Below are 57,438 nucleotides of genomic sequence, written 5' to 3'. Positions count from 1 at the left end.
TCGGTGCGGGTCCGGGCCGACACGGCGCGCTTGGAGGCCATGCCGAAGGACTCCTTGTAGGCGCGGCCGTGCTCGTCGCGCTGCAGGTCGCCGGGCGACTCGTAGGTCCCGGCGAACCAGGAGCCCACCATCACCGACGACGCCCCGGCGGCCAGCGCCAGCGCCACGTCGCGCGGGTGGCGCACGCCGCCGTCGGCCCACACGTGCTTGCCGAGCCTGCGCGCCTCGGCGGCGCACTCGGCGACGGCGGAGAACTGCGGGCGGCCGACCCCGGTCATCATCCGGGTCGTGCACATCGCGCCCGGCCCGACGCCGACCTTGATGATGTCGGCACCCGCGTCGACCAGGTCGCGCACGCCCTCGGCGGTCACCACGTTGCCCGCGACGACCGGGACGGCCGGGTCGACCGAGCGCACGGCCTTGAGCGCGGCGATCATCTTCTCCTGGTGGCCGTGCGCGGTGTCGACGACCAGCGTGTCCACCCCGGCGGCCAGCAGCGCGGAGGCCTTGGCGGCCACGTCGCCGTTCACGCCGACCGCGGCGGCGACCCGCAGCCGTCCCTCGGCGTCGAGCGCGGGGGTGTAGATCGCGGCGCGCAGGGCGCCCTTCTTGGTCATGATCCCGGCGAGCCTGCCGTCGGCGTCGACGGCGATCGCCACGGTGCGGCCCTGCTTGTGCAGCTGCTCGAAGACCTCGCGGGAGTCGGTCTCCAGCGGCAGCACCACCGGGTGGGCGTCGGCGACCTCGCCGACCCGCGCGAACCGGTCGACCCCGGTGCAGGCGGCCTCGTCGACGACGCCGAGCGGCTTGTCCTCGTCGTCGACGACCACCAGCGCTCCGTGCGCCCGCTTGGGCAGCAGGTTCAGGGCGTCGGCGACCGCGTCCTCGGAGTGCAGCGCCAGCGGCGTGTCCCACAGCGGGTGCCGGGTCTTCACCCAGGACACGATCTCGCCGACGGCGCCGGTGTCGACGTCCTGCGGCAGGACGACCAGTCCGCCGCGCCGCGCGACGGTCTCGGCCATCCGCCTGCCGGCCACGGCGGTCATGTTCGCGACCACGATCGGCAGCGTCGCGCCGGTGCCGTCACTGGTGCCCAGGTCGACGTCGAAGCGCGACTCGACTCCCGAGCGCCGGGGCGCCAGGAAGACGTCGTCGTAGGTCAGGTCGGTGGAGGGCTCTTGCCCGTTCAAGAACTGCACGTCTCACCACAATACGGCCCACCACCGGCCCGTGGCGAAAACGCGCTCAGTCGTCGTCGGTGAGGGGGTCTAGGGAGCGGTAGGCGTCGTGGTTGCGGAAGAAGCGGCTGTAGAGCTCCGCGCCGTCGTCGAAGGTGGCGTCCTCGAGGGGCTTGACCTCGACGACCTGCTTGAGCTTCCAGGTCACCGGGCGGTGGTTCTCGTCCTCGTAGGACGACTCCTGCTGCTTGCCGTACTCGCGGGCCTTCTCCGCCGCCTCCTCCGCGGTCTCGGCGGTGAGCAGCACGAACGACTCCTCGTAGAGCGGCGGCTGGCCCTCGGACTCCGACTCCAGCAGCAGCACCGCGACGTAGTGCTCCAGCTCGACCGAGGCCGAGCGCTGCTGGAAGTCGCGCGGGTCGATGGTGCCCGGGCCGATGTCGATCGAACCTTCGAAGTCCTCGCTGCTCATGCGCCCAGGATCTCACCCGCCGCGGAGCATGCCGCGAACCGCCTCGATGGTGTCGGCCTCGGCCGCCTCCTTGTCCGGGCGGTAGCGCAGCACGCGCGCGAAGCGCAGCGCGACGCCGCCGGGGTAGCGGCTGCTGGTCTGCACCCCGTCGAGCTCGATCTCCACCACCAGCTCCGGGGCGACGTGCACGACCCAGCCGTCGTCGCGGGTGGCGCGCCGCTGGAACTCGGCGGTCTGCCAGGCCAGCAGCTCGTCGGTGAGGCCCTTGAAGGTCTTGCCGACCATGATCGGCGGTCCCCCGTCGGGGTCGCGGGCGCCCAGGTGCAGGTTCGACAGGGAACCGCTGCGGCGGCCGTGGCCCCATTCGGCGGCGAGCACCACCAGGTCGAGGGTGTGCTCGGGTTTGATCTTGCGCCACGCCTTGCCGCGCCTGCCCGCCGCGTACGGCGAGTTGAGGTCCTTGATCACCACGCCCTCGTGGCCGGCCGCCAGCGCCTCCTCGAACAGCGCGGCGGCCTCGTCCGGGGCGGGGGAGAGCACGCCCGGGATCCGGTGAGCGCCCGCGACCTGCGACAACGCCTTCAGCCGGTCGCGCAGCGGGAGGTCGAGCAGGTCGGTGCCGTCGAGGTGCAGGCAGTCGAAGAAGTACGGGTGCAGCAGCTCCTCGCGCTGCTCCTGGGCGCCGAAGCGGGCCATCGTCTCCTGGAACGGGCGGGGACGTCCCGCGTCGTCGAGGGCCAGGGTCTCGCCGTCGAGCACGACCGAGCGGCAGTCCAGCCCGCGCACCAGCTCCACGAGCTCCCCGACGTTGCGGGTGATCTCGCGCAGCGTGCGGGTGTAGACGTGCACGTCGTCGCCGTCGCGGTGCACCTGGATGCGGGCGCCGTCGAGCTTGTACTCGAGGCTGCACTCGGTGAACTCGGCCAGCGCGGTGTCGAGCGCGTCGGCGGGGGAGGCCAGCATCGGCCGGATCGGGCGGCCCAGCTCCAGGTGGAACTCGGCGAGCGCGGGTTCACCGCCGCTGAGCGCGGCCTCCGCGGTCGCGGGCAGCCTGCCGGAGAGCATGAACGCGCGGCGCACCGACTCGGTCCGCACCTCGGCGGCAGCGGCGATGGCCTCGACCATCACCCCTTCCAGCGCGCCCTGCCGCAGCTCGCCGCCGAAGAGGCGGATCAGGAATTGCTGCTCGTCCTCGGTGGCGCGGCCCAGGAGCCCGGTCAGCGCCTCGGCGCGTCGCTGCCCGGATCCGGAACCGCTGATCGCGCGCACCTCGTCGATCGCGCTGTCGACGTCGGCGACGCCCAGCGTCGGCTCGGTGGCCGGGGTGACCTGCAGCGATGCCAGCGTGGACCAGCCGACGCCGGCCTTGCCGCCGGGCAGCTCGCCGGCCAGCAGCGCGGTCGCCGTGGCGACCTCCGGCGGTTCGAGCCTGCGGAGGAGCCCGGCGAGGGCGGTGGTCTTCGCCTTGCGCGAGGACGTCGCCGCGACCTCCGAGGAGACCGCGACGACGTCCGAGAGCAGCACCATGCCCCCATGGTGCGCACAGCCACCGACAAGTGGCCGGGCGCTCAGCCGCCGTTGGCCATGCGGAGGACGTCGAGGGCCTCGTCGAGCTGGGCGAGGGTGAGCTTGCCGTCGTCGACGTGGCCGCGTTCGAGGACGACCTCGCGGATGGTCTTGCGCTCCTTGAGGGCCTGCTTGGCCACGGCCGCCGCCTCCTCGTACCCGATGTAGCGGTTGAGCGGGGTGACGATCGACGGGGAGCCCTCGGCGTAGGCGCGGGTCTGCTCGGCGTTGACCTGCACGTCGGCGAAGACCTTGTCGGCCAGCTGGCGGGAGACCGCCGAGAGCAGCCGGGCGGACTCCAGCACGTTGCGGGCGATGACCGGCAGCATCACGTTGAGCTGGAAGTTGCCCTGCGACCCGGCGAACGCCACGGCCGCGTCGTTGCCGATGACCTGGGCGACGACCTGCAGCGTCGCCTCCGGGATCACCGGGTTGACCTTGCCCGGCATGATCGACGAGCCGGGCTGCAGGTCCGGCAGCGCCAGCTCGGCCAGGCCGGTGCGCGGGCCGGAGCCCAGCCAGCGCAGGTCGTTGGCGATCTTGGTGAGGCTGACCGCCACGGTGCGCAGGTGGCCGGAGGTCTCCACCACGGAGTCCTGCGCGGCCTGGGCCTCGAAGTGGTCGCGGGCCTCGGTCAGCGGCAGCCCGGTCACCCGCGCGAGCTCCTCGGCGACGGCCTGGCCGAAGCCCTCCGGGGCGTTGAGCCCGGAGCCCACGGCGGTGCCGCCGATGGGCAGCTCGCCGAGCCGCGGCAGGCCGCTGCGCAGGCGTTCGACGCCGAAGCGGACCTGCGAGGCCCACGCGCCGGCCTCCTGCGCGAGGGTGATCGGCACCGCGTCCATCAGGTGCGTGCGGCCGGACTTGACCACCTCTGTCCAGTCCTTCGCGCGTCCCTCGATGGTGGTGGCCAGGTGCTCCAGGGCCGGGATGACGTCGGCGAGCACGGCCTCGGTGGCGGCGACGTGGATCGTCGTCGGGAACGTGTCGTTGGACGACTGCGAGGCGTTGACGTCGTCGTTCGGGTGCACGTCGCGGCCGAGCGCGCGGGAGGCCAGGGTCGCGATGACCTCGTTGGCGTTCATGTTCGACGAGGTGCCCGAGCCGGTCTGGAAGACGTCGATCGGGAAGTGGTCGTCGTGCGCGCCCTCGGCGACCTCGTCGGCGGCGCGGGCGATGGCCTCGGCGACCTCGGCGTCGAGCACGCCCAGTCGCCCGTTGACCCGGGCGGTGGCGGCTTTGAGCAGGCCGAGCGCGCGGATCTGCGCGCGCTCCAGGCCCCGGCCGGAGATCGGGAAGTTCTCGACGGCCCGCTGGGTCTGCGCCCGGTAGAGGGCGTCGGCGGGCACCCGAACCTCGCCCATCGTGTCGTGTTCGATCCGGTATTGGGTTTCAGCCATGTCCCGAGTGTCCCGCCGATCAACGCCGCGGGTCAGCGTGGCGCGCCCCACTGACCAGCGACATCCGGGGGAAAACCGCGTTCTGAAACGATCTAGGTGGCTGATCTGACAAGGCCCCGCCCCGCGAGCGGGACGGGGCCTGCGGTTCCGGCTCAGCCGATGGTCTCGGAGATCCAGTCCGCGTAGGCGGTGGCGTCGGTGTAGACCGAGGGCGCCGTGCCGCAGACCGGGACCGGGCTGCCGAGCCTGCTGGTCACGCCGGTGAGCTTCCAGTCGCCCGGGGTGCCCTCCAGCTGCGGTCCGCCGGAGTCGCCGAAGCAGGCGTTGGCCAGCAGCTCCTTGCTGGTGGTGCAAATCTCGGTGGGCTCGTCGATGCCGCTGAGGGTGCATCCCGCGTCGGGCGCGACGCTGGTGTCGAGCTCCTGCAGCTGCTCCGGCGGCTGGCCGCAGCCGCGGATCGGGCAGGTCACGCCCCAGCCGATGATCCGCGACGGCGTCCCGGCCTCGCCGGAGGAGCCGGCCAGCTCGATCGGCTGCTCCGGCACCGCCTGGTCCAGCTGGAGCAGCGCGATGTCGCCGTTGGGCGTCTGGGCCTCGTAGTTCGGGTTGACCACGATCTTCGACACCCCGGCCTCGGTGCCGCCGCTGCTCCAGGTGGGGCTGCCGATGCGCAGCGAGAGGTCACCCGGCTGGGCGTCGACCACGCAGTGCGCGGCGGTGAGTACCCACTGCTCGTCGATGAGCGAGGCGCCGCAGCTGTGCGAGCCCTCCCGCTGCAGCGAGGCCATCCACTCGTAGGACTCGGTGGCGTCGTGGCCGCCGACGATCAGCGCCCCCGGGTTGTCGATGGCCTGCGCGGCCGGTGCGAAACCGGCGCTGAGCGCGACCGCGGCGATGCCGCTGAGCAGCGCGGACGTCTTCTTCACAGAGATTCCCCTCCCCGACGTGATCCCCTTTCGGGGGAAGTTAGGGGTGAGGTGCAGCACCAGGTACCGCCGTGCGCCGCAGCGGATTGCGCCGATCAGCGCAGGGGTGTGAGTGCGGTGCCGCGGCGGACTAGCCTGAGATCGGAATCACAGAGCCGGCGACGGGATGCCGAGATGGCGCACGAGGTCGATCTGCTGGTGGTGGGCGCGGGCCCGACGGGGCTGTACGCGGCCTACTACGCCGGGTTCCGGGGGCTGTCGGTGGCGCTGGTCGACGCGCTGCCCGAGCCCGGCGGTCAGGTGACCGCGATGTACCCGGAGAAGATGATCTTCGACGTGGCCGGGTTCCCGGAGATCCGCGGGCGCGACCTGATCGCCGCGCTGGTCGAGCAGGCCGGCCAGTACGGCCCGCGCTACCTGCTGGGACGTCCCGCGCTGTCGCTGTCCGATGTGGACGGCGGGCTGCTGGTCGACGTCGGCGAGGGGGAGCGGGTGCGCGCCGGGGCGGTGCTGATCACCGCCGGGATCGGCGAGTTCACCCCGCGACCGCTGCCCGCCGGGGACGAGTGGGCCGGCAGGGGAGTCGTGCACTTCATCCCCGAGCTGTCCGCGCACGCCGGGCACGACGTGGTCGTCGTCGGCGGCGGGGACTCCGCGTTCGACTGGGCGCTGGCGCTGCAGCCGGTCGCGCGCAGCGTGACGCTGGTGCACCGCCGCACCCGGTTCCGCGCGCACGCCGGGCTGGTCGCCAAGGTCGAGGAGCTGGGGGTGCCGCTGATCGTGCCCGCCGAGGTCGCCGAGATCCGGGGCGACGACGGCGGTCTCAGCGAGGTGGAGATCGACGTCGGCGGCGAGCGGCGGGTGCTCCCGGCCGACACCGTCGTCGCGGCGCTGGGGTTCACCGCCGACCTCGGGCCGATCGAGGCCTGGGGGCTGGACCTGGAGAAGCGGTCCGTCCTGGTCGACACGACGATGCGCACCAGCCGCTCCCGCGTCTACGCGGCCGGGGACGTCGCGTCGTACCCGGGGAAGGTCAAGCTCATCGCGACGGGTTTCGGGGAGGCCGCCACCGCGGTGAACAACATCGCCGTCGAGCTCAACCCCGACGCCCACCTCTTCCCCGGCCACTCCTCGAACCTGGGCTGAGGGCGTCACCTGGGGGCAGTTTTAGCCATAATCACCCATGATCGATGTCCCTTTTGCCCGGTCAATTATGGCTAAAACCGTCACCTGGTGACCCGGACGTGAAACGGCACCCGGGACGTGGGGGTCTCCGGGTGCCGCGTCCGGGGTGGATCAGGCGCCGGTGGTGGTGGTGATCCAGTCGGCGAAGGCCGTGACGTCGGTGTAGATCGACGGGCCGGTGGCGCAGGTGGAGTTGCCGTTGCCGGAGCGGCTCGTGGCGCCGATCAGCTCCCAGTTGCCCTCGGTGCCCTTGATCTGCGGGCCGCCCGAGTCGCCGTAGCAGGCACCGGAGTCGCCGCCCGGGTTGTCGGTGCAGATCTCGCCCGCGCCGTCGATGCCCTGGCAGCCGGAGTCGTCGACGATGCTGGTGTCGAGCTCCTGCAGGTTCGTCGGCACCTCACCGCAGCCGGTCTCCGGGCAGGTCTGGCCCCAGCCGATGATGCGGGTCGGGGTGCCGGTCGCACCCGACTCGGCGGCGACCTTGATCGGGGCCGCGCTCAGCGGCTTGTCCAGCTGGATCAGCGCGAGGTCGGCGGTGTCGTGGATCTGGGTCTTGGTCACCGCGGCTTCCTCGCCGCCGGTGGTGTTGTCGTTGCTGCCGACGCGGACCGTGAAGTCACCACCGCTCTGCACGCAGTGCGCGGCCGTCACCACCCAGTCCGGCTTGATCAGCGCGCCACCGCAGATGTGGCTGCCCTGCTGCTGCAGGGAGACCATGAACGAGTAGGTCTCGGTCGCGTCGTGACCACCGATGATCATCGGGTCGACGTCGTCACCGGCCGCGACGGCGGGCATGCTCAGCGCGCCCACGGCGCTGACCGCGGCGACCGCGGAGATGAGAACCGAACGAATGCGCATGGGGTGTCGAATCCTCCGTGGTTCCCCGGCTCCGAAGGCCGGCTGGCCGCTGACGCTAATCGCGCTGATCACCGGGTCGTACCCACGAAGGTCGTAGGCAGGGCGCGAAAAGGGCGGTGACCGGCGGACAACCCGCAGGTCACCGCCCTGATCGCGGTCGGGTCAGGGGTTTTTGCCGCCTTTCCCGGTGGAGTCGACTACTCGTCAGCCTCGCCGAGGTCCACATCGGCGTACTCGCGCAGCTTGGTGAGCTTGTGCGAGGCGTCGACGACGCGCGTCGTGCCCGACTTGGACCGCATCACGATGGACTGCGTGGTGCAGCGGTCGGCGCGGTAGTGCACGCCGCGCAGCAGCGCGCCGTCGGTGATGCCGGTGGCCACGAAGAACATGTTGTCGCCGCGCACCAGGTCCGACGTGGTCAGCACCTGGTTCGGGTCGTGCCCGGCCTCGCGCAGCTTCGCGCGCTCCTCGTCGTCGCGCGGCCACAGCCGGCCCTGGATCTCGCCGTCGAGGCACTTGAGCGCGCAGGCGGCGATGATGCCCTCGGGCGTGCCGCCGATGCCCAGCAGCATGTCCACGCCGCTGTTCGGGCGGGCCGCGGCGATCGCGCCCGCCACGTCGCCGTCGGAGATGAACTGCACGCGGGCGCCGGCCTCGCGGACCTCCTTGACGATCTGCTCGTGCCGCGGTCGGTCCAGCACGCACACGGTCACGTCGGCGACGTCGACCTGCTTGGCCTTGGCGACCCGGCGCACGTTCTCGGCGATCGGGGCGCTGATGTCGATGACGCCCGCGGCCTCCGGGCCGACCGCCATCTTCTCCATGTAGAACACCGCGGACGGGTCGAACATGGTGCCGCGCTCGGACACCGCCAGCACCGCCAGCGCGTTCGGCATGCCCTTGCTGAGCAGCGTCGTCCCGTCGATGGGGTCCACGGCGACGTCGACCTCGGGGCCTTCCCCGTTGCCGACCTGCTCGCCGTTGTAGAGCATCGGGGCTTCGTCCTTCTCGCCCTCACCGATGACGACCGTGCCGCGCATCGACACGGTGCCGATGAGCTTGCGCATGGCGTCCACCGCGGCCCCGTCACCGGCGTTCTTGTCGCCGCGGCCCACCCAGCGGCCGCCGGCCATCGCGGCGGCCTCGGTCACGCGGACGAGTTCCATCGCCAGGTTGCGATCGGGTGCTTCCGGGTGTCGTTGCGTCATCGCGCCTCCCCGTGGTCAGGCATCGTCGGTACCGCCCGAGTCCGGCGGGAAAACGCCCCGCGCCCAGGCATGTTGGCAGCGATCTTCCCAGATCATCGGGGTTCGGGGATCGCTCGCGTGGGGCAGCCCACTCCCTCCGGCCCTGCCCGGTGAGCTGCGGTGCCGCTGGTGAGAGCATGGGTGGCGTGGCTGAACCCCGCAACCAGCAACCGGCTCCGTCCCGCCCGCCGCGGACGATGTCGGCGATGATCTTCGCCATCCTGCCGTTGGTGCTGGTCTCGTTCGGCATCGCAGGCCTGTTCACGCAGTGCTCGTTCACCCCGAACGGGCCCACCGTGGACAGCGGATCGGTCCCCACCGTCGACGTCCCGGCCGAGCTGCGCGACGCGGCCGCCGGGGTGGACTTCCCGATCGTCGACCCGAAGCTGCCCGGCACCTGGCGCGCCAACTCCAGCAACAGCGCCACGCTGCCCTCGCATACCGAGGTCGTCCGGGTCGGCTGGCTGACCGGCGAGGCGCGCTACCTGCGCCTGGCCCAGTCGACCGCAGCCGAGGAGGAGCTGGTCACCGGCGAGACGCGGCAGCCGCCGCACGCGCTCGGCACGACCGAGGTCGGCGGCCACCAGTGGGTCCGCTACCAGGGCGTGCGCGACGAGCAGGCGTGGGTGAGCGAGCGCGACGGCGTCCGCCTGCTCATCACCGGCAACGCCACCGAACCCGAGTTCCGCACCCTCGCCGAAGCGGCCCTGACGGCCCCGAAGGTGGGTTGAGTCAGGCCTCGTCCTCGACGGAGGCCAGGGCGCGGTCCACGCGCTCGCGCGCTCCGGCGAGGTGACGTTCGCAGACCGCGGCCAGGGCCTCGCCCTTCTCCCACAGGGCCAGCGAGTCCTCCAGCGACAGGCCACCGGCCTCCAGCTGCTTGACGACCTCGGCCAGCTGGTCGCGGGCGGCCTCGTAGCCGAGCTCGGCGACCTCCGGGTGCTCGGCGACGGGGTCGAAGTGCTCGTCGGGCTGGTTCTCGGTCACGGGGCGGGGCTCTCCACATTCGCTCGCACGGACACCACCGCGGTGGCGATCGCCTGGTCGTAGCCGACGAACGCTTCCGCGAACTCGGCACCGTCGCCCTCGCGCACCGCGTCGTTGATGCGCAACTGGGCCTCCGCGACCCTACGTCGGTGGGCCGACGTCTCCCACCAGGCGGGGCCGACGTAGTCGGAGGTCGCGTCGATGAGGGCGCGCAGCCGCCCCGGCAGGTCCTTGCGGTCGGCCGAGTCGCACCCGCCGAGCAGCGCCTCCCAGGTGCCCTCGGCCGTGACGTCGGCCGTCTCGGCGCAGCGCCGGACCTCACCCGCCCGTTCTCGGCTGCGCGCCGCGCCCACGGTGAGGGGGAGGAACGAGGGCTCCTGCTTGGGGTGCACGTGGAAGTCCTTGGTCAGTCCGGTACGACGGCCTGGATCGCGCCGTCGGCGACCCGCACCCGCAACCGGGTTCCCGCGGGCGCGTCGTCGACGGAGCGCAGCACGCCGTCGACCTCGTCGGTGTCCTCGATGCGCTGCACGATCGCGTATCCACGAGCCAGAGTGGCCGCAGGTCCCAAGGTCGTCAAGCGTGATCGAGTCGCGCTCAGCGCATGTCCCTCCGCGGTGAGGACCGCGCTCATCGCCCGCCGGGAGCGATCGCGCAGCTGCGCGACCTGCTCGGCGCGCTGCTGCAGCGGCTTGTGCGGGTCGGCCAGCGCCGGACGGCTGCGCAGCTGGTCGAGCAGCCTGCGCTCGCGATCGACCCACCCGTGCAGCGCCCGCCGCGCCCGGTCCCGGAGCTGGCCGATGCGCTGGGTCTCCTCGGCGACGTCGGGCACCACGCGCTTGCCGGCACCGGTCGGTGTGGAACAGCGCACATCGGCGACGTGGTCGAGCAGCGGCGAGTCCGGTTCGTGCCCGATCGCGCTGACCACCGGGGTCGTGCAGGCCGCCACCGCCCGGCACAGCGCTTCGTCGGAGAACGGCAGCAGGTCCTCGACGCTGCCGCCGCCGCGCGCCAGCACGATCACGTCGACCTCGGGCATCCGGTCGAGCTCCTCCAGCGCGGGCAGGATCTGCGGCACCGCGCTGGTGCCCTGCACGGCGACGTTGCGGACCTCGAACTGCACGTTCGGCCAGCGCAGCTGCGCGTTGGTGAGCACGTCGTGCTCGGCGGCGGAGGCCCGGCCGGTGATCAGCCCGACCCGGTTCGGCAGGAACGGCAGCGGCCGCTTGCGGGCCGGGTCGAACAGGCCCTCGGCCTTGAGCAGCTGGCGCAGCCGTTCGATGCGGGCGAGCAGCTCGCCGATGCCGACGGCCCGGATCTCGTCGACCCGCAGGCTCAGCGTGCCGCGGCCGACGAAGAACGTCGGCTTGCCGTGCACCACGACCCGGCTGCCGTCGGTCAGCGGCGGGTCCATCTTGCGCAGCAGCGACGACGCGCAGGTCAGCGTCAGCGACACGTCGGCGGAGGGGTCGCGCAGGGTCAGGAACGCCGTCTGGGCGCCGGGCCGCATCGAGATCTGGGTGATCTGCCCCTCGACCCAGATCTGCCCGAGCCGGTTGATCCAGTCGGCGATCTTGCGCGCCACGGTCCGAACCGGCCACGGCTCCTCGGCACTAGTCGGCGAAGTCAGCGTTCCTCCTCAGGATCGTTCCCGAGCTCATTGTGCTCGGTGGCGCAAGCGACGAGGGGACGCGGACCTCGTCGCTCGCTACTGCTCGCGCAGGCGGGTGAGGCGGTTGCGCAGCATCCGGAGGTAGTCCGGGCGCTGCGCGGTGCTCTCCTCATGGGCGAGCAGCTCGGCGAGATCGTCCTCGGTGAACGAGCGCAGGCGACCCCGCAGCTGGGGCAGGCTCAGCTCGTCGTAGTCGGCGATCAGCGAGTTCGTCCCCGGCTCCGGCTCCGGGGCGGGCGCGGGTTCCGGGATGGTGTCCTCGTCGAAGACGGCCCACTCCGGCTGCTCCTCGGGCGTGCGCAGCACCGACAGCGCCTCGTCGCCCTTGATCGCGAGCTCGGTGATGTGCTGCTGGACGCGCATCGAGGCCTGCAGCGTCTGGCTGGCCACGGTCACGGGCAGGCCGAGCAGCGTCGCGGGCAGCGCGCGGGCCTGTTCGACGGCGGTCGCGGCCAGACCGGCGGCCACCCGCACCGGCAGGGGGAACTCTGACATGGGCCCAAGCCTGCCCCAGAAGCGGTCGCCAGGCCATCACTTCGGCCCCGGAATGTGACCCCGGGAATAGGTCCGGCCCGGCGTCCGGAGGAGCACGAATACGCCCCTCGATGGAGTGACAGCGTGCCACGACCGGCGGCGGAGCGGGACGGCGCGGATCCGTACCCTTGATGGCATGACGAGCACGCCCGAGGCCCGCGACCTCGACACCGACCCCGTTGGCACCGACACCGTTGACGACGCCGGCCGGACCAAGCGGGTCCTGCTGGCCAAGCCCCGCGGCTACTGCGCGGGGGTGGACCGCGCTGTCATCACCGTCGAGAAGGCGCTGGAGACCTACGGCCCGCCGGTCTACGTCCGCAAGGAGATCGTGCACAACCGGCACGTGGTGGACACCCTGACCGAGCGCGGCGTGATCTTCGTCGACAAGACCGACGAGGTGCCGGAGGGCGCTCTCGTGGTGTTCTCCGCGCACGGCGTGTCCCCGGCCGTCCACCAGGAGGCCGAGGAGCGCAACCTCCGCACCATCGACGCCACCTGCCCGCTGGTGACGAAGGTGCACAAGGAGGTCAACCGCTTCGCGCGCGACGACTACGACATCCTGCTGATCGGCCACGAGGGCCACGAGGAGGTCGAGGGCACCGCCGGTGAGGCGCCCGAGCGCGTGCAGCTGGTAGACAAGCCCGAGGACGTCGACAAGGTGGAGGTCCGCGACCCGAACAAGGTCGTCTGGCTGTCGCAGACCACCCTCAGCGTCGACGAGACGATGGAGCGGGTCGACCAGCTCACCGAGAAGTTCCCGACGCTGCAGGCCCCGCCGAGCGACGACATCTGCTACGCCACCTCCAACCGCCAGCAGGCGGTGAAGGTGATGGCCCCGCAGTGCGACCTGGTCATCGTGGTCGGCTCGCAGAACTCCTCGAACTCCAAGCGGCTGGTCGAGGTGGCGCTGCAGGCCGGTGCGTCGGCCTCGCACCTGATCGACTACGCCTCGCAGATCGAGGACTCCTGGCTGGAGGGCGTGACCACGGTCGGCGTCACCAGCGGCGCCTCGGTGCCGGACGTGCTGGTGCTGCAGGTCCTGGACCACCTCGCCGAGCGCGGCTGGGGTGACGTCGAGGAGGTCACGACGGCCAACGAGAAGGTCACCTTCGCGCTGCCCCGCGAGCTGCGCAAGGACCTCGACGAGAACGCCAGCCCCAAGTCGGTCCGCTGACCTGATCCCGACGAGAAGCCGCCCGGCTCCGGAGTTCGGAGCCGGGCGGCTTTTTCGCGTCTCTCAGGGGCCCGGGCGGCGCGGCCGGCGGCCGGGCGGCGGTTCCGGGGGCCGCGGCCGTCCTGGGGCGCCCTGACGGGGCGGACGGGGGCCTCCCGCGCGCGGGTCGTTGGCCGGGCGCGGCGGCCGTCCGGCCGGGGGGACGTCGCGGCGCGGGGCGTCGCCCTTCGGACGGCCCTGGGCTTCGCGCGGACCGGTGCCGCGCGGCTGCTGCCTGCCGTCGGCGCGGCGCTCGCCGCCGCGACCCTCGTCGCGGGACCTGCGCGCGTCGCCGCCTCGCTTGCGGTCTTCGGGCGGCTTGCGGTCCTGGGGGCGCTTGCGCGGTTCGTCGTCGCGGGCCGGCTTCTTGCGCGGCGGCGGGACCGGCCGGGCCTTCTTCGTCTTGGCGTCCGGGTCGACGCCGAGGTCGAAGTCCTCGTCGGGCTCGGCCTTCTGCGTCACGAACATCCGCAGCAGACCGATGCCGAGCGCGACCGCGGTGGCCCCGGCCATGATCGGGAAGCTGGTGATGAGCGGACGCGCGACCGACAGCGCCTTGCCCGCGATGCCCGCGCCGGAGGTGCTCCCGGCGCCGGTGATGAGCACCAGAACCGGCATCACGATGCCGAGGACGAGCGGTGGCTGCACCATCGGACCGAAGACGCTGCGCCGCTGCACCAGCAGGACCGCGGCGAGACAACCCAGGAAGAAGGCCGTCTTGAAGATGTACCCGGGCTGTTTCCAGATGAGGGTGTCCAGCAAGGTGCCGATCGCGGTCGGGACGGCAGCCAGCAACACGGCGCCCCACAGCGGCACCCCGAGGGTGCTGAACGCGGAGCGCGCACCCCATTGGGGCGCACCATTGCCGGTAGTCGAAGCGCTCTGGCTCTCGCGGATCGCGGTCACAGTCCCCAACGGTAACGGTCCAGTGCCTCAGGGCGAGAGCGGTCTCGTGGAACGGACTCGTTACCCCACGTCGAGTAATGGTTCATGTACAACTCGCCGTGATCAGCGCGTGATCTCCGTGCAGCCAAATGGATGCCGTATCGCCCGGTCGAGCGTGTGAGCCTTGACACAGGGAGCAGGACGACCTTAGCGTCCGAGCAATCGTTTTCTCGCCCGGGTGTGCGACGAGACGGGGGGCGGAATGGACACGGCGCCACCGCTGGTCGAGATGACCGGCATCACCAAGCGATACGGCGGTGTGCTCGCCTGCGACGCCGTTGATCTCGCCGTGCGCGGCGGCGAGGTGCACGCCCTGCTCGGCGAGAACGGCGCGGGGAAGAGCACCTTGATGAAGGTCCTCTCCGGAGACATCACCGATCACACCGGGGTCATCACCATCGAGGGTCACCCGATCCAGTTCGGAAAGCCCGCCGACGCGCAGAACTCCGGGATCGCGATGATCCACCAGGAACTCGACCTGGTCCCCGGCCTGAGCGTCGCCGAGAACCTCCACCTGGGACGCGAACCGCGCACCCGGCTCGGCGTGGTGGACCGGCGCGCGATGGCCGAGCGCACCCGAGAGCTGCTGCGGCGCACCGGGATCGAGCTCGACCCGCACCGCCCGGTCGGCGAGCTGCGGGTCGGCGAGCAGCAGCTGGTCACCATCGCCCGCGCGCTGTCGCTGGACGCCAAGGTGCTGATCATGGACGAGCCGACCTCGGCGCTGTCCACAGCGGAGGTCGAGCGGCTGTTCTCCGTCATCGGCGAGCTGCGCCGCACCGGCACCGGCATCGTCTACATCTCGCACCGGATGGACGAGATCGGGCAGATCGCCGACCGCGCCACCGTGCTGCGCAACGGGCGCAAGGTCGCCGAGTTCGACGCGCAGGCGATGACCGCCGAGGAGGCGGCCGAGGCGATGGTGGGCCGCTCGGTGCAGACCCGCTTCCGCTCCCGCACCGTCGAGCTCGGCGAGGAACTGCTGCGTGTCAAGGGTTTCGCGGTCCGGCCGAAGCGGAACCGGGTCGGGCGGCGCGAACCCGACGGCATCGACCTGACGGTGCGCAGCGGCGAGATCGTCGGGCTGTGCGGGCTGCTCGGCGCGGGCCGCACCGAACTCCTGGAATCGCTCTACGGCGCCGGGTCGCCCGGCACCTGGGAGGGTGAGGTGGAGCTCGACGGGCGCGCGGTGCGGCCGGGGAGTCCGCGCCGCGCGCTGCGCTCGGGCATCGCCTTCGTCCCGGAGGACCGGCGCAGCTCGGGCCTGGTGCTCGGGCACTCGGTCACCGCGAACACGGTGCTCTCGGTGCTCGACCGGCTCGGCGTCGGCGGGCTGGTGCGCCGCCGGTCCGAGATCACCGCGACCCAGCGCAGCGTCGAGCAGCTGAAGGTGAAGCTGGATCGCATCTCCGACGCGGTGGGGACGCTCTCCGGCGGCAACCAGCAGAAGGTCGTCTTCGGGCGCATGCTGCTCACCGAACCCAGGTTGCTGCTGCTCGACGATCCGACGCGGGGCGTGGACATCGGCGCGAAGGCCGAGATCTACCAACTGCTCTCGGACATCGCCGAGCGCGGCATCGGAGTGCTGCTGGCCTCCTCCGAACTCCCCGAGCTGGTCGGGGTGTGCCACCGGGTGGTGGTGCTGCGGGCCGGCCGCAGCGTCGCCGAGTTCGACACGACGCACGCGGGCGAGGCCGAACTGCTCGCGGCGGCGATGGGAGAGCGGAACGGGAAGCCACCGGGGCCGGCCGTCGGCACCGGGCAGAGCACCGGGGGAGGTGCGAATTGAGCAATCAGACGGAGCAGCGGCCCGTGCCCGGCGACCTGCCCGCGCAGCGCTCCAAGCGGGCCGACACCGTCGAGACCCTGTTCAAGTTCCAGAGTTTCTTCGGTCTGGTCGCGGTGTTCATCGCGGCGGTGATCTTCTCGCCCCGCAACGACGGTCAGATCCTGTTCCTGAGCAGCGACAACCTGTTCAACATCGTGCGCGCGGTCTCCGAGATCGGGATCATCGCGATCGGGCTGACCTTCGTGATCCTCATCGGCGGGATCGACCTGTCGGTCGGTTCCGTGCTGGGGCTGGCGGCGGTCGGCTCGGCCGTGCTCATGGTCAACGACGGCTTCGGCGTGTGGGCCGCGGTCGCGATCGTGCTGCTGGCCGGCATCGTCTTCGGGTTCCTGCAGGGCGCCGCCGTGGCGCTGCTGGGGGTGCAGGCGTTCATCGTCACCCTCGCCGGGCTGCAGATCGCGCGCGGTCTGGCGCGCATGTGGTCCGGCGGCGAGACCGTGCAGATCTCCTACGGGGACGGACCCGGTCAGGCCCCGATGCTGTTCTCCCTGCTGGGCGAGCGGACCTTCGGCGGGGTGGTGCCGATCCCGGCGCTGATCTTCGCCGCGGTCGCCGTGCTCGCCATCCTGTTCCTGCGCTCCAGCGCCTACTCCCGGCACCTGTACGCGATCGGCGGCAACGAGAAGGCGGCTCGGCTGTCCGGTGTGCCGGTGAACCGGGTGAAGATCATCGCGTTCGTCATCGCGGGGTTCTGCGCCGCGCTGGCCGGCATCGTGCACGCCGGGCAGCTCAACGCCGGCAGCCCCAACGACGGAACCGCCTACGAGCTCGACGGAATCGCCGCGGTCGTCGTCGGCGGCACCAGCCTGGCCGGCGGCCGGGGCTCGGTCATCGGCACCATCGCCGGTGCGCTGCTGCTCGGCATCCTCAACAACATCCTGAGCCTGAACAGCGTCAACACCGATCTGCAACTGCTCATCAAAGGACTGGTGATCGTCGCGGCTGCGGCGCTGCAGCGCCTGCGTCCCACGGCGTGAGGGAGATTTCCGAAGGGAGCACGATGCGCAAGACAACGAAGTCCTTGGTCGCCATCACGTGCGCCGCGGTCGCGTTCGCCGCCGCCGGTTGCGGGACCACCAGCGAGAACACCGGGCAGGCCCAGCCCCAGGACCCGACGAAGAACTGCCAGGGGCCCGACGGCAAGTACACGATCGGGATGAGCCAGGCCAACCTCGCCGAGCCCTACCGGGTGCGGATGGACGACGACATCCGTAAGGCCGCGCAGAAGGTCCCGCAGTTCGAGGACGTGCAGTTCTCCGACGCCGCGAAGGACAACTCCAAGCAGGTCACCGACGTCGAGAACTTCATCACCAAGCAGGTCGACCTGCTGATGATCTCGCCGAACGAGGCCGCGCCGCTCACCGACGTGGTGCGCAAGGCCTACAACCAGGGCATCCCCGTCGTGGTGCTGGACCGCAAGGTCGACGGCGACGCCTACACGACCTACATCGGCGCGGACAACGTCGCGATCGGCAAGCAGGCCGGCGAGTTCTTCAAGAACACGCTGCTGCCGCAGGGCGGCAAGATCGTGCAGATCAAGGGCCTGTCCGGCTCGACGCCCGCCGCCGAGCGGGAAGAGGGCTTCCAGCAGGGCATCGCGGGCTCGAAGATCGAGATCGTGGCCACCGCCGACGGCGAGTGGGAGCGCTCGGTCGGGCAGCAGAAGATGGACGCGCTGCTCAAGGCCCACCCGGACATCCAGGCCGTGTACTCGCAGAACGACCCGATGGCCGAAGGCGCCTGGCTGGCCGCGCAGGCCGCCAACCGCCCGGACCTGAAGTTCGTGGGCATCGACGGGCTCCCGATCCCCTCCGGCGGCATCAAGGCCGTGGAGGAGGGCCGGTTGCAGGCCACGAACCTCTACCCGACGGGTGGCGCGGAGGCCGTCGAGGCGGCCAAGAAGCTGCTCGTGGACTGCCAGCAGGTGCCCAAGACCCAGACCCTGGGCACCGAACTGATCACGAAGGACAACGCCGCCCAGGTCTACGACCGGCTCAACCAGGGCTAGAACAGCGGAGTGGCCTTTCCGGGACCGAACCGGAAAGGCCACCCCGTCCGCACCGGAATCCCGCCGCAGCGCTCGTTTGTCGCGCGCTGCGGCTTTTTCGCGCCCGAATCCCCGGAACTGGTTCGATACACCATTCGATCAGCTGAATTCCACTGTGCGGCAACCAAAAACACCTGGTTGGCGGCTGTCGTGAACACGACACACCGGAGACCATCTTATTGAGTGAATTCGCGCATCGATGACTATTCCGCGTCCGTTGTTTGGTTGCCGTCGGGGAGGCCATTTCTTACGCTGCGCTTGATCGCGCTTTGAGATCTTGTCGTATCCGTGATGGTTGGAAACCACTTGGTTAGAGCGCATCACGATTCACCGGAACCGGAATCAGCGGCAGAACTGTCTGCTGTGGACAGAGCTGTCCGCAGGGGAGGGCGAGCACGATGACAACACGCTCCGCACCGTCGCGAAGCGACGTCCGCAAGCGGTCCCACCGCCTCGCCGCCTACCTGGGTGTCTTCTCGCTCGCCGCTGCCGCGGTGGTCGCCGACGCCGGGTTCGCGAGCGTCCGAGCACACGCCCAGCAGCCCGCACCGCCCAGCAAGGGACCGGTCGGCTGGGACACCTACCGCGACCTCGACGGGATGCCGCGGCTGCGCGGCGCCGAGCAGTCCCTCCAGTTCTCCAGCTACGACCGCTCCGGCGGCAACGACGACGGTTTCGAGGGCACCTACTCCTGCCTGCGCGAATCGGAGCAGGGCTGCGTCATCGCCGAGCACAACGGGCCCGGCGAGATCTCCGGGCTGTGGAGCACCCGCGAGCCGATGGGCGACGTCACCGCCACCGGCAACATCGTCGTCGAGCTCGACGGCCGCACCGTTCTCGACGCCCCGTTCATCGACCTCGTCAACGGCAAGCTCGGCGCGCCGTTCGAGTGGCCGCTGGTCGGCAACGCCGACGACGCCGCGGGCGGTGTGGTCAGCAAGGTGCCGATGCCGTTCCGCGAGTCGATGCGCGTGACCGTGCGCAACAACCCGGACTTCTACCACGTCAACTACCGGACCTTCCCCGACGCCGAAGGCGTGCAGACCTTCGACCCCGGCGACCCGGCCACCGACGTGCTCGACAAGCTGCGCGGTTTCGGCGTCGCCGACCCGAAGAACGCCTCCGGCGGAACCCCGGTGCGCAGCGACTTCGACCTGCCCGCGGGCGGTTCGCACACCGTGGCCGAGGTGTCCGGCCCGGCGCGGATCAACCAGCTGCGGGTGCGGTTGCCGCAGGTGCAGGCCGCGCCGCAGGTCGTCGACGACGGCATGGCCTTCGGCCAGGGCGGCGGCAGCCGGTTCCGGATGCGGGTCGCCCCCGACAACCAGGGCGTGCGGATCATCCGGCGGTTCGACCCGCAGGTCGCCGACCAGGTCGCGAGCCTCACCGTCAACGGGCAGCCCGTCGGGGAGTGGCGCAGCGGCGCCGCCGCCCCGGGCCAGTGGGGCGTGCAGTCGCTGGACGTGCCCGCCGAGCTCACCGCCGGGCAGTCCTCCATCGACGTCGAGAACCGGTTCGTGTCCTCGTCGCTGGACGTCAACGAGTTCCGCTACGACGTGCAGAGCCTGGTCAACGGCGAGTGGGTGCGCACCGACGTGCTCGACCTCGGCCCCGGGCACCCGGGGGAGGAGAGCGCGCACGGGTACCGGATCGACAACCCGGTCTTCGAGCGCTCGCAGCTGCTCGGCCGCTACGCGATCCCGCCGGAGCAGGTCGCGGCCTCGGACGCGGTGCTCGAGAACGCCCGCGTGCGCATCACCTTCGACGGGCAGACCACGGTGGACGCCCCGATCGGCGAGTTCTTCGGCACCGGGCTCGGCGAGCACGACGTGCGCACCATGATGAGCTCGGTCGATCCCGGCATGGACGGCTGGTACACCGCGTGGTGGCCGATGCCGTTCAACCAGAACGCGAAGGTGGAGATCGTCAACGGCGGCGGCATCCCGATCCAGGGGGCGACCGCCGAGATCGTCACCGGCCCCGGCGGGGTCGACGCGGGCAGCGGCTACTTCCACGCCACGCACAAGCGCGGTCTGACGACACCCGGTCAGGACTGGAACTTCGTCGACACCGGCGGCGCGGGCACGTTCTACGGGGTCAGCCACACCATGCGCGGCCTGATCCCGCTCAACGAGACCCGGGCGAGCGTGCTGCCGCACTCCACGCCGCTGGCCGCCGCCAACCCGCGCAACTACCTGGAGGGCGACGAGCGGTTCTACGTCGACGGCGCGCAGGAACCGGCCTGGCACGGCACCGGCACCGAGGACTTCTACGAGTCCGGCTGGTACTTCCGGTTCGGGACCACGTTCTCGATGCCGCAGGCGGGCAACCCGGCGCACGAGGTCAACCAGGACGGCTGCCAGTTCGACTGCACCGGCGCCTATCGGCTGATGGCCGGGGATGCGGTGTCGTTCCGCAACGGGCTGGTCGCGGGCATCGAGCACGGCCCGGCCAACGACGAACCGGGCGACTACAGCTCCACGGCGTACTGGTACGGCGCCCCAGCGGGCCGCAGCCTCCCCGCGGGAGGCGGCCTCCCCTCGGGGCCGGAAGTCCCCCCGTCCCTCCCGCCGGCCCCGCTCCCGTCCGAGCAGCCGACTCCCGCAACCCCGCCGTCCGCACCGGCCCCCACGGCTCCGCCGTCCGAGCCGGTCCCCACGGCCCCGCAGGACCCGACCCGGTCCAACCCCAGCGACCCCACTCCCTCCAACCCCACGGAGACCGAGGACCAAGGCCTCCTACCGCACTGGAACTGACCACCCCACAACCGAAGAACCGCTGAAACCGAACAACCACGGCCTCCGGATCCCGGCAGGGGTCTGGGGGCCGTGGTTCGCGTCCTGGGGCGTCGGGGGTCCGGGAGCAGGACAGTTTTAGTGAGAACTGTCCGGACATTTCGGGCATCGAGGGCGGACAGTTTTCACTAAAACTGCCCAGTGGCGAGGGGCGCGCTCACCGGGACGAGCTGCCGCGGACGACCAGGTGCGCCGAGAGGGTCGTGGTGGACGTCTCCGCGCGGTCACCGGAGATGCGGTCGAGGAGGAGCCGAGCCGCTAAAGCGCCCATGTCGTACGCCGGCTGGGCGACCACCGACAGCGGCGGGTCCAGCAGCGTCGTCCAGGGGGCGTCGTCAAAGGCGACCACGCCGACGTCGCGGCCCGGCTTGAGGCGCAGCGCGGCCAGGGCCTCCAGCACGCCGACGGCCATGGCGCTGTTGCCGACCAGCAGCGCGTCCGGCGGATCGGCCTGGGTGAGCAGGGCGTGGGCCGCCCGCTGCGCGCCCTCGGCCTTGAAGCTCGCCCGCCGCACCAGCGACGCGGAACCGGGCAGCTTCGACGCGCGCAGCCCGTCGCGGTAGCCGGCCAGCCGGTCGTCGGCCGTGGGCACGCCGCTGGGGCCGGTGAGGCAGCCGATGCGCCCGTAGCCCTGGCCGGACAGGTGCAGCGTCGCGTGCTTGGCGGCGAGCCGGTTGTCCACCAGAACGGTGTCACTCGGGTGGTCCGGCAGCGGCCGGTCCACCGCCACCACCGGCGTGCTGTGCCGGGCCAGCAGCTCGGCGGTCTCCGCGCTGCCGGTGGGCGAGAGCAGCACTCCGGCCACCCGCTCCTGCAGGGCGACGTCGACGTACTGGCGCTCCTTGTCGGCGGTGTCGTCGGAGTTGCACAGCACCAGCGAGTACCCGGCCTCGTGCGCGACGTCCTCGACGCCGCGGGCGATCGCGGTGAAGAACGGGTTCTCCACGTCCGAGATGATCAGCGCCAGCACCGCGGTCTCCTGCTTGCGCAGGTTGCGGGCGGGGCCGTTGGGCCGGTAGCCGAGCTCCTCGGCGGCGGCGAGCACGCGCGCGGCCAGTTCCGGGTCGACGGTCGCCTTGCCGTTGAGGGCCCGGGAGACGGTCGCCGTGGACACCCCCGCGCGGTTGGCCACGTCGCTGATGGTCGCCACGGCTTCCTCCCTCACCGCTGGGCGAGTGACGGTGCGCCACCCGCCTTGACAGCCCGTATCACGCAAGAATAGCGTCCGGGAAAACGATTGCTCGCGTTGGTTCGCAAGGTTTTCGAGGTGAATCGACCGGGCGTCTGCGCACCGCCGGTTCTGCAGCAGTCAACGCCGTCTGTGAAGCGAACTTGGAGGAACTGTGGCTCGCATCGGTGTCGTCAGCATCTCGGACGGGCGTGGTCACGTGCACGCCCGCAACGCGGATTTCATCCAGTCCAAACAGGACGCTCTGGTGGCCTCGCTGCGCGCGGCCGGGCACGAGGTCGTCGTCGGCGCCGATCTGGTCGCCACCAACTCCCTGGCCGTCTCCGTCGCCCGCGAGGTCGCCGCGGCCGATGTCGACGTCACCGTCTTCTACTACGCGGTCTGGTCGTTCCCGCACTTCACGATGCTGGCCGCGGACGCCACCCGCAGCCCGCTCGTGCTGGTCGCCAGCACCGACCCCACCGAGCCGGGCCTGGTCGGCATGCTCGCCGCCGGGGGCGCCCTGGACCAGATCGGCCGCAAGCACGCCCGCGCCTGGGGAGCCCCGGACGACGCCGAGCTGGCCGCCGCGATCGGCGTGCAGGCGCAGGCCTCGGCCGCGGTGAGCTCGCTGCACGGCTCCACCTTCGGCCGCTTCGGCGGTCGCCCGATGGGCATGAACACCGCCGTGGCCAACACCGACCAGTGGATGCGCAAGTTCGGCGTCGACGTCGAGGAGATCGACCAGTACGAGCTGGTGCTGCGCGCCGAGCAGGCCGACGGGGCCGAGGCGAAGAAGGCCCGCGAGTGGATCGAGCAGCACGCGGCCGGGGTGCACTACGACGGCGACAAGCTCACGCCCGAGCTGCTGGAACGCCAGATCCGCTCCTACCTGGCGATTCGCGACATCATCGACGAGCGCGCCATCGGCTTCTCCGGCATCAAGGCCCAGCCCGAGCTGACCGAGAACTTCGCCACGATGGACGTCACCGAGGCGTTCCTCAACGACCCCTACGACTGGAACGGCCCGAAGCAGCCGCACGTGTGCGCCACCGAGGCCGACATGGACGGCGCGCTGACGATGCAGCTGTTCAAGGCCATCTCCGGGACTCCCGTGCTGTTCGCCGACGTCCGGCACTACCACGCCGACCGCGACATCTGGGACCTGTGCAACTCCGGCCAGCACGCCACCTGGTACGCCGCGCGCAGCGACGACCCGGCCGAGAACCTCGCGAAGGTCAACTTCTACCCCGAGGTGTTCTTCTTCCCGGCAGGCGGCGCCTCGGTGCAGCACATCGCGGCACCCGGTGAGATGACGCTCGGCCGGTTGACGCGGGAGAACGGCGAGTACCGGCTGCAGATGATGCTGGGCGAGTTCGAGAACTACGACGAGGCGACCAACAAGACGCTGGTCGACCAGTCGACGCCGGAGTGGCCGCACGCGTTCGCGCGGCTGGACGCGCCGGGAGAGGTGTTTCTGTCGAAGTTCGGCGCGAACCACATCCACGCCGTGCCCGGTGATCACCGCGCCGCGCTGCGGGCGGTCGCCGAGCAGCTGGACGTTCGCCTGGACGAGTGGAGCCGGGGGTCGGGGTCGTGAGTGCTGAAGCCGGTGCGGGCCGGCTTCAGCACTCACGCGCGGTCCTGCTCGGCATCGACATCGGCACCTCCAGCTCCAAGGGAGTGCTGGTCGACGCGTCGGGCACGATCCTGGCGAGGGCGAGCCGGCCGCACGAGACCTCGCACCCGCACCCGGGCTGGGTGGAGCACGACGCGGAAGCCGTGTGGTGGGCCGATTTCCTGGAGCTGACCCGGGAACTGCTGCCCGCGGCCGAGGGCTACGAGCTCGCGGGCCTGGGCGTCAGCGGCATCGGCCCGGTGCTGCTGCCGGCCGACGGCAGCGGAAAACCGCTGCGCCCGGCGATCCTCTACGGCGTCGACACCCGCGCGACCGCCGAGATCGACGAGCTCACCGCCGAACTCGGGGCGGAGGAGATCCTGCGGCGGGGCGGTTCGGCGCTGTCCAGCCAGGCCGTCGGGCCGAAGATCCGCTGGCTGGCCAAGAACGAGCCGGAGGTCTACCGGCGCACCGAGATGCTGCTGATGTGCAGCTCCTACCTGGTGCACCGGCTGACCGGGGAGTACGTGCTCGACCACCACTCGGCCAGCCAGTGCGACCCGATCTACGACCTCACCGCCCGGGACTGGTCGGCGGACTGGGCCGCGCGCGTCGCGCCCGACCTGCCGCTGCCTCGGCTGGCCTGGCCCACCGAGGTCGTCGGCCGCATCGGAGCCGAGGCCGCAGCGGAAACCGGTCTGCCGGAAGGACTTCCGGTCACCGCGGGAACGGTCGACGCGTGGGCGGAGGCGACCAGCGTCGGCGTCCGCAGCCCGGGCGATGTGATGCTGATGTACGGGACGACGATGTTCTTCGTCGAGGTCCTCGACGAGGTCACGCCGCACCCCGCGCTGTGGGGAACCTGCGGCGCGTTCCCCGGCACCTACACGCTGGCGGCGGGCATGGCGACCTCCGGTGCGGTCACCGACTGGCTGCGCGGGCTCGTCGACGGCGACTTCGCGCAGCTGGTCTCGGAGGCCTCGACGGTCCCGGCCGGGTCGCGGGGTTTGCTGCTGCTGCCGTACTTCGCCGGTGAGCGCACGCCGATCTTCGACCCGTCGGCCCGCGGCGTGCTGGCGGGGCTGACGCTGGAGCACGGGCGCGCCGAGCTCTACCGGGCGGCGCTGGAGGGCATCTCGTTCGGGGTCCGCCACAACCTCGAGGCCATGGGGCAGGCGGGTGGTTCGGCGAGCCGCCTGGTCGCGGTCGGCGGCGGGACCCAGGGCGGTCTCTGGACGCAGATCGTTTCCGACATCACCGGTCAGGAGCAGCAGATCCCGGCCGAGACCGTGGGCGCCGCCTACGGGAACGCCCTGCTCGCGGGCGTCGGCACCGGCGCGGCGATCGACCCGGACAACTGGAACCCGGTCGTCGACACGGTCCGTCCCGACCCGGCCAACACCGACCGCTACAACGCTTACTACGGCCACTACCGCGACCTCTACGAGGCCACCACCCGCATCACCCACTTCCTCGCAGCAGAACAACACGCCGCAGACCACACCCCCTGACTCCGGTCAAAAACCGCGGTATTCGCCTGGTCAAATCCTGCGGTTTTTGACCGGTCAAAACCTGCGGTATTCGCCTGGTCAAAAACCGGGGTTTTCGTCGGGTCGAAAACCCCGGTTTTCGCGTTCACGAGTGGTAGTCGCGTGACCTTGTTAGGCTCACTCGTCCGAGTGGCTTGACGTGAGGTCGTGGGAGGTCGTGGTGGCGCGGCGTGTTCTCGCGGCCGGGTTGGTGTTGCTGGCCGTTGTGGTGATCGCCGGGTGTTCGCGGTCGGAGGCCGATGTGGTTCCCGCTGCGCCCGCGCCGGATCTGGGCGCGCAGAAGGTCTTCCGGCATCAGGTGTACGCGCAGCGGGAGACTGGGGCGTTGCGGTTGGACCTGTTCCTGCCTCGCCGAGGGGCGGAGGCGGTTCCGCTGGTCGTGTACGTGCACGGCGGTGGCTGGGACGCGGGGGAGCGGACGCTCGACGCCGATCCGCTCTCGCCAGAAGCTCTTGCGGCGCAACGGTTGTTGCAGCGCGGCTACGCTGTGGCCACTGTGGACTACCGGTTGAGCGGGGTGGCGCGCTCGCCCGCGCAGGTCGTCGACGTCGCCGATGCCGTGCGCTGGCTGCAGCAGAACTCCGGGCGCTGGGGGCTGGACGCGAACCGGGTCGCTCTCTGGGGTGCCTCGGCCGGGGGACACCTGGTCTCGCAGCTCGGGGCGGTCGCCGGGGAGCCGGGCGCGCCCGGCGGCGGGCTGACCGGGATCCGGGCGGTGGTCGACTGGTTCGGGCCGACGGATCTGAGCGCCGAGGCCCAGCACGCGCACCCGCAGCTGCAGGACTACGCGCGGCGCGCCATCACCGGGCTGCTCGGGTGCATGCCGGTCGACTGCCCCGACGTGGCCGACGCCGCGAGCCCGGCCCGCAACCTCTCCGGCGACGAGCCGCCGTTCCTGATCCAGCAGGGCACGGCCGATTCGCTGGTGCCGCTGGACCAGAGCCTCGACTTCACGGCAGCGCTGCGCGCTCACGGCGTCACCGCCGAGATGCACCCGTATCAGGGCCTCGACCACGGCTTCGGGAAAGGCCCCCAGGTGTCGCTCATCGTGGATGCCCTCGACGTCTTCGTGCGCGCGCACGTGTGAGGCAGTGGACAGTTTTAGTCATAATTGCCCATGATTAATGTCCGAAATGTCGGGACAATTATGGCTAAAACTGTTCGCGGCCCGGGAGGGCACGCCGCAGGAGGACCGCTCAGTTCCGGGTGGGGTCGGAGGAATCGTTTCCGTTGAGGGAGGCGTCTTCTTCGCGGCGGAGTTCGGGGAGCTCGCCGGAGGAGGCGGTCTCGGCGAGGGGCTGGACCGCGTTGCGGAAGGTCTCCAGGGCGTCGAGCTCGCGGCGGCGAGCGGAGACGAAGCGCTGCAGGTGGGTGCTGGAGAGGTTGACCGCCTCGACCGCGTTGCCCGCCGCGCGCTGCGAGCGGACCGCCTGGGCGCGGACCTGCTCGATGTCCTCGGCCAGCGTGCGCTCGGTCGAGGCGAACATCGCCGCCGAGGCGAGCACCGCGAAACCCGTGGGGCCGCACAGGAACACGCGCTTGCCGAGCAGCCAGGACAGCAGCTGCGGGTCGGTGTCGAGCGCGGCGATCACGGCGGCGTCGGAGGGCACGAACATGATCGAGCCGTAGATCGCGTCCGCCCACCGCTGGTAGCCCTTGCTCGCGAGTTCCGTCGCGCGCGAGCGGATGTTGCGGACGTGCACCCGCAGCGCGTCGGCGCGCTCCTCGGCGTCGTCGGTCTCCATCGCCTCGGCCCACACCGCCAGGCTCGCCTTGGAATCGACCGGGACCTGCCGCCCACCACCGACTTCGAGCACCATGTCCGGCCGGGCCGCGCCGCCACCGGCGAGGTCGGTCTGCAGCGTGAAGTGGATGCCCTCGCGCAACCCCAGCGACCGGGCGGTCTCCACCAGCACCTGCTCGCCGAGCTCGCCGCGCCCGGTGATGGAGGCGAACGCGACCTCGTAGCGCCGCAACGCCGCCTGCTGGGCGGTGCTGCGCGCCCGCTCGGCCTCGACCATCCGCAGCGCCTCGTCGGCTCTGCGGGCGCTGTCGCTGTAGAGCCGCCAGATCAGCAACAGCGCCGCCGCGACCAGCAGGATCAGCACGACGACGAACGCGACCAGCACTCCGGTGCCCACACGACCTCCCTCGGGAACGACTGCCCCGAATCATCCAGCAACGGGCCGACAAGATCACCTCGCCGCGCAGGGAGATCCCCACTCGGCCAGGTGACCCCTGATCGCTTCCGGTGAACAGCGGATCACGCTGCGGTGCGACACGCCGGAGTGTCCTGGGGGGTTGGGACGGGGTGATCGGGGCGCCGCTAGCTTGGTGGTCATGCGGGTACTGCACACCTCGGACTGGCACGTGGGGCGGACCTTCCACGGCCGTGACCTGCTCGGAGATCAAGAAGCCGTGCTCGGCGGACTGGCCGAGCTGGTGACCGAGGAGCAGGTCGACGTCGTGGTGGTCGCCGGCGATCTCTACGACCGCGCGGTGCCCTCCGGCGAAGCGGTGCAGACCTGCGTGCGCGTGCTCTCCCGCATCCGCGAGGCCGGCGCCCAGCTGGTGATCACCTCCGGAAACCACGACTCCGCGCCGCGCGTCGGCGCGTTCGCCGACTTCGCCGCCGCGGGCGGCCTGCACCTGCGCACCCGCATCGACGCGCTGCACGAGCCGGTCCTGCTCGACGACGAGCACGGCCCGGTCGCCTTCTACGGCATCCCGTACCTCGAACCCGACCCCGCCAAGCACGCCCTGAAGGCCAGCGCGGACGTCGCCGGAGCCAGCGAGGATATCGAAAGCCGCGGCCACACAGCGGTTCTCACCGAGGCGATGAACCGCATCCGGGCCGACCTCGCCGAGCGCCCGCGCGGAACCCGGTCGGTGGTGCTCGCGCACGCCTTCGTCACCGGCGGAGAGGGCAGCGAGTCCGAGCGCACCATCGCCGTCGGCGGCGTCGAGCAGGTGCCCGGCGCGGTCTTCGACGGCGTCGACTACGTGGCGCTCGGCCACCTGCACGGTCCGCAGACCCTCGCCGAGCACCTGCGCTACTCCGGCAGCCCGCTGGCCTACTCGTTCTCCGAGGCCGCGCACCGCAAATCGGTGTGGCTGGTCGACCTCGACGCCGACGGTCTCGCCGAGGTGCGGCGCCGCGAGCTGCCCGTGCCCCGCGAGCTGGCCACCATCGAGGGCGAGCTCGACGAGCTCCTGGAAGACCCCGAGCACACCGCCGCCGAGGACTGCTACGTCTCCGCGACCCTGACCGACGAGGTCCGCCCGCTGGAGGCCATGCGCCGCTTGCAGGAGCGCTTCCCGCACGCCGTGCACCTGGAGTGGCGCCCGGCCACCGGCAAGGCCACCGCGCCGCTGCGCTACGCCGAGATCGTGCGGGGCCGCGACGACAACTCGCTGGCCGCCCGGTTCGTCGAGGACTGCCGGGGCGCCGAACCCACCGATTCCGAACGTGCGCTGCTCGACGAGGCGCTGCACGCGGTCACCGCGGCCGAGGGGGCCGAATGAGGCTGCACAGCCTGGAAGTCACCGCCTTCGGGCCCTACAACGACCACCAGGTCGTGGACTTCGACCAGCTCGGCGCCGACGGCCTGTTCCTGCTGCACGGCGACACCGGAGCGGGCAAGACCACGCTGCTCGACGCGATCGCCTTCGCCCTCTACGGCTCGGTCCCGGGCGCGCGCAACGACGCCAAGCGGTTGCGCTGCGACACCGCCGCCGACGAGGTCAACACCAGCGTCGTGCTGGAGCTGACGATCCAGGGCCAGCGGCTGCGGCTGGAGCGCAGCCCCGAGTACCAGCGCCCGAAGAAGCGCGGCGACGGTTACACCACCCAGCAGGCCAAGGCCTCGCTGACCTGGGTCGGGACCACGCCCGACGGCCAGTCTCCGGAGCCGCTGACCCGCATCGACGAGGTCGGCCGCACGGTGCAGCGGCTGCTGGGGATGAGCGTCGACCAGTTCTTCCAGGTCGTGATGCTGCCGCAGGGCGAGTTCGCGAAGTTCCTGCGCGCCGACACCGGGGAGCGGGAGAAGCTGCTGGAGCGGCTGTTCGGCACCGAGCGGTTCGGCGAGGTCGAGCGCTGGTTCGTCGACCGGCGTCGCGAGCGCGGGCGCGCGGTGGAGGAGCAGTCGCAGCGGGTCCGCGAGCTCAACGCGCGCGTCTCCCAGGTCTCGGGCGTCGAGCAGGTGTCCGAGGTCGGCGAGGCGAACTGGCTGGAGGACATCGAGAAGCAGGCGCTGCGTGACCTGGAGAACAGCCGCGCCGAGCTCACCCGCCTGCGCCGGGAACGCGACGCGGCCGAGGCGGTGCGCACCGAGCGCCGCGAGCTCGCCGACAAGGTCCGCCGCGTGCGGGAGGCCAACGCGACGCTCGCCGACATCGACGCGAAGCGCGCCGAGCACGAGGCGTGGCGCGCCGAACGCGAGGCCGCCACCCGCGCGATCCCGGTCGTCTCGGCCCGCCGCACCGCCGACCGCGCCGAGCAGGAACGCGACCGGGCGCAGGCCGAGGTCGTCACCTGGGCGTCGCGCTGCGGGGTCGAACCCGAGGCGCCGCTGGAGGACCTGCGCGCCCGCGCGAACTCCGAGCGCGAGCGGGCGGGTGCGCTCGGACAGCTGATTCCCGAGGCGCAGCAGCAGGAATCGGACCGCCGCAAGCTCGCCGAGCTCGCCGAGCGGATCACCGCCGACGAGAAGCGCGAGACCGAGCTGGTGGCCCAGCGCGACGGCCTGCCGGACCGGATCACCGCCGCCCGGGCGCGCGTCGAGGAGGCAAAGCACGCCGGGCTGCGGCTGGAGACCGTCCGCACCCGGGGCACCGAGGTCGCCGCGCTGCTGACCACCGCCCGCGAGATCCCCGCCGCGCAGCGGGAACTCGACGCGGCCCGGACTCGCGCGCAGCAGGCCGTCGACGCGCACCAGCAGGCCCGGGACGTGCTGCAGGACCTGCGTTCCCGGCGGTTGGCGGGCATGGCGGCCGAGCTCGCGGCCCGGCTCGCCGACGGCGAACCGTGCCCGGTCTGCGGTTCCGCCGAGCACCCCGCTCCCGGTGAGCCGGTCGACGACCAGGTGCGCGCCGAGGACGAGGAGGCGGCCCAGACGGCCGAGCAGCGCGCCCAGGCCGAGCGGGAACGCGCCACCAGCGCCGCCCAGCAGGCCGAGCAGCAGCTCGCCACCCTGCGCGAACGCCTCGGCGAGCACACCGAATCCGCGCTCGCCGAGGAGCTGGAGGAGCTGCGCGCCGAGCGGAAGCGGCTCGACGACACCGCTGCGGCCCTGGCCGAGCGCGAGGCCGAGCTGGCGAAGCTGGAAGCGGCCACCGACGAGCTGGGCGAGCAGATCTCCGCGCTGCGCACCGGGATCGCGGCCGCGCGCAGCGAGAACACCGCGCTCACCGCGTCGATCGAGGAGCGCGAGGCGCGGTTGCGGGACGGGCGCGGCGATTTCGACAGCATCGCCGACCGCCGCGCGCACCTGCTCGACGTCGCCGACCGGCTGGAGCGGCTGGTCGCCGCCCGCACCGCGCGCGACGACGCGCAGCAGCGCCTGACCGAGGCTCGCGCGGCCCTCGCCGAGGCCGCCACCGCAGCGGGTTTCGCCGACACCGACGCGGCGTTGGCCGCCGAGCGCGACGAGCGGCGACTCGCCGAGCTGGAGGAATCGCTCGCGGAGGTCGACCGCCGCGCGGCCGGTGCCCGCGAGGCGCTGGCGGGTGCGGACCTGTTCGGCGTCGACCCGGACACCGAGGTCGGGCTGGAGCAGGCGACCGAGGCCGCCGCCACGGCCACCGCGGCCGCCGAGAGCGCGGCGGCCGCGGCGCACGCCGCCGAGCGCCGGCACACCGAGCTCTCCGACCTGGGCGAACGGCTCCGGGAGGCGTGGGCGGAGCTGGGGCCGGCGATGGCCGAGCACGCCGAGCTGGAGGCGCTGGCCGACGTGGTCAACGGGCGCGGCCAGAACGCGCGGAAGATGTCGCTGCGCGCCTACGTCCTGGCGGCCCGGCTGGAGGAAATCGCGATCGCGGCGACCCGCCGCCTGCAGCGGATGAGCGACGGCCGCTACTCGTTCGTGCACTCCGACGCGGCGGGCGCGCGCGGGACTCGCGGCGGCCTGGGCCTGGACGTCCTCGACGACTACTCCGGCAAGGTCCGCCCGGCCAAGACGCTCTCCGGCGGCGAGTCGTTCCTGGCGTCGCTGTCGCTGGCCCTGGGCCTGGCCGACGTGGTGGCGGCCGAGACCGGCGGTGCGCTGCTGGACACGCTGTTCATCGACGAGGGCTTCGGGACTCTGGACGCGGACACGTTGGACCTGGTCATGGACACCCTCGACGAACTCCGCGCGGGCGGCCGCGTCGTCGGCCTGGTCTCCCACGTCGAGGAGATGCGCCAGCGCATCGCGGTCCGCCTCCGGGTCCGCAAGTCCCGCCACGGCTCCACCCTCGAACTCGCCACCTCCTGACCCCCACGGTCAAAACCCGCCACTTTCATCGGGTCAAATACCGCAGTTTTCGACCGGTCGAATACCGCAGTTTTCGACCGGTCAAAACCTGCGGTATTCGACCCGACGAACCCTGCGGATTCGCCCGGTCGGCTGTCGCCAGGTCGAAAACCCCGGTTTTCGCGCGATGAAAACCGGGGTTTTCGACGCGGGTGGGGTCAGGAGTGGGTGCGTTCGTGGTGGAGGAGCCACTTCTTGCGGTCGGGGCCCCAGCGGAACTCGCCGACCGAGCCGTCGCTGCGGACGATGCGGTGGCAGGGCACGAACAGGGCGACCGCGTTGCGCGAGCACGCCGAGGCGGCGGCGCGGACCGCGCGGGGTTTGCCGGTGAGCGAGGCGAATTCGGCGTAGCTGGTGAGCTTCCCGGGCGCGACGGTGCGCAGCACCTTCCACGCGTGCTGCAGGTACGGGCCGGAGCTCTGGTTGACCGGGATGTCGTCGATCGCCTCCAGATCGCCCTCGTGGTAGGCCGTGACGGCCCGGGTGACCGGACCGAGATCGGGTGCCTCCACGAGGGTTTCGAACATCAGCGACGGCGCCACCTGCGGCAGCAGGTCGTCGGTGTAGGCCGTCCAGCCGGAGGCGAGCACGACGCCGTCGGCGTCGACCACCGCGCAGAACGGGCCCGCCGGAGTATCCACAGTGGACCACTTGATCATGATTTCTCCCAGTGTGCGAAGGACTTCTGCCGCGTCATGCCGTCGGGCCCCCAGGCGGCCCGCTGCTCGCGGTCTCCCACAGCAGCACTCCGGCGTAGGAGCGCCACGGGCTCCAGCGCTGGGCGTGCGCGTGCAGAGCGGTGGGTTCTTCGGGGATTCCTAGCAGTCCCGCACCTCGCCTCAGGGCGAAATCGTCGGAAAGCAGCACATCGGGCGCCCCGAGCACCCGCATCGCCACGTACCCCGAGGTCCACGGGCCGACGCCGCGGAGGCGTTCCAGGTCGGAGCGCAGCTCGGCCTCGTCGCGCCCGGGGTGCAGCGCGAGCCGGCCCTCGGCGACCGCGACCGCCAGGTCCCGCACCGTCTCGGCCCGCCGCCGCGGCCCCGGGACCGCGTGCTCGGCGAGCGCTTCGGCCGTGGGGAACAGCCTGGTCACCCCGCCTTCGGGATGGGTGAGCTCGTCGCCGAGCTCACCGACGAGCCGTTCGGCGGTCGCCCGGGCGGAGGCGACCGAGACCTGCTGCCCGAGCACCGCCCGCACCGCGATCTCCAGCCCGTCCACGGCTCCCGGCACCCGAACGCCGGGGGAGCGCGCGACCGCGCCCCGCAGCAGCGGGTCGGCGCCGAGGACCTCGCCGACCGCGACCGGGTCGGCGTCGAGGTCGAGCAACCGCCGCAGCCGGGCGACCGCGCTGCCGAGGTCCCGCAGATCGCTGAGCCGCAGCGTGCACGAGAAGTGCGTTTCCGCAGGTCGCAGCGTCGCCACGGCGGTGCCGTGCGGGAGTCGCAGCGACCGCGCGTAGGAGCCGTCGCGGCACTCCTCGACGCCGCCCAGCGCCCGCCGCCGCAGGAACCGCAGCACGCCGTCGGTGTCGCAGGGCGTGCGGAACGGCAGCCGCAGCGGCACCGTCCCGGCACCGCCGGGCGTGCCGCGCCGCTGTCCGCGCAGGTCGGTAGGGGTGCGGCCGAAGATCTCCCGGATCGTGTCGTTGAACTGCCGCAGGCTGGCGAACCCGGCGGCGAAGGCGATGTCGCTGAACGGGAGGTCGGTGGTCTCGATGAGCACCCGCGCCGAGTGCGCCCGGTTGGCCCGCGCCAGCCCGAGCGGCCCGGCGCCGAGCTCGGCGGTGAGCACCCTGGTCAGGTGTCGTTCGGAGTAGCCGAGCGCGTCGGCGAGGCCCCGCACCCCGCAGCGGTCGACGAGGCCGTCGCCGATCAGCCGCATGGCCCGTCCGGCGAGGTCGGCCCGCAGGTCCCACTCGGGGGAGCCGGGCACGGCGTCGGGCAGGCAGCGGCGGCAGGCGCGGTATCCGGCGGCCTGCGCGGCGGCGGCCGTCGGGTAGAACTCGCTGTTGTCGCGCTTGGGCGTGCGCGCCGGGCAGGACGGTCGGCAGTAGATGCCGGTCGAGCGCACGGCGTGGATGAAGGTGCCGTCGAACCGCGCGTCGCGCGCGGCCACGGCCCTGAGCGCTTCCTCTGTTCCCACCAGCACGACCTCGATGTTCCCAGGCCCGGGGAGCCGGTACTGGCGGGAATCGGACATGGCGGGGGCGACCGGGCCCGATGGTCTCGGGGAGGAACGCCTAGACTCCCCAGGCGTGAGTCTCACCCTCGGAATCGTCGGTCTGCCCAACGTCGGCAAGTCCACCCTGTTCAACGCGCTGACCAGCAACGACGCGCTCGCGGCGAACTACCCGTTCGCCACCATCGAGCCCAACGTCGGCGTGGTGCCGCTGCCGGACGTCCGGCTGGACAAGCTCGCCGAGGTGTTCGGCTCGGCGAAGACGGTGCCCGCCACGGTGTCGTTCGTCGACATCGCGGGCCTGGTCAAGGGTGCTTCCGAGGGGCAGGGCCTGGGCAACAAGTTCCTCGCCAACATCCGCGAGGCGGACGCGATCTGCCAGGTCATCCGCGTCTTCGACGACCCGGACGTGGTGCACGTCGACGGTCGCGTGGACCCGTCGGGCGACATCGAGACGATCAACACCGAGCTGATCCTCGCCGACCTGCAGACCTTGGAGAAGGCGCTGCCGCGGCTGGAGAAGGAAGCCCGGACCAACAAGGACAAGCGCCCCGCGCTGGAGGCCGTGAAGAAGGCCCAGACGATCCTGGAGGACGGCAAGACGCTGTTCGCCGCCGGGATCGGCAAGGACGACCCGGACCTGCGCGAGCTCAACCTGCTCACGACCAAGCCGTTCCTGTACGTGTTCAACGCGGACGAGGGCGTGCTGGCCGAGGAGTCCAAGCAGAAGGAGCTGCGCGACCTGGTGGCCCCGGCCGACGCGGTGTTCCTGGACGCCAAGGTGGAGGCCGAGCTCAAGGAGCTCGACGAGGAGTCCCAGCGCGAGCTGCTGGAGACCATCGGCCAGGACGAGCCGGGCCTCAACGCCCTGGCCCGCGCCGGCTTCCACACCCTGGGCCTGCAGACCTACCTGACGGCGGGCCCGAAGGAAGCGCGCGCCTGGACGATCCCGCAGGGCGCCACCGCCCCGCAGGCCGCGGGCGTCATCCACACCGACTTCGAGCGCGGCTTCATCAAGGCCGAGGTCGTCTCCTACGACGACCTCATGGCCGCGGGCTCCATGGCCGAAGCCAAGTCCGCCGGCAAGGTCCGCATGGAGGGCAAGGACTACATCATGACCGACGGAGACGTCGTCGAGTTCCGCTTCAACGTGTGAGCGCGGCGGCGGCAACCTGGAGCATGTCTTGCGACTTGCGTGACGCCACGTTGTCCACCGGGGTCGGCACGTGCGAGAATGAACTCACTACGACCGGTTCCGCCTACTTCGGTAGGTCCAGGGCCGGTCTTCATTTTTTCTCCAGGTGGTGATGGTGACCGGCGACGTCAAGGAGTACAAGACCTACGCCGAGCAGGTCGCCATCCTGGCTTCACGTGGCATGGAGATCGGCGACGTCGTACGGGCTGAGCAGGCATTACGGCGTGTGAACTACTATCGCCTCAGCGGATATTGGTACCCGTTCCGGGTGCTCACCGAATCGGGCCGACGCGATGAGTTCTACGACGGGACCCGGTTCGACGATGTTGTCGCGCTCTACGAGTTCGACGAACGACTGCGCTCCGCGACCTTCGCGGCCCTCACGCCGGTCGAGCTCGCCGTCCGCGCGCACCTCGGTCACGAGCTCGGGCGAATCGACTCCACCGTGCACCTGGATCCGACGAAACTCGGGCCCACAGCGCGCAAGGGACCGCACTACGCGAACTGGCTTGTGCGCTACGAGCGCGAACTCCGTCAGTCTCGCGAGGATTTCGTCGCTCACCACACGAAGAAGTACGGCGGACGACTGCCTGTGTGGGCGGCCGTCGAACTGCTTGATTGGGGCAGCCTCACGTACCTCTACGGCTTCTCCCCTCGCCCCGTGCAGGACGCCGTCGCAGGCGAGCGCGGGCTCTCTGCTCCGCAGCTGTTGAGCTGGCTCAAAGCACTCAACATCATCCGGAACACCTGCGCCCACCATGGTCGTCTATTCAACCGGGTCCATACGATCACTCCGAAGCTCCCGAAGGTCGGCGTGCATCCGGACCTCGACGCCGTCGGCACCGATTGGACTCGGACCTTCGGGCAACTCACGCTCGTGCAGTTCCTCGCGGATCGCTTGGGTGTCGGGCGGAGCAAGCTTCTGTCTTCGGTGCTGAGGAGCTTTCCCACGGTGCGGTTCGTCCCGATCTCCCACATGGGCGTGCCGGAAGGTTGGCAGGAGCGCGGCGGCCTGTGGACATAGCTCGTTAAAAGGTTGTTCGGCTGCGGAACGTGGTGGAGCCTCGGCTCAACGTGTGAGTGCGGCGGCGTAGTTCCGCATGGAGCGCTGGTATCGCGGTAGCGCATCGATCTGCGCTTCGATGGCGACCCGGAGGGCCTCGTCCTTGCGTCCGGCGCTGTGCAGGGCCAGGGCCAGGACGAGACGAGGAGCCGAGCCGGTCGACTCGTGCGTCGGTGCGGCTTCCAGGACGGCGATCGCCTCGTCGAGGCGGCCGAGGTTGCGCAAGGTCGATCCGTACTGGACGGCCAGTCGCGCGTGCCGGGCCTCGTCGAGGCCGAGTTCGAGTGCGCGCTCGTACTCCTTGCCGGCTTCGGCTTCGAAGCCCATCGAGTCGTACATGCCGGCGAGTTCGAAAGCGGCTCGTCCGTCGGTGGCTGGGCAGGCCGCCGCCAGCGCGCGCATGGCCGCCACGCCGTCGTCACGATCGAGGGAGTCGAAACGCGCCCAAAGATCGGCGACATCGGCTTCCCACCGCTGGACTGGCGTCGTCATGGCGTTGATCGTCTCACGACGGGCGCACCCTGGTTCGGCACTGACGCGAACCGGGCGGCAAGATCCCGGAGTGAGCGACTTCGAGGGCTGTGCGATGAACGCGCCGACAGCCGGCATCCCCGACGAGTTCCGGGCCGATGTGCAGGCCTTGTGGGACTACCACGATCTGCACCACGAACTCCGACGATGCGATGTGGGGGTGGGGCTGGGGAGTCACGATCTGGGCGTGGCCGACCACGCTGCGGAGCTGTACGGGCAGGGATGGCTGCCGCGCGTGGTGTTCACGGGTGCCCATGCCCCGACCACCGTCGAGCGGTTCCCACGTGGTGAGGCCGTCCACTACCGCGAGCGCGCGCTTGAGCTGGGTGTGCCGGACGAGGCGATCCTCGTGGAACCGCGGGCGACCAACACCGCCGAGAACATCGAGTTCACCCGCGGGCTCCTGGCGGAGCGGAAGATCGAGGTCGAAAGCCTGCTGCTCGTCTCCCGGCCCTACCAGCAGCGCAGGGCCTTCGCGACGGCGCGGAAGATCTGGCCGGAAGTCGACATCGTCTGCAGCTCCCAGCGAACCCCGCTCGACGAGTACGTGCGCTCCATCGGCGACGTCGATCGCGTGATCAACATGCTCGTCGGAGACACTCAGCGGATCACCCTCTACGCCGAACGCGGCTTCGCCATCCCGCAGAACGTTCCGAGCGATGTCCACGACGCCTACAACCGCCTGGTCGAACGCGGCTACACGAAGCGCCTCGTCCGCAACTGAGCTCCACACGCCGCCTTGTGGCGTCCGGGGTTCTCTCGTTCCCGGCCTTCCTTGTGGTCAGTGTGCTAGCCATAACTGGCCGATGTGGTCAGTCCAGTGCTCATAGGAAGCTGGCGGGGTGGTTCGGTTCGCCGTGGTGGTGGTGTCGGGCGATGATCTGGGGGAAGGCACTGGGAGAGCGCTGGGCCGACGGGCCCGGGTTTCGCGTGATCACCTGGAGGGAATCGCGTGGTTGTCGTAGGGCTCGTCCTCGCGTGCGTCGCCGCGGTCGTGCACGTGTTCATCTTCTACCTGGAGTCGATCGCGTGGACGGGTGAGCGGGCGCGGGCGGTCTTCGGCACCGGCACCGCCGAGGAGGCCGAGGCGACGCGGGAACTCGCCTTCAACCAGGGCTTCTACAACCTCTTCCTGGCCATCGCGGTGTTCGTCGGGACCGCTCTCTGCGCGAGCGGGAACATCGCGGTCGGGGCGACGCTGGTCTTCACCGGTGCCGGGTCGATGGTCGCGGCCGCGCTCGTGCTGATCCTGTCGAGCCCCGGCAAGGCGGGTGCGGCCGTCAAGCAGGGCGTCGTGCCGCTCCTGGGCGTGCTCGCGCTGGCGGTCGGTCTGCTCTGACCGCTCAGGTGAGGCCGGAGGTCAGGAGTTCGTCGAGCGGGACCGGTTTGCTCAGGTAGTAGCCCTGGGCGTGGTCGCAGCCGATGTCGCGGAGCAGGTCGAGCTGCTGGGCGGTCTCGACGCCTTCGGCGACGACGGCGAGACCGATCGCGTGGGCCATCGTGATGATGCTGGAGACGATGACCCGCAGCTCGCCGGACTCGGGCAGGTCGGTGATGAACGAGCGGTCGATCTTGAGGATGTCCAGCGGGAGCCTGCGCAGCTGCGCCAGCGACGAGTAGCCGGTGCCGAAATCGTCGATCGCCAGGGAAATGCCCAGCTCGCGAAGGCTGTTGAGGACGCGGGCCGCTGCCGTCGGATCGCGCATGATGGCCTCCTCGGTGACCTCCAGGCACAGGTCGCCCGCGGGCAGGGCCGAGTCGGTCAGGGTGCCCTGGACCAGCGCGTGCAGGCCGGGGTCGTCGAGCTGGCGCGGTGACAGGTTCGCGTTGAGCACCACGTCGAGACCGGGCCGCTCGGCGCCGATCTGGCCGGTCGCGGTGCGCAGCATGTGCGCGCCGATGCGGTTGATCAGATCGGTCTCCTCGGCGACCGGGATGAACTCGCCCGGGGAGACCGCGCCGTGGACCGGGTGCTGCCACCGCAGCAGCCCCTCCACCGCCACCGTGCGGCCGGTGCTCAGCTCCGCCACCGGCTGGTAGGCCACCCACAGCTGGTCGAGCCGGGCCGCGTGGCGGAGGTCCTGCTCCAGGTCCATGTGCCGCTGCACCCGCTTGCGCAACCCCACGTCGAAGAACGCGTGGCAGCCGCCGCCCCGGGATTTCGCCTGGTACATGGCCACGTCGGCGTCGCGGAGCAGGTCCTGGCCGGTGCGGTCGTCGCCCGGGCCGAACACGACGACGCCGATGCTGCCCGCGACGTGCAGCAGCCTGCCCTGCGTGCGCAGCGGTTCGGCCACGCTGTCGAGCAGCCGGGCGCAGCGCTCGCCCAGGTCCTCGCGGTCGCCGGGGTCGTGGGCCAGGACCACGAACTCGTCGCCGCCGAGCCGCCCCACCAGGTCGTCCGGGGGAGTGGAGCGCACCAGCTGCAGCCCGACGTGCCGCAGCACGTCGTCGCCGACGCCGTGCCCGAGGGAGTCGTTGATGAGCTTGAAGTTGTCCAGGTCGAGGAACAGCACGGCCGTCGGCCGCCCGCGGCGGCGCGCCTGCTCCAGGTGCCGGAGCACCAGGGTGCGGTTCGCCAGACCGGTCAGCGGATCGTGCGTGGCCTCGTGCTCCAGCCGGTTCTGGACGGCGCGCTGGTCGGTGATGTCGGTGAACGACATGACCGTCTTGGTGGGCACGTCCTCCGCGTTGGTCAGCGCGCGCGAGGTGACCGCCAGCCACACGCTGCGGCCGTCCTTGCGCTCGAGGCGGAGCACCTCGGAGGTCACCTGCAGCGGGTCGCGGTCCTGCGGTTGCAGCTTCTCGCCGTGCTCGTCGAACATGCGCCAGGACGTGAGCCGCGTGCCCACGATCTCCGGCCCGGGCACGCCCAGGATGCGCTGGGCGGCGGGGTTGGCGGACTCGATGACGTGCTGGGGCCCGACCACGATCACGCCCTCGTCGAGCGCGTCGACCACGGTCGCGTAGTCCTGCTCCGCGCGGTGCCGCTCGGCCTTCTCGTGCCGAGCGAGCTCCTCCTGCATCCGCGCGATGTGCCGGGTCTCGCCGAGGATGCGCCTGCGCATCGACTCCACGGCACGGGCCACCGTCGCCAGCTCCGACGGCCCGTCCTCCTCGACCGGGCGGTCGAGGTTGCCCTGCGACACCTCGTTGACGTGCGACAGGAGCGTCCGCAGCGGCCGTCTCAGCGAGAGGTGCAGGGTGAGGATCGCGCCCGCCGAGGCGATGAGACCGGCCATGACCAGCGCCAACGTGAGCCAGTTCGCCGCGGCGCGCGCCGCAGCGGCTCGGTTCTCCTCGGACCGGGCGAGCTCGTCGACCCGCGCGTGCAGCTCGTTGAGCCGGTCCCGCAGCTCGTTGGCCAGCTGCTCCTCGGCGCGCTGCTCGGTCTGCGACAGGTCGGACGGGCCGGGCCCGGCGCCCCGGTTGAGCAGCGGGTTCACCGACTGGTCCCGCCACGTCTCCGCCGCCTTGATGACCTGGCCCAGCAGTTCCTGAACGGCGGTGTCGTCGGCCAGCAGCCGGCGCAGCCGGGCCTCGATGTCGGCGGCGCTGGCCTGGTCGGCCTCGTAGGCGTGGATGAACGAGCGGTCGTCGGTCAGCAGGAACGCCCGCACCCGGCTCTCCTGCTGGGCGTAGGCGGTGATCAGGCTGGCGGTGTCGTTCTGCGCCGGTACGACGCGGGTGATCAGGTACGTCGTCGAGTCCTCGACCCGCTGGCGCAGCGCGAACGTGCCACCGGTGATCACGGCGGAGACGACGATCAGGGCTGCGGCGAGCGCGTAGATGCGCCCCAGCAGGGAGAGTCGCCTTCGCCGTCGCCAAGCCACCCAGCGAGTATGCGAGACCAGCGCCCACAACACTGGTCAAACCGTTGGGGGCTACTTGCGGACGAACGAACCCCGTCCCTGCGTTCGAATCACGAGCCCATCGGCTTCGAGCGCCTTGACCGCCTTCACCGCGGTCACCGTCGCCACCTGGTAGATCTCCGCGAGCTCGGTCCCGGAGGGGAGGCGGCTGCGCGCCGCGAGCTCGCCGGACTCGATGTCGGCCCGCAAGTCGTCGGTGATCTGCTGCCAGACGGTCACCGGCCCGTCCTTCTCAATCCGCCCAGCCCGGCTCTCCCACATGCGAACAACTGTCTTGTACTGCGCTGCTCCGATTTCAACGGAAATCGGGAACGCCACTCGAAAGCGTGTCCGAGCTAGCGCATCGATCGTGTGACGAAGGTGCCTTTGCCCGAGAGCACCTTGAGCAGGCCTTCCTCGCGGAGCGAGTTCACCGCTTTGATCGCAGTCAGGCGTGCGACGCCGTAGATCTCCCCGAGCTCGGGGCCGCTGGGGAGCCGGGACCCGGGCGAGAGCGCGCCGGACTCGATGTCCGCGCGGAGGTCGTCCGCGATCTGCTGCCAGACGTACTCCGGTGACTCGTGGTCCACGCGATCGGCACGGCTCTCCCAACTCATGCGCCGAGATTAAGCCTTGCACTTCGTCAGGCGTCGGTTTCCGGAAGTGGAAGGCGATTGATCCTGTTCCGGGTTGCTCATAGTGTTGATCAGAACGGACATGGGGGACTTTCGGCACCGGAAGGGTGAATTCGACGGTGACGACACGACGGACTGTGCTGCGCGCGATGGGGGGCGGGCTGCTGGCCGCCGGAGTGGGAGCGAACCTGACCGTTCCCGCGAGCGCGGCGAGCGGCGGGACTACCGGGACGCTGCTGGTGGTGGAGAAGAGCGGGCACGCGGTCGCGTTCCACGACGTGGCGACCGGGGAGCTGCTGAGCAGGGTTCCGCTCGGCGAGTACCCGCACGAGATGGTCGTGGACAGCGCCCGCCGGCACGCCTACATCGGGCACTACGGGGTGCGGATGTCCGGTGACGCGGGCGCGGGCGGTTCGAGCGTGTTCGTCGTCGACCTCGCCGAGCGCCGCTTGGTGCGCACGATCGACCTGAGCCCGTTCAACCGGCTGCACGGCATCGCGATCGACGACCGGGACCGCCTCTACGTGCTCAGCGAGGAGAAGGCGGTCCTGCTGGAGATCGACGACCCGGCCGGCGCCGAAGCGCCGTCCGCGGCCGTGGACACCGGCGGGATCAAGACGCACATGGTGGTCACGACGCAAGACGGCTCCCGCGCCTACGTCACGGGACTGCTGTCGCACACCGTCAGCCTCCTCGACCCGCACGACGCCTCGGTCGAACCGGTGGTCGCCACGCCGGGCCGGCTGCCGGAGAGCTGCGCGCTGAGCGAGGACGAGCGCGTGCTCTACGTGGGCGCCCGCGAGGACAAGGCGCTCGTCGAGCTCGACGCCCGAAGCCTGCGCGAGCGCAACCGCGTGACCGTGCCGGGTGACCCCCTGCGGGTCTACGTGATCCCGGGCGACGGGGATCTGCTGACCACCGACATCGACCACCGCCGAGTCACCCGCTACGGCCCCGACCTCGGCGAACAGCGCTCCGTCGGGTTCGACGGCACGCCCGCCGGGATCTCGTTCCACCCCTCGGAACCGACGGCGTTCGTCACCCTCCTGGACGTCAACACCGTCGCCATCCTCGACCTCACGACCTTCACGGTCACCGGAACCATCCCCACCGGCCCCGAACCCGACGTCACCGCGCTGATCTGAACGCCACTCGCGACGTTGTGGCAGGGTGATGGCCGTGGTCGCCGCGGTGCAGGTCAACCTCGTGGTCGCGGACCTGGAGCGCAGCCGGGAGTTCTACGAACGCCTCGGCGTCGTCTTCCAGGCCCGCAACAGGCGCGGGGAGGGGCCGGCCGAGGCCTGGGTCTCGACCAACGCGGGCATCACGATCGTGCTGCACTCGACGGGCTTCGCGGCGTGGTGGGACGAGTCGGCCCCGCAGCCGTCACCCGGCGGGCCTCAGGTGGATCTCGAACTCGACTCCGCTGACGTCCTCGACGCGACGGTCGCCGACCTCGGCGCACCCGTGATCAAGGACCCCACCGACATGCCCTGGGGGCAGCGCTTCGCCATCGTCCTCGACCCCGATGGACACCGGATCGGGCTCAAGGCCCCGTCGCGTTGAGGTGGGGGAAGTTTTCATGAAAACTTCCCCCACCCCGTGCACGAGGTGAGGTTTCACCTGGTCATGGGGTTGGTGGGGAGTTTCGGTTGGGGCTTCGGTCTCGTGGGGGTGCGCAGTTTTCATGAATACTGCGCGGACCACGGGGGAACGGGAGGCGCGATGACGTCGGAGAAGCAGCTGCGGAAAGCGGCCTTGGGGTTGCCCGGGGTGGAGGAGGGGACTCACTTCGGGATGGTGTCGTTCTCCGTGCGGGGCAAGGGATTCGCCTCGTTGACCGGGGACGGTGTGGTGCAGGCGTGGGTCGGCGATGACGACGCCGAGCGGTTCCTGGCGAAAGTGCCGGGGGAGCGGTTGGCGCGGGCGGGCAAGCCGTTCGGGATCGCGGTGCCGCTGGCCGACATCAACGGCAAGGACCTCAACGAGCTGATCCACCTCGCCTGGCGCTGCCGCGCGCCGAAGAGCCTCGTCCGCGAGCGGGAAGAGCCGGCGGACTCGGACCTGCCCGCCTCGATCGGCCGCCCCGCGACGCGAGCTCTGCACGGCGCGGGCATCACGACCCTCGCCCAAGCCGCCACGTGGTCGGACGAAGACCTCCTCGCCCTCCACGGCTTCGGCCCCAAAGCCCTCCGGCTCCTCGCCGAAACCCTCACCGACCAGGGCCTTCGCCGAAGCGGCCAGGATTAGTATCATCGATGATACTTTCATCGATGTAAGTATCATCGACGATAGTCTTCCGCCTGCGCGTAGCCGACGCAGCGATCGTCTGAGCCGTGTGGAACGTGTTGTGCGCCGTTCGGGCTCGGCGGAATTGTGGGGTGTGGTGGGGTAGGTCTACTCAGCTCGGAGGCGTTCTTCAACGCTGCCGGGACAGCCCTTCTGACCTGCAACATTGTGGTACTTCCGATGTTGGGGCGGGTGAGGGTGATGATCGACGGAGACCGGAGGATCGGCAGGCCGATGTGCCGATCGGCGAAGTTCGCCGTGGTGCTGCGGGAAGCGCAGTGGGAGCTCGACCGGGTGGCGTTCCGGCTGCCGCGGGGCGAGGTCTCCCGAGCCGAGCGGCACAGGCTGGCCGACGCGCTGATCGAACTGGCCGACGTGCTCCGCGACTACGAATGACGGATGACGACCGACCGGGCGGCCGGGTGAACCCGCGATTTCCCGGGGTCCGCGCGGCCCCGGGACTGCTAGCGTCGGACGGGTGAGCCCGGTACTCGTCATCGGCGCGGGTGTGCACGGCCTGACCTGCGGTGTCGTGCTCGCCGAAGCAGGCCGCGATGTGCTGATCCGCACCGCCGAGCGGCCGCGCGAGACGACGTCCGCCGTGGCCGGGGCGATGTGGGGTCCGGCGCGGCTCAAACCCCCGGAACGGGTCCTGTACTGGGCGACCCTGTCGCACGCCGAGTTCACCGGGCTCGCGCGCGACGAGAACTCCGGCGTGCACCTGGCCTCGGGCCGGATGGCGGCGCGGTTCGACCTCGGCGACGTCGTCCCGCCGGAGACCAAGCTCATCCCCGACCTGCGGCGATGCGGCGAGCAGGACCTCCCCGACGGCTTCGTCTGGGGCTACCGGGGAACCGTGCCGCTGATCGACATGCCCCGCTACCTCGACCACCTGCTGGAGCGGTTCCGGGCGGCGGGCGGCGAGATCCGGCTGAGCCCGGTGCAGTCGCTGGCCGACGCCGCCGCCGAATCCGACGTCGTGGTGAACTGCACCGGAGTCGGCGCGCACGAACTCGTCGGCGATCCCGGCGTGCACCCGCTGCTCGGGCAGCACGTCGTGGTGCGCAACCCTGGCATCGACGAGTACTTCATCGAGCTCAGCGACGGCGGCGAGTTCACCTCGTGGATGCCGCACGGGGACCGGCTGGTGCTCGGCGGCATCTCCCTGGACCACGACTGGCGGCGGACGCCGCGACCCGACATCAGCGACGGCATCCTGCGCCGCGCCGCCCGGCTCGAACCGCGCCTGGCCGACGTCGAGGTCCTGGAGGAGACCGTCGGACTGCGACCCGGCCGCGACTCGGTGCGCCTGTGCGCCGAGGACTACGAAGGCGCCCGCATCATCCACGACTACGGCCACGCCGGCTGCGGCGTCGGGCTCTCGTGGGGCTGCGCCTTCGAGGTCGCCGACCTCATCGAGGACGGCTGAGCGAAGCGGCGGTCCCTAGGCGAACTGCTCCACGACCGCGTCGATCTCCTGGGCCAGCGATGTGTCGTTGCCGGTGATGCCGCCCTTGTAGTGGGTGGAGAGCATGAACGTCACCGTCTTGTAGCGGATGTCGATGTCGGGGTGGTGGTTCTCGTTCTCGGCGATCTCCGCGATGCGCGTGACGGCCTGGATGGCCTGCGGGAACCCGGGGAATTCCACCTCGCGGACGATCTTGTCGCCGTCCCGGTGCCATTCCGGCAGGTGCTCCAGGGCCTCGGAGATCTGCGCGTCGGTGAGCAGTTCGGTCATGACCACATGGTGCCCGAGACCGGCCGGATCGACTGGTCAGTCTGAGATCGGGCTGAGAATCCGGCGGATCACTGTGAGAAGCCCCTGAGACCTGATGCCCCGGCCGGGTCGAGGTCGGCATCCTGGTGACCATGTTGCCTCGGGTTCTGGTTGTCGACGACGAGCCGGGAGTGCGGACCGCCCTGCGCCGCGGCCTGACCGCGGAGGGCATGGAGGTCAGCGTCGCCGCCGACGGGCCCGAAGCGCTGCGCTTGGCCACCACCGGGGCGTTCGACGTCGTGCTGCTCGACGTGATGCTGCCCGGCATGTCCGGCTACCGGGTGCTGGAGAAGATGCGCGAGCAGGACGTGACCACGCCCGTGCTGCTCATCTCCGCCAAGAGCGGCGAGGTCGACCAGGCCGACGGTCTCGACCTCGGCGCCGACGGCTACCTCGTCAAGCCCTTCTCGTTCCTGGTGCTCGTCGCCCAGGTGCGGGCGATGCTGCGCCGCCGCGACCACGCCGGTCAGCAGGCCTGCCTGCGGGTCGGGGCGCTGGAGATCGACCGCACCAGCCGCGAGGTGCACTGGGACGGTCAGCCCGTGACCCTCTCGCCGCGCGAGTTCGGGCTGCTCGTCGCCCTGGCCAGCCACCCCGAGTCGGTGGTGCCCAAGGACGACCTGCTGCGCATGGTGTGGGGCGAGGAGCAGTTCGTCACCCGCAACGTCGTCGAGGTCTACGTCGGCTACCTGCGGCGGAAGCTGTCGGCCGTGGGCGCGGGCGAGGTCGTGCAGACCGTGCGCGGTCAGGGCTACAGAGTCTGCGTCGACGCATGATCGGCCGGCTGCGCGTCTGGTGGCAGCGCCGCACCATCCAGTTCCGCACCAGCGTCGTGGCCGCGGCCGTCGCGCTGATCGGGCTCGGCGTCGTCGCGCACGCGGGGGCGGGCATCGTCAGCTGGCTGCTGATCGACTCCGTCGACGCCGACCTCAAGCGGATCGCCGCCGGGACCGCCGACCAGGTCGCCGCCGGTGCGCCCGTCGTCGGCAGGCCCGACGTGCGCGTGCTGGAGGACCGGACCGGGAAGCCGGTGGACGGCCTGCCCGGCCCGAGCCTCAGCGAGTGGCAGATCATCGAGCTCAGCGCGGGGACCGGGGTGCTGGACTTCGAGGCGCCCGCCGAGCTGCACCGCTGGCGCGGCGTCCCGGTCACCGACCCCGCCGGGCGCCACCTGCTGGTGGCCGCCGAGTCCCGCCTCGTCGGCTTCGCCGACACCGCCGGGCGCACCGGCAAGCTGCTCAGCTTCGGATCGGTGCTGGCCGCGGCCCTGGTCGGCTTCGCGACCTGGATCGTCGTGCACCGCTCGCTGCGCCCGGTCGACCGGATCCGCAGCGCCGCCGCCGTGCTGCCGGAGGGGGAGCGGCTGCCGGTGCCCGAGGCCGCCGACGAGATCCGGGCGCTGGCCGAGGAGCTCAACACGATGCTGGCCCGCCGCGACGCCGACACCGAGCGGCTGCGGCGCTTCACCGGCGACGCCGCGCACGAGCTGCGCAACCCGGTCGCCTCCATCCGCGCCCAGGCCGAGGTCGCGGTCGTGCACCCCGACCCGGAGATCGCGCACGAAACGCTGCAGGACATCGCCCTCGAAGCGCAGCGGCTGTCCACGCTGGTGGAGAGCCTGCTGGCGCTCGCCCGGGCGGAGCGGGAAGCCGAGCCGACCCAGCCGGTGGACCTGGCCGCGGCCGTGCGGGCCGTGGCCGAGCGGCTGGGCGAGGAGGTGCAGCTCGACGTGCCGGACCGGCCGGTGCTGGTGCTCGCCGCGCCCGCCGAGGTGTCGAGCGTGCTGGAGAACATCATCGGCAACGCGCTGCGCTACTCCCGCGCGCTGGTGCGGGCGTCGGTGCAGGCCGAGCCGGGCATGGGGGTGCGGCTGGTCGTCGACGACGACGGGCCCGGCATCCCCGTCGAGCACCGGGCGCGCGTGTTCGACCGCTTCTACCGGGTGGAGGAGGACCGGGCGCGCACCAGCGGTGGCGCCGGGCTCGGGCTCGCGCTGGCCGCCGAGGCCGTGACCAGGCGCGGCGGCACCGCGCGGGCGGCCGAGTCGCCGGAGGGCGGGGCGCGCATCGAGGTCCGCTGGCCCGCCGCTCCCTGACGTCGGGCAAGATTCACCGGCGTGGCGGTTCTGCGCAACACCGGTCTGATCGAGGCACCACTGGCCACCGTGGGGGCCGCGCTGCGGCACACCCGCACCGCCGAGGCGGGCCTGGCCGCGCTCGGCATCCGGGGCGAGGCGCTGACCCGCGCCGATTCGCTGCTGGTGCCCGGTGACGAGCTGGCGTTCCGGCTCGCCGGGCTCTCCCTGACCACCCGGATCGTGCGGGCCGACGCCGACCGGCTGAGCTCGGTGCTGGTGGGCGGGCCGCTGCGGCGGCTGGAGCACGACACCGTCCTGGCGCAGGTCGGGCCGCGCACGCTGCTCACCGACTCGGTGCGGTGGACGACGCCGCTCGGGCCGCTGGGCCGCGTCGGCGACGTCGTCCTGGGCCGGAAGCTGGTGCTCGACGTGCTGGCGGCCCGGGTCCGCGCGGTGCGCGAGCTCGCCGAGTCCTGGGCGAGCAGGCCGGTCGTGGTGGGCACGGCCCTGGTACACGAGGGGCGGTTGCTGGCCCAGCAGCGCGGCTACCCGGCCGCGCACGCGGGCCGCTGGGAGCTGCCGGGCGGCCGGGTGGAGCCCGGCGAGACCGAGTCCGACGCGGTGGTCCGCGAGTGCCGCGAGGAGCTCGACGTCGAGGTGCGGCCCACCGGGCGCCTCGGCACCGACGTCCCGCTGGACAACGGGATGCTGCTGCGCATCCACACCGCCGAGCTCGTGGACGCCGGGCAGGTGCCGCGCGCGGTGGAGCACCGCGAGGTGCGCTGGCTCACCGCCGCTGACCTCCCCGCCCTCGACTGGCTCGACACCGACCGGGTGCTGCTGCACCACCTCCGCGAGCTGCTGCGGTGAGGTGCACCGCGGCAGGGGACAGTTTTTCCTCGAATTGACCGGACAAAACGGATATTGATCATGGGTGATTCGAGGAAAAACTGTCCCCTGCCGAGGTGTTGCCGCCGCAGTGGTGAAGCCCAGGTGCGTTGTACCCGTCCGCGGTGGCGCGGTTGATCGATGCGGACGGGGTGGTGGCGTCGGTCGCGTGGAATGGGGTGGGCTTCGGGGTGGTTGCTCCGGGTGAGTGAGGGGATTCGGGGGGTGCGTGCCGGGGCGTCCGTTTTTCGGATTCTTGATCTTGTTCCGCGCGATAAGAACACGTCAATGTGATCGGCAGCGACGGGCTCGCGGAGTTACATTGAAAGAATGTTTGTAGTGCTGCTGCAATACACCGCGCCCCAATCGGAAATCGACGCCCAACTGGTAGATCACTACGAATGGGTCACCCAGCATTACGACGCAGGCGACTTCATCGCCGCCGGTCACCGGCACCCCCGCAACGGGGCGGTGATCATCGCCAGGGCGATGTCCCGCGGCAAGCTGGACGCGATCCTGGCGACCGACCCGTTCGCCCTGCACAAACTGGTCCGGTACGAGGTCATCGAGTTCCAGGCGCTGCGCACGATCCCGGAGTTGGCGGCCTACGCGGACCCGCTGACCACCGTCGCGCAGAGCTGAGCGGAAGGCCTGTTCCCGCCGCGGCGCCGGCGCCGCGGCCAGGTCATTTCGCGTCCTTCTTCTTGCCCGCTTTCAGAGCCTTCTTCTGCTTTTTCTTGACCTCTTCCGCTTTTTGATCCTTGAGCAGTTTGCGCAGAGCCACGATGGGGCAGCTCTTGCACGGTGGTTGCGAGTGGCAACATTTCTTCTTGACCTTGATGGTGCCTTTGCCCACGGTGCTTCTTTCATCGCGGAGTCGGTCGTCACGGCCGAGCGTAGGTGAACCTAACCCCGGATCGCGAACTTGATGTTCGCCGACTGTTCGTTGTTGCGCTGAGCACGTGCTCGCCGGTCCCGGAAGCGCTTGCACTACCCTGGACGGGGCCGCGTGTCGACGTAGCGCCCCCGGAAGCAGCGGGGTGTCGCCCGAAATGAGCTCCGCAGCAGCGGCGCAGTGGAGCCGCGGCCGGCGTCTGGAAGTTCCGCAGGCGCCATGCGGGAGAACCGCATCCGGTGCCATCGCCCAGCGGTGCATCACATCGACGAACCGCCGCGCCCTTTCCGCGCCGAGCCATGGAGTACCCGCGTGTCCGCCACCAGCGTCGCCGCCCCCACGCGCAGTGATCTGCGCAACGTAGCCATCGTCGCGCACGTCGACCACGGCAAGACCACCCTGGTCGACGCGATGCTGCGCCAGTCCGGGGCCTTCTCCGAACGCGCCGAGCTCGTCGACCGCGTCATGGACTCCAACGACCTGGAGCGTGAGAAGGGCATCACGATCCTGGCCAAGAACACGGCCATCCGCCGTGAGACCGAGGACGGCCCGGTCACCATCAACGTCGTCGACACCCCCGGCCACGCCGACTTCGGCGGCGAGGTCGAGCGCGCCCTGTCGATGGTCGACGGCGTGACCCTGCTGGTCGACGCCAGCGAGGGCCCGCTGCCGCAGACCCGCTTCGTGCTGCGCAAGGCGCTGGCCGCGAAGCTGCCGGTCATCCTCGTCGTCAACAAGGTCGACCGCCCCGACGCCCGCTGCGCCGAGGTCGTCGAGGAGGCCCACGACCTGCTGCTGGAGCTCGCCAGCGAGCTCGACGGCGAGGTCGAGCTCGACATGGAGGCCATCCTCGACCTGCCGGTCGTCTACGCCTCCGCCCGCGCCGGCCGCGCCTCCATGGAGCAGCCCGTCGACGGCGAGCTGCCCGACGAGGAGAACCTGGACTCGCTGTTCAAGGTGCTGCTCGACCACGTCCCGGCGCCCGTCGCCGACTACGACTCGCCGCTGAGCGCCCTGGTCACCAACCTCGACGCCTCGTCGTTCCTGGGCCGCATCGGCCTGTGCCGGATCCACTCCGGCACCATGCGCAAGGGCCAGACCGTCGGCTGGTGCCGCGAGGACGGCAGCGTCGAGAAGGTCCGGCTCACCGAGCTGCTCATCACCGAGAACCTCGACCGCGTCCCCGCCGAGCAGGCCTCCGCGGGTGACCTGGTGGCCATCGCGGGCGTCCCGGACATCACCATCGGCGACACCCTCACCGACCCCGACGACCCCCGGCCGCTGCCGCGGATCACCGTCGACGACCCGGCGATCTCGATGACCATCGGCGTCAACACCTCGCCGCTGACCGGCCGCAACGGCGGTTCCAAGATCACCGCCCGGCAGGTCAAGGCCCGCCTCGACTCCGAGCTCATCGGCAACGTCAGCATGAAGGTGCTGCCGACCGACAAGCCCGACGCCTGGGAGGTCCAGGGCCGCGGTGAGCTGGCGCTGGCCATCCTGGTCGAGAACATGCGCCGCGAGGGCTTCGAGCTGACCGTCGGCAAGCCGCAGGTGGTCACCAAGACCATCGACGGCAAGCTGTGCGAGCCGTTCGAGCGGCTCACCATCGACACCCCCGAGGAGCACCTCGGCGCCGTCACCCAGCTGCTGGCCGGCCGCAAGGGCCGCATGGAGACCATGGACGGGCACGGCACCGGCCGCATCAAGCTGATCTACGTGGTCCCCTCGCGCGGCCTGATCGGGTTCCGCACCGAGTTCCTCACCGAGACGCGCGGCACCGGCATCGCCAACCACGTCTTCGAGGGCTACTTCCCGTGGGTGGGCGAGCTGCGCACCCGGCACAGCGGCTCGTTGGTCGCCGACCGCTCCGGCCCGGCCACCAACTACGCGCTGCTGCAGCTGGCCGACCGCGGCTCGTTCTTCGTCCAGCCGGGCAGCGAGGTCTACGAGGGCATGGTCGTGGGCGAGAACCCGCGCGCCGAGGACCTCGACGTGAACATCACCAAGGAGAAGAAGCTCACCAACATGCGGTCCTCGACCGCCGATGAGCTGGAGAAGCTGGCCAAGCCGCGGACCCTCTCCCTGGAGGAGGCGCTGGAGTTCTGCTCCGGCGACGAGTGCGTCGAGGTCGGTCCGGAGGCCATCCGCGTCCGGAAGATCATCCTCGACAGCACCACCCGAGGCCGCGAGCGCTCCCGCCAGAAGGCCCGCGACAACAGCTGACGGCTGTCGACACTGCTGTAGCTCTTGCTGAGCGGTGCTGTGGACCCCGCGTGCCACAGCACCGCTCAGAACCCCCGGCGGTGCCAGTGCCCCAGGTGGTGACAGAGAAACCGGCTTCGCCGGTTGCCGGACGGTCCGACCCCGGTGACGATCATCGGAACGCTTGCGGAACCATGGAGGGCTCTCGCGCGTCCTGCGTTCGGACAGCCGTCCGGGCCGGGGCGCCCGCCCCGGGGTGATCCTCCGGCGGCCGATGTGAGGGGAGGTTCGGCGTGTCCCAGGGTCGACGCCGCACACGTGGCACGGTTCCCCCGCTGGTGGTGCCCGCGCTGGTGTCGCTCAGCCTGGTGGCCGGATGCACCAACGCACCGCCGCCGCAGCTCGTGGCGCCGAACCCCACCACCAGCCCGCCCAGCACCAGCACCCCGGCACAGCCCATGCCGATCGAGGTCGTCGTCGGCCTCGACGAGCTCGAAGGCGGGTTCAACCCGCACACCCTCGCCGACCTGTCGCCCACCAGCTCCGCGCTCGCCGGCCTCATGCTGCCCTCGGTGTTCCGGCCCGGCGCCGACGGCGCGCTGCAGCTCGACACCAACCTCATGGACTCCGCCGAGATCGTCCCGGACACCGAGAAGTTCACCGTCCGGTACCGCATCAAGCGCGAAGCCAGCTGGTCCGACGGCGCGCCCATCGCCGCCGAGGACTTCGTCTACCTGTGGGAACAGCTCCGGTCCCAGCCTGGCGTCGCCGACCCCGCCGGATACCGGCTGATCGACGACGTCGCCTCCCGGCAAGGCGGCAAGACCGTCGACGTCACCTTCAGCAGACCCTTCGCCGGATGGCAGACCCTGTTCAACAACCTGCTGCCCGCGCACCTGCTGCGCTCCGCCCCGCGCGGCTGGGCCACCGTCCTCGACGACGGCTACCCCGCTTCCGGCGGGCCCTTCGCCATCCGGCAGATCGACCTCGACCGCGGCGAGATCATCCTCGAGCGCAACGACCGCTACTGGGGACCGCCCGCCAAGTCCGACCGCATCGTGCTGCGCGCCCTCGACAAACCCCGCCAGGTCGAGGCGCTGCGCAGCGGCGACAGCCACCTCGCCCTGTTCAGCCCCGACGCGCGCACCATCCAATCGCTGCGCGACCTCGGCGACCAAGTGCAGCTCATGACCGTGCCGCGCCCCGCCACCATGGAAATGCTGCTGCGCCAGGACAGCCGGGCCCTCGCCGACACCAAGGTCCGGCAAGCCGTCATGGCCGCGCTCGACCGCCCCGCCCTCATCGAAGCCGGCACCGAAGGCGGCCCCGGCGACCAGCTGCAGGCCCACGCCCAAGTCCTCGCGCCCTCCGAGCACGGCTACACGCCCACCGAACCCGCCGGAGCGCTGCCCAAGAAACCCGACCCCGCGCAGGTCCAGCGGCTGCTCACCGAAGCCGGGTACCAGCGCAGCGGCGGCTCCTGGATCCGCGACGGGCGCCCCCTCAACCTGGTCATCGCCGCCCCCTTCGAGCACGAGGGCTACATCAAGATCGCCGAGACCGCCGCCCAGCAGCTCCGCGACCAGGGCATCCAAGCCACCGTCGTCACACCGACCGGTGACCAGCTCTTCGGCGACATGCTCGCCACCGACCCCCACTCCGCCGAGGCAGGCACCTCCGGCACCGTCGACATGGCCGTCGCGCCCCGCCCCGCGGGCGGCGACCCCGCCGCCACCATGGCCTCCTCCTACGGCTGCCCCGGCGTCGACGCCGACGACCAGCCGCTGCCCTACAACGCCGCCGGGTTCTGCGACGAACTCCTGCAGCCCACCATCGACGCCGCGCTCAGCGGGAAGATGTCCTTCCAGCAGGCCTCCACCAACGTCGAATCCGTGCTGTGGCGGGATGCGATCGCCTTGCCGCTGTATCAGCAGGCTCAGGTGTTGGCGTTGACCAAGGAGGCTCGGGGGGTGTTGCCGGGGAATGGGTTTGCCGGGCCTTTCTCCACGGCAGCGGACTGGTTGGGGACTCCTGCTGAGAATGATGGTTATTAATTCTCTTTTGTCGTCCTGTGGTTCCTTTTTCGCGTGTTGTTGCTGGTGGTCAGGGGTCTTGTCTACTGACAACTACTCTGTGGTCCCTTTGCTTGGCGGTGCGGGTAGCGGAACCTGACACGCCTTCTGGCTCCGGGATCCGAGGCTTATGTATGCCAATACACGGCGCGTCGGCTGTCCTCCCCAGAAGACGTGTCAGAACCCGCGGCGGTGCGGGTTGCTCAGGTGGGGTAGTGAGAAAGCGCCTTCGGCGCTTGCCTGACGGTGGTTGGGTTGGGTTGCTTGGGCGGTTCGAAACCGCCTTCGGCGGTTGCCTGACGGTGGTTGGTTGGGGGTTGTGCTGTCTCGATTAGGCTGGGGTGGTGACGCTGACGGCTCCACCTCGGTTGCTGCTGGTACATGCGCATCCTGATGACGAGACCTTGTGGACCGGTGGGACCATCGCCCGCTACGCGGCGCGGGGGGTGCAGGTGTTCGTGGTGACCTGCACGCTCGGCGAGGAGGGCGAGGTCATCCCGGAGAGCTTGCAGGGGTTGGTGTCCGAGCAGGCCGACCAGCTCGGTGGTTACCGGGTTGGTGAGCTTCGCTCGGCCTGCGCCGCGTTGCGCGTCGCCGACCAGCGGTTCCTCGGTGGTGTCGGCCGGTGGCGCGACTCCGGGATGCTCTGGGAGCAGCCCGGGCAGGCGACCTCCCGCCCCGACGCGCACCCGCGGGCCTTCGCCGTCGGCGACCCCGAGCCGCAGACCGCGGCGCTCGCCGACATCCTCGACGAGGTGAAACCGCAGGTCGTCGTGACCTACGCGGAAGACGGCGGCTACGGCCACCCCGACCACATCCGCGCCCACGAGATCACCCGGGCCGCCGTCGAGCGGGTGCCGGACGTGGAGCGGCTGTTCTACGCGGTGCCCTCGCGCGACGCGCTCGCCGCCGGGCTCGCCGACCTCGCCCGGGCCGACGACCTGCCGTTCGACCTGCCCGAACCGCACGAGCTGGCCAGCGTCGCCGACGAGACCATCACCACCGTCATCGACATCGCCGAGCACCTGCCCGCCAAGATCAGCGCGCTGCGGGCGCACGGCACCCAGGTCAAGGTCTGGGTCGAGCAGTGGCGCAACGGCGACGGCGTCGCCTCCTACGCGCTGTCCAACGGCGTCGCCCACCCGATCGTGACCACCGAGCACTACGTGCTCGCCACCGGCCCGTCCGAGGGCTGCGAAGCGGACCTGTTCGGCGGGCTCGGGGTGAGCGGCACCGAACCGGTGGGGGAGCGGTGACCCGCTCCGACGCCGTGGTGTTCGGATTCCTGCTGCTCGACGCGGTGCTGCTGGCGATCCTGGAACTGATGTTCCTGCCGCTCTACATCGGCTCCGTGCAGTTCCCGATCACCGCCGCCGTGGCCGCGGTGACCACACCGCTGCTGGTCGCCGCCGCGGGCCGCATCTCGCGCAGCCGCCGCGTCGCCGGCGCCCCGCTCGTCCTCTGGTTCGCGGTGGTGCTGATCTTCGGCGTCCTCGGACCCGGCGGCGACGTGGTCCTCATGGGCAGCGACTGGCGCACCCTGCTGTTCATCGCGGGCGGCGCCCTGCCCAGCGCCATGATGCTCGGCATGGTCCTCGCCAAACCCGCCCCCTGACCTCCCCAACACGCCCGGCCCACCCCAGGGCCGTCGAAAACCGCAACATTCGCGCGACGAAAACCGGGGTTTTCGACGCGATGAAAACCGGGGTTTTCGACACGGCGAATGTTGCGGTTCTCGACGTGGGGGTCTGCAGAATGGGTGCATGACCGAGGTGTTGACCGACGAGCGGATCGCGGGGGTGCTGCGGCCGTTCGTGCGGGCGGCGTCGCCGGTGCTGAGCGCGTTGCGGGAGGCCGACCCCGTGCGGTTGCGGGGGCGGGAGATCGAGGCGCTCGGCGACGGGGCCGTGAACAAGCTGCTCCGGCAGCTCGACTCGATGCAGCTGCCCGGCAGCTCCACCTGGGACTCGATGAGCGTCGACGAGCGCTGCGACTGGTGGACGCTGCGGGTGGGGCGGTTCCTGGCGCTGGCCGCCGGGCTGCCCCGGTTCGGCGGGGCGATCACCTCGCGGCTGCCGCTGCGCAACGCGCTCGGGATCACCGGGCAGAGCCTCGTGCTGTGCGCGATCGCCGGTGAGCACGAGGTCACCGACCCGGCCGTGAAGGTGCGGCTCATCGCCGAGGTGCTGCTGGGGCGCGAGATCAGCCCCGAGCTGGCCGCCGGCACCGCCGCCGACGACGAGCAGGCGCGGGAGCTCACCGAGGACCTCGACGCCGCGAAGCGCAAGCACGGTAAAGCGACCGTGAAGGCCGTGGTGCGCACGGTGTGGCGGATGGCACGTGCGCTCTGGGAAATCGATTCGGAGCTCGACAAGCGGCCGCAGGGACGTCTGCACCACCAGCTGATCGGGAACCTGCCGGTCGTCGGCGTCGTCGGCGGTTACCTGGGGGAACGCTCGGCGCTCAAGCGCATCGGCCGGAAGGGCGCGGAGTGGCTGAGCCGGAACGGTTTACGCCGTTAACTCGATCGAAGTAGAGTCGTCGGGACTCCCGAGCTGTGGGACCAGTTACCCGCTCGCGGGGGTGCGCGAGATACTGTCAGCAGTCGCGGCAGGAGATTCCTGCGCGCGAGTTGGACAACGCTTCGAGCTGGAGTGCAACCGTGACCTACGTGATCGCCGAGCCGTGCGTGGACGTGCTCGACAAGGCATGCATCGAGGAGTGCCCTGTCGACTGCATCTACGAGGGCGGGCGGATGCTCTACATCCACCCCGATGAGTGCGTCGACTGCGGTGCCTGCGAGCCGGTCTGCCCGGTCGAGGCCATCTACTACGAGGACGACGTCCCGGACGAGTGGACCGCCTACACGAAGGCGAACGTGGACTTCTTCGACGACCTCGGTTCGCCGGGCGGTGCTGCGAAGGTGGGCAAGGTCAACAAGGACGTCGAGCCCGTCACGAGCCTGCCGCCTCAGGGCGAATGAGTTCCACGACCGGCCCGGGCGCAGCGACGCCCGGGCCCCGGCTTCCCGACTTCCCCTGGGACTCGCTGGCGCCGCACAAGGCGACCGCGCAGGCTCACCCGGACGGCATCGTCGATCTGTCCGTGGGCACGCCGGTCGACCCGGTTCCGGCGAAGCTCCAGGAGGCGTTGTCGTCCGTCGCCGACGTGCCGGGCTACCCGGCCACGCACGGCACGGCCGAGCTGCGCGAGGCGGCCGTGGCGTCGCTGCGCAGGCGCTACGGGATCACCGGCCTGGAGCCGGACGCGGTGCTGCCGACCATCGGTTCCAAGGAGCTGGTGGCCTGGTTGCCGACGCTGCTGGGCGTGCGTCCCGGCGACGTCGTCGCCATCCCGGACCTGGCCTACCCGACCTACGAGGTCGGGGCCAAGATCGCCGGTGCCGAGGTGGTCCGGCTCGCCCCCGGTGAGCTGCCGCCCGCGGGCACCCGGCTGCTCTGGCTGAACTCGCCGTCCAACCCGACCGGCCGCGTGCTCACCGCCGACGAGCTCGGCCGGATGGTGCGCGCCGCCCAGGACATGGGCGCCGCGGTGGCCTCCGACGAGTGCTACCTGGCGCTGGGCTGGGACGCCGAGCCGGTCTCTATGCTGCACCCCTCGGTCGGCGCCGCGCGCGACGGCCTGCTGGCGGTGCACTCGCTGTCGAAGTCGTCGAACCTGGCCGGGTACCGCGCCGGGTTCGTCACCGGTGACCCGGTGCTGGTCGCGCGGCTGCTGGAGCTGCGCAAGCACGCGGGCATGATCGTCCCGCGCCCGGTGCAGGAGGCGGTCACCGCCGCCCTGCACGACGACGAGCACGTCGCCGCCCAGCGCGAGCTCTACGCCGCGCGCCGCGCCGTGCTGCGGCCCGCGTTGGAGGCCGCCGGGTTCACCATCGAGCACTCCCAGGCGGGGCTGTACCTTTGGTCGACCCGGGGTGAGGACGCCTGGGCGACCGTGGAGTGGCTCGCCGAGCGCGGCATCCTCGCCGCGCCGGGCACGTTCTACGGCCCCGACGGCGGCCGTCACGTGCGCATCGCGCTCACCGCGACCG

At 71.1% G+C, this 57,438-nt stretch carries 54 protein-coding genes (2 of these 54 only partly in view); 32 read left to right on the top strand and 22 right to left on the bottom strand.

The window, feature by feature from the left end; translation table 11 throughout:
* The 5 genes from BM424_RS08450 to BM424_RS08430 all read right to left on the bottom strand — a co-directional run.
* Positions 1–1,199 carry the 5' portion of a GuaB1 family IMP dehydrogenase-related protein gene (locus tag BM424_RS08450; protein WP_093415139.1) on the bottom strand. Its footprint begins 241 nt before the window's first position, so 1,199 of the gene's 1,440 nt are visible here — the first part of the coding sequence; it begins with the start codon at positions 1,197–1,199; the stop codon falls past the left edge of the window.
* A 46-nt stretch (positions 1,200–1,245) separates the two neighbouring features.
* Positions 1,246–1,650: a DUF4288 domain-containing protein gene (locus tag BM424_RS08445; RefSeq protein WP_093415137.1), complete on the bottom strand. Its 405-nt coding sequence runs from the start codon at positions 1,648–1,650 to the stop codon at positions 1,246–1,248.
* Between the two features lie 12 nt (positions 1,651–1,662).
* Complete coding sequence (locus tag BM424_RS08440; protein ID WP_093415135.1) at positions 1,663–3,177, bottom strand: ATP-dependent DNA ligase; 1,515 nt, start codon at positions 3,175–3,177, stop codon at positions 1,663–1,665.
* A 41-nt stretch (positions 3,178–3,218) separates the two neighbouring features.
* The gene (locus tag BM424_RS08435) at positions 3,219–4,613 is read right to left on the bottom strand and encodes a class II fumarate hydratase (RefSeq protein WP_093415134.1); all 1,395 of its coding nucleotides are present in this window, start codon (positions 4,611–4,613) and stop codon (positions 3,219–3,221) included.
* A gap of 152 nt (positions 4,614–4,765) precedes the next feature.
* Entirely contained in the window at positions 4,766–5,539 is a 774-nt protein-coding gene (locus BM424_RS08430; protein WP_093415132.1) for a S1 family peptidase, read from the bottom strand.
* A 174-nt stretch (positions 5,540–5,713) separates the two neighbouring features.
* Between BM424_RS08430 and BM424_RS08425 the strand changes: the two genes are divergently transcribed.
* Entirely contained in the window at positions 5,714–6,685 is a 972-nt protein-coding gene (locus BM424_RS08425) for an NAD(P)/FAD-dependent oxidoreductase (protein WP_093415131.1), read from the top strand.
* Positions 6,686–6,835: 150 nt separating this feature from the next.
* Here the strand turns inward: BM424_RS08425 and BM424_RS08420 are convergent, their stop codons facing one another.
* Together BM424_RS08420 and glpX are read right to left on the bottom strand one after the other, a co-directional pair.
* Positions 6,836–7,582 carry a S1 family peptidase gene (locus tag BM424_RS08420; protein ID WP_093415129.1) on the bottom strand — a complete coding sequence of 249 codons (747 nt, stop codon included), beginning with the start codon at positions 7,580–7,582 and terminating at the stop codon, positions 6,836–6,838.
* Positions 7,583–7,779: 197 nt separating this feature from the next.
* Positions 7,780–8,790, bottom strand: coding sequence for a class II fructose-bisphosphatase (gene glpX, locus BM424_RS08415; RefSeq protein WP_093415128.1), 1,011 nt, complete (start codon positions 8,788–8,790; stop codon positions 7,780–7,782).
* 185 nt (positions 8,791–8,975) lie between these two features.
* On the opposite strand from glpX, the gene BM424_RS08410 reads away from it, so the two are divergent.
* Complete coding sequence (locus tag BM424_RS08410) at positions 8,976–9,560, top strand: DUF4245 domain-containing protein (protein WP_425441981.1); 585 nt, start codon at positions 8,976–8,978, stop codon at positions 9,558–9,560.
* A 1-nt stretch (position 9,561) separates the two neighbouring features.
* Here BM424_RS08410 and BM424_RS08405 read toward each other — a convergent pair whose 3' ends face one another.
* From BM424_RS08405 to BM424_RS08390, 4 genes are all read right to left on the bottom strand, one after another.
* Entirely contained in the window at positions 9,562–9,816 is a 255-nt protein-coding gene (locus BM424_RS08405) for an exodeoxyribonuclease VII small subunit (RefSeq protein WP_093415125.1), read from the bottom strand.
* Positions 9,813–10,208: a hypothetical protein gene (locus BM424_RS08400; protein WP_093415123.1), complete on the bottom strand. Its 396-nt coding sequence runs from the start codon at positions 10,206–10,208 to the stop codon at positions 9,813–9,815. The genes BM424_RS08405 and BM424_RS08400 overlap by 4 nt, the downstream gene beginning before the upstream one ends.
* A 14-nt stretch (positions 10,209–10,222) precedes the next feature.
* Positions 10,223–11,401, bottom strand: coding sequence for an exodeoxyribonuclease VII large subunit (xseA, locus tag BM424_RS08395; RefSeq protein WP_425441980.1), 1,179 nt, complete (start codon positions 11,399–11,401; stop codon positions 10,223–10,225).
* A 123-nt stretch (positions 11,402–11,524) separates the two neighbouring features.
* Positions 11,525–11,983 (bottom strand): lipid droplet-associated protein, encoded by a 459-nt coding sequence (locus tag BM424_RS08390; protein ID WP_093415120.1) that lies wholly within the window; start codon positions 11,981–11,983, stop codon positions 11,525–11,527.
* A 175-nt stretch (positions 11,984–12,158) separates the two neighbouring features.
* Between BM424_RS08390 and BM424_RS08385 the strand changes: the two genes are divergently transcribed.
* Entirely contained in the window at positions 12,159–13,199 is a 1,041-nt protein-coding gene (locus tag BM424_RS08385) for a 4-hydroxy-3-methylbut-2-enyl diphosphate reductase (protein WP_093415119.1), read from the top strand.
* A 63-nt stretch (positions 13,200–13,262) separates the two neighbouring features.
* Here BM424_RS08385 and BM424_RS08380 read toward each other — a convergent pair whose 3' ends face one another.
* Entirely contained in the window at positions 13,263–14,144 is an 882-nt protein-coding gene (locus BM424_RS08380) for a DUF6542 domain-containing protein (RefSeq protein ID WP_139274028.1), read from the bottom strand.
* A gap of 241 nt (positions 14,145–14,385) precedes the next feature.
* Between BM424_RS08380 and BM424_RS08375 the strand changes: the two genes are divergently transcribed.
* From BM424_RS08375 to BM424_RS08360, 4 genes are all read left to right on the top strand, one after another.
* A complete protein-coding gene (locus BM424_RS08375) occupies positions 14,386–15,972 on the top strand; it encodes a sugar ABC transporter ATP-binding protein (protein WP_093415116.1) in 1,587 nt (528 codons plus the stop codon).
* Entirely contained in the window at positions 15,969–17,009 is a 1,041-nt protein-coding gene (locus tag BM424_RS08370) for an ABC transporter permease (protein ID WP_425441979.1), read from the top strand. Before BM424_RS08375 ends, BM424_RS08370 begins: the two co-directional genes overlap by 4 nt.
* A 23-nt stretch (positions 17,010–17,032) precedes the next feature.
* The gene (locus BM424_RS08365) at positions 17,033–18,040 is read left to right on the top strand and encodes a substrate-binding domain-containing protein (protein ID WP_093415114.1); all 1,008 of its coding nucleotides are present in this window, start codon (positions 17,033–17,035) and stop codon (positions 18,038–18,040) included.
* 437 nt (positions 18,041–18,477) lie between these two features.
* Positions 18,478–20,835: a glycoside hydrolase family 172 protein gene (locus BM424_RS08360; protein WP_093415113.1), complete on the top strand. Its 2,358-nt coding sequence runs from the start codon at positions 18,478–18,480 to the stop codon at positions 20,833–20,835.
* 196 nt (positions 20,836–21,031) lie between these two features.
* Here BM424_RS08360 and BM424_RS08355 read toward each other — a convergent pair whose 3' ends face one another.
* Entirely contained in the window at positions 21,032–22,024 is a 993-nt protein-coding gene (locus tag BM424_RS08355) for a LacI family DNA-binding transcriptional regulator (protein WP_093415111.1), read from the bottom strand.
* 193 nt (positions 22,025–22,217) lie between these two features.
* Between BM424_RS08355 and BM424_RS08350 the strand changes: the two genes are divergently transcribed.
* The 3 genes from BM424_RS08350 (at position 22,218) to BM424_RS08340 (ending at position 26,297) form a co-directional block, all read left to right on the top strand.
* On the top strand, positions 22,218–23,642 hold the full coding sequence (locus BM424_RS08350) for an L-fucose/L-arabinose isomerase family protein (RefSeq protein ID WP_093415110.1): 1,425 nt from the start codon (positions 22,218–22,220) through the stop codon (positions 23,640–23,642).
* Positions 23,639–25,171: an FGGY-family carbohydrate kinase gene (locus tag BM424_RS08345; protein WP_093415710.1), complete on the top strand. Its 1,533-nt coding sequence runs from the start codon at positions 23,639–23,641 to the stop codon at positions 25,169–25,171. Before BM424_RS08350 ends, BM424_RS08345 begins: the two co-directional genes overlap by 4 nt.
* Positions 25,172–25,370: 199 nt before the next feature.
* A complete protein-coding gene (locus BM424_RS08340) occupies positions 25,371–26,297 on the top strand; it encodes an alpha/beta hydrolase (protein WP_245775710.1) in 927 nt (308 codons plus the stop codon).
* Between the two features lie 109 nt (positions 26,298–26,406).
* On the opposite strand, the gene BM424_RS08335 is transcribed toward BM424_RS08340, so the two are convergent.
* Positions 26,407–27,351, bottom strand: coding sequence for a DNA recombination protein RmuC (locus BM424_RS08335; RefSeq protein ID WP_093415106.1), 945 nt, complete (start codon positions 27,349–27,351; stop codon positions 26,407–26,409).
* Positions 27,352–27,550: 199 nt separating this feature from the next.
* On the opposite strand from BM424_RS08335, the gene BM424_RS08330 reads away from it, so the two are divergent.
* Positions 27,551–28,735 (top strand): exonuclease SbcCD subunit D, encoded by a 1,185-nt coding sequence (locus BM424_RS08330; protein ID WP_093415709.1) that lies wholly within the window; start codon positions 27,551–27,553, stop codon positions 28,733–28,735.
* Positions 28,732–31,686, top strand: coding sequence for an AAA family ATPase (locus BM424_RS08325; protein ID WP_093415104.1), 2,955 nt, complete (start codon positions 28,732–28,734; stop codon positions 31,684–31,686). The genes BM424_RS08330 and BM424_RS08325 overlap by 4 nt, the downstream gene beginning before the upstream one ends.
* A gap of 197 nt (positions 31,687–31,883) precedes the next feature.
* On the opposite strand, the gene BM424_RS08320 is transcribed toward BM424_RS08325, so the two are convergent.
* Both BM424_RS08320 and BM424_RS08315 read right to left on the bottom strand, forming a co-directional pair.
* Positions 31,884–32,384, bottom strand: coding sequence for a methylated-DNA--[protein]-cysteine S-methyltransferase (locus BM424_RS08320; protein ID WP_093415102.1), 501 nt, complete (start codon positions 32,382–32,384; stop codon positions 31,884–31,886).
* A gap of 34 nt (positions 32,385–32,418) precedes the next feature.
* Positions 32,419–33,927: a DNA-3-methyladenine glycosylase 2 gene (locus BM424_RS08315; RefSeq protein WP_093415101.1), complete on the bottom strand. Its 1,509-nt coding sequence runs from the start codon at positions 33,925–33,927 to the stop codon at positions 32,419–32,421.
* Between the two features lie 55 nt (positions 33,928–33,982).
* Between BM424_RS08315 and ychF the strand changes: the two genes are divergently transcribed.
* Both ychF and BM424_RS08305 read left to right on the top strand, forming a co-directional pair.
* Positions 33,983–35,062, top strand: a complete 1,080-nt coding sequence (ychF, locus tag BM424_RS08310; protein ID WP_093415099.1) for a redox-regulated ATPase YchF — start codon at positions 33,983–33,985, stop codon at positions 35,060–35,062.
* 154 nt (positions 35,063–35,216) lie between these two features.
* Positions 35,217–36,125 (top strand): Abi family protein, encoded by a 909-nt coding sequence (locus tag BM424_RS08305; protein ID WP_217649651.1) that lies wholly within the window; start codon positions 35,217–35,219, stop codon positions 36,123–36,125.
* A gap of 45 nt (positions 36,126–36,170) precedes the next feature.
* Here BM424_RS08305 and BM424_RS08300 read toward each other — a convergent pair whose 3' ends face one another.
* Positions 36,171–36,656: a tetratricopeptide repeat protein gene (locus tag BM424_RS08300; protein WP_093415096.1), complete on the bottom strand. Its 486-nt coding sequence runs from the start codon at positions 36,654–36,656 to the stop codon at positions 36,171–36,173.
* Positions 36,657–36,750: 94 nt separating this feature from the next.
* On the opposite strand from BM424_RS08300, the gene BM424_RS08295 reads away from it, so the two are divergent.
* Together BM424_RS08295 and BM424_RS08290 are read left to right on the top strand one after the other, a co-directional pair.
* Positions 36,751–37,419, top strand: coding sequence for a YdcF family protein (locus BM424_RS08295; RefSeq protein WP_093415095.1), 669 nt, complete (start codon positions 36,751–36,753; stop codon positions 37,417–37,419).
* Between the two features lie 228 nt (positions 37,420–37,647).
* Complete coding sequence (locus BM424_RS08290) at positions 37,648–38,034, top strand: DUF1304 domain-containing protein (RefSeq protein ID WP_093415093.1); 387 nt, start codon at positions 37,648–37,650, stop codon at positions 38,032–38,034.
* Between the two features lie 4 nt (positions 38,035–38,038).
* Here BM424_RS08290 and BM424_RS08285 read toward each other — a convergent pair whose 3' ends face one another.
* The 3 genes from BM424_RS08285 to BM424_RS08275 form a co-directional block, all read right to left on the bottom strand.
* Entirely contained in the window at positions 38,039–40,528 is a 2,490-nt protein-coding gene (locus BM424_RS08285; RefSeq protein WP_175547987.1) for an EAL domain-containing protein, read from the bottom strand.
* A gap of 51 nt (positions 40,529–40,579) precedes the next feature.
* Positions 40,580–40,786, bottom strand: coding sequence for a GntR family transcriptional regulator (locus tag BM424_RS08280; protein ID WP_175547986.1), 207 nt, complete (start codon positions 40,784–40,786; stop codon positions 40,580–40,582).
* A gap of 116 nt (positions 40,787–40,902) precedes the next feature.
* Positions 40,903–41,163 (bottom strand): GntR family transcriptional regulator, encoded by a 261-nt coding sequence (locus BM424_RS08275; RefSeq protein WP_093415089.1) that lies wholly within the window; start codon positions 41,161–41,163, stop codon positions 40,903–40,905.
* A 137-nt stretch (positions 41,164–41,300) separates the two neighbouring features.
* On the opposite strand from BM424_RS08275, the gene BM424_RS08270 reads away from it, so the two are divergent.
* The 5 genes from BM424_RS08270 (at position 41,301) to BM424_RS08255 (ending at position 44,899) form a co-directional block, all read left to right on the top strand.
* The gene (locus BM424_RS08270; RefSeq protein WP_093415088.1) at positions 41,301–42,326 is read left to right on the top strand and encodes a YncE family protein; all 1,026 of its coding nucleotides are present in this window, start codon (positions 41,301–41,303) and stop codon (positions 42,324–42,326) included.
* Between the two features lie 28 nt (positions 42,327–42,354).
* A complete protein-coding gene (locus tag BM424_RS08265) occupies positions 42,355–42,747 on the top strand; it encodes a VOC family protein (protein WP_093415086.1) in 393 nt (130 codons plus the stop codon).
* A gap of 159 nt (positions 42,748–42,906) precedes the next feature.
* Positions 42,907–43,431: an MmcQ/YjbR family DNA-binding protein gene (locus BM424_RS08260; protein WP_093415708.1), complete on the top strand. Its 525-nt coding sequence runs from the start codon at positions 42,907–42,909 to the stop codon at positions 43,429–43,431.
* A gap of 240 nt (positions 43,432–43,671) precedes the next feature.
* The gene (locus BM424_RS28355; protein WP_139274027.1) at positions 43,672–43,866 is read left to right on the top strand and encodes a hypothetical protein; all 195 of its coding nucleotides are present in this window, start codon (positions 43,672–43,674) and stop codon (positions 43,864–43,866) included.
* Positions 43,867–43,948: 82 nt separating this feature from the next.
* Positions 43,949–44,899 (top strand): FAD-dependent oxidoreductase, encoded by a 951-nt coding sequence (locus tag BM424_RS08255; RefSeq protein WP_093415085.1) that lies wholly within the window; start codon positions 43,949–43,951, stop codon positions 44,897–44,899.
* A 15-nt stretch (positions 44,900–44,914) separates the two neighbouring features.
* On the opposite strand, the gene BM424_RS08250 is transcribed toward BM424_RS08255, so the two are convergent.
* Entirely contained in the window at positions 44,915–45,208 is a 294-nt protein-coding gene (locus BM424_RS08250) for a 4a-hydroxytetrahydrobiopterin dehydratase (protein WP_093415707.1), read from the bottom strand.
* Positions 45,209–45,339: 131 nt separating this feature from the next.
* On the opposite strand from BM424_RS08250, the gene BM424_RS08245 reads away from it, so the two are divergent.
* From BM424_RS08245 to BM424_RS08230, 4 genes are all read left to right on the top strand, one after another.
* Positions 45,340–46,023, top strand: coding sequence for a response regulator transcription factor (locus tag BM424_RS08245; RefSeq protein WP_093415705.1), 684 nt, complete (start codon positions 45,340–45,342; stop codon positions 46,021–46,023).
* On the top strand, positions 46,020–47,342 hold the full coding sequence (locus BM424_RS08240) for a sensor histidine kinase (RefSeq protein WP_093415083.1): 1,323 nt from the start codon (positions 46,020–46,022) through the stop codon (positions 47,340–47,342). Before BM424_RS08245 ends, BM424_RS08240 begins: the two co-directional genes overlap by 4 nt.
* A gap of 21 nt (positions 47,343–47,363) precedes the next feature.
* Positions 47,364–48,194, top strand: coding sequence for an NUDIX domain-containing protein (locus BM424_RS29805; protein WP_342742601.1), 831 nt, complete (start codon positions 47,364–47,366; stop codon positions 48,192–48,194).
* Positions 48,195–48,542: 348 nt separating this feature from the next.
* On the top strand, positions 48,543–48,854 hold the full coding sequence (locus BM424_RS08230) for a YciI family protein (RefSeq protein ID WP_093415082.1): 312 nt from the start codon (positions 48,543–48,545) through the stop codon (positions 48,852–48,854).
* A gap of 43 nt (positions 48,855–48,897) precedes the next feature.
* Here BM424_RS08230 and BM424_RS28755 read toward each other — a convergent pair whose 3' ends face one another.
* Positions 48,898–49,068, bottom strand: a complete 171-nt coding sequence (locus BM424_RS28755) for a hypothetical protein (RefSeq protein WP_175547985.1) — start codon at positions 49,066–49,068, stop codon at positions 48,898–48,900.
* A gap of 351 nt (positions 49,069–49,419) precedes the next feature.
* Between BM424_RS28755 and typA the strand changes: the two genes are divergently transcribed.
* The 7 genes from typA to dapC all read left to right on the top strand — a co-directional run.
* On the top strand, positions 49,420–51,333 hold the full coding sequence (typA, locus tag BM424_RS08225; protein WP_245775709.1) for a translational GTPase TypA: 1,914 nt from the start codon (positions 49,420–49,422) through the stop codon (positions 51,331–51,333).
* Between the two features lie 272 nt (positions 51,334–51,605).
* The gene (locus BM424_RS08220; RefSeq protein ID WP_245775708.1) at positions 51,606–53,366 is read left to right on the top strand and encodes an ABC transporter family substrate-binding protein; all 1,761 of its coding nucleotides are present in this window, start codon (positions 51,606–51,608) and stop codon (positions 53,364–53,366) included.
* A 362-nt stretch (positions 53,367–53,728) separates the two neighbouring features.
* The gene (gene mshB / locus BM424_RS08215; RefSeq protein WP_093415701.1) at positions 53,729–54,640 is read left to right on the top strand and encodes an N-acetyl-1-D-myo-inositol-2-amino-2-deoxy-alpha-D-glucopyranoside deacetylase; all 912 of its coding nucleotides are present in this window, start codon (positions 53,729–53,731) and stop codon (positions 54,638–54,640) included.
* Positions 54,637–54,999, top strand: coding sequence for a hypothetical protein (locus tag BM424_RS08210; protein WP_093415079.1), 363 nt, complete (start codon positions 54,637–54,639; stop codon positions 54,997–54,999). Before mshB ends, BM424_RS08210 begins: the two co-directional genes overlap by 4 nt.
* A 148-nt stretch (positions 55,000–55,147) precedes the next feature.
* Positions 55,148–55,906: a hypothetical protein gene (locus tag BM424_RS08205; RefSeq protein ID WP_093415077.1), complete on the top strand. Its 759-nt coding sequence runs from the start codon at positions 55,148–55,150 to the stop codon at positions 55,904–55,906.
* A gap of 140 nt (positions 55,907–56,046) precedes the next feature.
* The gene (gene fdxA / locus BM424_RS08200; protein WP_093415076.1) at positions 56,047–56,367 is read left to right on the top strand and encodes a ferredoxin; all 321 of its coding nucleotides are present in this window, start codon (positions 56,047–56,049) and stop codon (positions 56,365–56,367) included.
* Positions 56,364–57,438, top strand: the 5' portion of a protein-coding gene (gene dapC, locus BM424_RS08195) for a succinyldiaminopimelate transaminase (RefSeq protein ID WP_093415074.1). Its footprint extends 41 nt past the window's final position; 1,075 of the gene's 1,116 nt are visible here — the first part of the coding sequence; the start codon lies at positions 56,364–56,366; the stop codon falls past the right edge of the window. The genes fdxA and dapC overlap by 4 nt, the downstream gene beginning before the upstream one ends.

It is taken from the genome of Saccharopolyspora flava (assembly GCF_900116135.1).
Taxonomy (GTDB): domain Bacteria; phylum Actinomycetota; class Actinomycetes; order Mycobacteriales; family Pseudonocardiaceae; genus Saccharopolyspora; species Saccharopolyspora flava.
This window is presented reverse-complemented; position numbering and strand designations above follow the sequence as displayed.

Excerpts from the sequence above, each read along its gene's own strand:
- BM424_RS28355 (WP_139274027.1), top strand. The coding sequence starts at position 43,672 with ATGATCGACGGAGACCGGAGGATCGGCAGGCCGATGTGCCGATCGGCG.
- BM424_RS08425 (WP_093415131.1), top strand. The coding sequence starts at position 5,714 with ATGGCGCACGAGGTCGATCTGCTGGTGGTGGGCGCGGGCCCGACGGGG.
- BM424_RS08385 (WP_093415119.1), top strand. The coding sequence starts at position 12,159 with ATGACGAGCACGCCCGAGGCCCGCGACCTCGACACCGACCCCGTTGGC.
- BM424_RS08320 (WP_093415102.1), bottom strand. The coding sequence starts at position 32,384 with ATGATCAAGTGGTCCACTGTGGATACTCCGGCGGGCCCGTTCTGCGCG.
- BM424_RS08390 (WP_093415120.1), bottom strand. The coding sequence starts at position 11,983 with ATGTCAGAGTTCCCCCTGCCGGTGCGGGTGGCCGCCGGTCTGGCCGCG.
- BM424_RS08315 (WP_093415101.1), bottom strand. The coding sequence starts at position 33,927 with ATGTCCGATTCCCGCCAGTACCGGCTCCCCGGGCCTGGGAACATCGAG.
- BM424_RS08445 (WP_093415137.1), bottom strand. The coding sequence starts at position 1,650 with ATGAGCAGCGAGGACTTCGAAGGTTCGATCGACATCGGCCCGGGCACC.
- BM424_RS08300 (WP_093415096.1), bottom strand. The coding sequence starts at position 36,656 with ATGACGACGCCAGTCCAGCGGTGGGAAGCCGATGTCGCCGATCTTTGG.
- BM424_RS08375 (WP_093415116.1), top strand. The coding sequence starts at position 14,386 with ATGGACACGGCGCCACCGCTGGTCGAGATGACCGGCATCACCAAGCGA.
- BM424_RS08330 (WP_093415709.1), top strand. The coding sequence starts at position 27,551 with ATGCGGGTACTGCACACCTCGGACTGGCACGTGGGGCGGACCTTCCAC.
- BM424_RS08205 (WP_093415077.1), top strand. The coding sequence starts at position 55,148 with ATGACCGAGGTGTTGACCGACGAGCGGATCGCGGGGGTGCTGCGGCCG.
- BM424_RS08325 (WP_093415104.1), top strand. The coding sequence starts at position 28,732 with ATGAGGCTGCACAGCCTGGAAGTCACCGCCTTCGGGCCCTACAACGAC.
- BM424_RS08245 (WP_093415705.1), top strand. The coding sequence starts at position 45,340 with ATGTTGCCTCGGGTTCTGGTTGTCGACGACGAGCCGGGAGTGCGGACC.
- BM424_RS08260 (WP_093415708.1), top strand. The coding sequence starts at position 42,907 with ATGACGTCGGAGAAGCAGCTGCGGAAAGCGGCCTTGGGGTTGCCCGGG.
- glpX (WP_093415128.1), bottom strand. The coding sequence starts at position 8,790 with ATGACGCAACGACACCCGGAAGCACCCGATCGCAACCTGGCGATGGAA.
- BM424_RS08240 (WP_093415083.1), top strand. The coding sequence starts at position 46,020 with ATGATCGGCCGGCTGCGCGTCTGGTGGCAGCGCCGCACCATCCAGTTC.
- BM424_RS08365 (WP_093415114.1), top strand. The coding sequence starts at position 17,033 with ATGCGCAAGACAACGAAGTCCTTGGTCGCCATCACGTGCGCCGCGGTC.
- BM424_RS08360 (WP_093415113.1), top strand. The coding sequence starts at position 18,478 with ATGACAACACGCTCCGCACCGTCGCGAAGCGACGTCCGCAAGCGGTCC.
- BM424_RS08435 (WP_093415134.1), bottom strand. The coding sequence starts at position 4,613 with ATGGCTGAAACCCAATACCGGATCGAACACGACACGATGGGCGAGGTT.
- BM424_RS08295 (WP_093415095.1), top strand. The coding sequence starts at position 36,751 with ATGAACGCGCCGACAGCCGGCATCCCCGACGAGTTCCGGGCCGATGTG.
- BM424_RS08275 (WP_093415089.1), bottom strand. The coding sequence starts at position 41,163 with ATGAGTTGGGAGAGCCGTGCCGATCGCGTGGACCACGAGTCACCGGAG.
- BM424_RS08440 (WP_093415135.1), bottom strand. The coding sequence starts at position 3,177 with ATGGTGCTGCTCTCGGACGTCGTCGCGGTCTCCTCGGAGGTCGCGGCG.
- BM424_RS08265 (WP_093415086.1), top strand. The coding sequence starts at position 42,355 with ATGGCCGTGGTCGCCGCGGTGCAGGTCAACCTCGTGGTCGCGGACCTG.
- BM424_RS08250 (WP_093415707.1), bottom strand. The coding sequence starts at position 45,208 with ATGACCGAACTGCTCACCGACGCGCAGATCTCCGAGGCCCTGGAGCAC.
- BM424_RS08230 (WP_093415082.1), top strand. The coding sequence starts at position 48,543 with ATGTTTGTAGTGCTGCTGCAATACACCGCGCCCCAATCGGAAATCGAC.
- BM424_RS08420 (WP_093415129.1), bottom strand. The coding sequence starts at position 7,582 with ATGCGCATTCGTTCGGTTCTCATCTCCGCGGTCGCCGCGGTCAGCGCC.